Origin of the sequence: Burkholderia sp. MSMB1459WGS, assembly GCF_001534535.1 — a bacterium.
Taxonomy (GTDB): Bacteria; Pseudomonadota; Gammaproteobacteria; order Burkholderiales; family Burkholderiaceae; genus Burkholderia.
Genome location: NZ_LPMU01000021.1, coordinates 1 through 57,198, shown reverse-complemented (window position 1 = coordinate 57,198; position 57,198 = coordinate 1). Strand labels below are relative to the sequence as shown.

Genomic DNA, 57,198 nt, shown 5'->3' with positions numbered 1-57,198 from the left:
TAATCCCGCAGGCGCTCTGACCGGCGCACTCGGCACGGTAACCGGCGCCCTGGGCAACCTCGGCGGTGGCGCGAATCCGATCACCCCGATCCAGAACGTCGTGAACCAGGTCACGGGCACGCTCGGCAGCGGCAACCCGGCCGGCGCACTGAGCAACGCGGTCAACACGATCACGGGCACGCTCGGCAACGTCGGTGGCGCAGGCGGCCCGCTCGCGCCGGTGCAAGGCGCCGTCACGCAACTCGCCGGTACGCTCGGCAACGGCGATCCCGCCGGTGCGCTGACGAACGCGCTGAACTCGGTGACGGGCGCGCTCAGCGGCGCGAACCCGCTGGCGCCGGTGCAGGGCGTCGTGAACCAGGTCGTCGGCACGCTGTCGGGTGCTGGCGGCGGCAGCCCGATCACGCCGATCACGAACCTCGTCAGCGGTCTGCAGAACGCCCTGCCGGGCGGCAATCCGGCCGGCGCGCTGACCGGCGCACTCGGCTCGGTGACGGGCGCGCTCGGCAATCTCGGCGGGACGAACCCGCTGGCGCCGGTGCAAGGCGTCGTGAACCAGGTGGTCGGTACGCTCGGCGGCAGCAACGCGGCCGGCACGCTGAGCAACGCGGTCGGGACGGCCACGGGCGCCCTCGGCAACGCGGTCGGCTCGGTGGCGGGCGCGCTCGGCGCACTCGGTGGCACGAGCCCGCTGGCGCCGGTGCAGGGTGTCGTGAATCAGGTCGTCGGTACGCTCGGCAGCGGCAATCCGGCCGGCGCACTGACGGGCGCGCTGAACTCGGTGACGGGCGCCCTCGGCAACCTGGGCGGTTCCAACCCGCTGGCGCCGGTGCAAGGCGTCGTGAACCAGGTGGTCGGCACGCTGTCCGGCGCCGCCGGCAGCAACCCGATCGCGCCGATCACGAATCTGGTGAGCGGCCTGACCGGCGGAGGCAACCCGGCCGGCGCGCTGACTGGCGCGCTCGGTTCGGTGACGGGCGCACTCGCGTCAGGTCCGGCGGCGCTCGGCCAGGCGGCCGGCGCGCTGTCGGGCGCGGCCGGTTCGACGGCAGCGGCAGGCGGCAGTCTGCTCGGCTCGGGCGCGAATGCGGCCGGCGGCACGGCGGGCGCGGTCGGCTCGCTGCTGACGACGGGTGCCAACTCGACGGCGACGGTCGTCAATGCGGTCGGCACGTCGGCGGGCACGGTGCTCGGCTCCGCGCCGAGCCTGTCGGTGACGCCGCATTCCGGCAACAGCTCGCCGAACAACCCGCTCGCACCGGTGACGACGCTGCTCCAGTCGCTGACCGGCGCACTGCCGAGGTAACCGGCCGAAACCGCACGACGGCGCCGCATCGGCCGTCGTGCGCAACGGTCGCGCAACGCGGCATGACAGCGATGTCATGCCGCGTTGTCATTTCGGGCTTGCCGTTTTCTTTCTTCGCATCAATGATCGCCGCCGCTCGCCGCGTTGCGGCACGGCGTGCCATGGAATAACCGGCCGTCGCCGTCCGTTTACATACCGAGTTCCGGCACGGCCGGCCGGCGGGATAATGATCGCGACGCAGCCGATCGTCCCGTCCGGCGGCAGCCGCCAAGGAGACCGGAATGGAACGCGCCTGCGCGAGTTCGCGATCGATGCATGCGGTGCGCTGGGCGGCCCGACCGACGCATGGAAGGGATGACGCGCGGCGCTCGCAGGGAGCAAGCGATGAAGACGGCGATGACGAAGGGGTTCGGGCTGGCAGCGTTGCTCGCGGGCACGATGCTTGCGCAAGCGGACGGCGACCCGCCCGTGCGCGTGCCGGTCGACGCCGATGGCGTGCAGCGCGTGGCGATCGTCGGCGGCAGCTATTTCTTCCGGCCGGATCACGTGATCGTGCGCGCGCACGTGCCGGTCGAGCTGACCGTGTCGGCCGAGTCCGGCGTGGTGCCGCACAGCTTCGAAATCGACGCGCCGCAGGCCGGCATCGCGGTACGCACCGAGCTCGGCACGACGCCGAGGACGTTTCGTTTCACGCCGCTGCAGCCGGGGCGATTCGCCTACTATTGCACGCACCGGCTGCTGTTTTTCAGAAGCCATCGCGAGCGCGGGATGGAAGGCGTGCTCGATGTCGAGGCGGCGCCGTGATCGCCGCGTTGCTGGCCGCGAGCCTGATAGGAGCGAGCATGACAGCCGATCCCGTGACCGTCGCGCAGGCGCATTTCGACCACGTCCGCTCGTACCGCGCGACGATCCGCTCGTCGGCGCGCGACGGCGAGCACACCGAAATCCGCTACGCATACCTGAAACCGGGCTTCGTCCGGATGGATTTCGTGTCGCCGCATCGCGGCGCGGTGCTCGCGTACGATCCCGGCGACGGCAAGGTGCGGTTGCGCCCGTTCGGCACGCATGCACCGCCCGCGCTGACGCTGTCGCCGTCCAATCCGCTCGTGCGCGATCGCACCGGCCACCGGGTCGACCGCTCGGACGTCGGCGAACTGCTGCGCAACGTCCATGCGCTGCAGCAGGGCGGCGCGACGGTGACCGAAGGCGAGGAGGCCGTCGGCGGCCGGACCGCGCTGCGCGTGCTGGTCACGGGCGCGCCCGCGCACGCGGTCGACGGCGTGCATCGCTACCGGCTGTGGCTCGACGCCGCGGACGGTTTTCCGCTGAAGGTCGTCAGCTACGCGGACGGCGACGACGTGCCGCTCGAAACCGTGACGCTCGACGATGTGGAGATCGACGTCGCGTTTCCCGAACGTTTCTTCGCGCCCTGACGGCGCCGATCCGCGTTCCTGACGCGCATGCCGGAGGCTGCATGGCGGAGTACCGGTTTTCGACGATCTGGCGGGTGGATGCGCCGCTCGCGGCGGTCTGGGACGCGATCTACCAGGTCGATCGCTGGCCCGACTGGTGGAAGGGCGCCGTGCGCACCGTCGAGCTCGAGCATGGCGACGCACGCGGCGTCGGCGCGCTGCACCGGTACACGTGGAAGGGCGCGCTGCCGTACCGGCTGACCTTCGACATGCGCGTGCGGCGCGTCGAGCGGCCGCATGTGCTCGAAGGCCGTGCGAGCGGCGCGATCGAAGGCGACGGACGCTGGTCGTTCGCCGCCGACGGCGCGCGCACCGTCGTGCGCTACGACTGGCACATTCGCACGCACGGCTGGATGAACTGGCTGGAGCCGCTCGCACGGCCGCTGTTCCGATGGAATCACGACGTCGTGATGCGCGAAGGCGCGAAGGGGCTCGCGCGGCGGCTGGGCGCGGCCGTCGAGACGGACGGCCGGACCTTCCGGCCGCTGTCGGGCGGGGACTGTGCCGATGCGTGAGGCGCGCGACGCTTGCTCCGGCGACGCAGGCGCACGAACGTGGCGCGGCGGATGAAATCGGCGCCCACACGGTTTTTTCGCGGCGATGTCGCCGGTCTCAGGAACTCCGGGCTTACCCGGTGTCCAATCGGGGCTGGATGAGGTTGGTGAATCGCATGGGGCTGTCCATCGGGACGGCTGCCGTATTCAAGTAGCTGTTTTTAAAGGTTTTTTGTTGTGTTTCTGCATTTTTCCCGCCGCCTCGCCGCCCCGAAAATTCCCCCCGGTTTCCCTTCTTGAATTTGTCAAAACCCGTCCATATAATTAGCACTCGCTGCACGAGAGTGCTAACAATTCTCTGCCGGGCGATGAGCCGGGCAGTTTCCCTAAGCGTTCTTCAATCTCAGTCAAGAGAGGAGTGAATATGAACCTTCGTCCTTTGCACGATCGCGTGATCGTCAAGCGCCTGGATCAGGAAACCAAGACCGCCTCGGGCATCGTGATCCCCGACGCCGCTGCTGAAAAGCCGGATCAGGGCGAAGTCCTGGCCATCGGCCCGGGCAAGCGCGACGACAAGGGCGCGCCGATCGCACTCGACGTGAAGGTCGGCGATCGTGTCCTGTTCGGCAAGTACGCAGGCCAGACCGTGAAGGTCGACGGCCAGGAACTGCTGGTCATGCGCGAAGAAGACATCATGGCCGTTGTCAACGCCAAGTAAGCGTCCTCCGACGGTACATATTCCCAAGAATTCAAGGAGTTAAAGATGGCAGCTAAAGACGTCGTATTCGGCGATTCCGCCCGTTCGAAGATGGTCGAAGGCGTGAACATTCTCGCCAACGCAGTCAAGGTCACGCTGGGTCCGAAGGGCCGCAACGTCGTGCTCGAGCGCAGCTTCGGCGGCCCGACGGTCACCAAGGACGGTGTGTCGGTCGCGAAGGAAATCGAGCTGAAGGACAAGCTCCAGAACATGGGCGCGCAAATGGTCAAGGAAGTCGCTTCCAAGACCAGCGACAACGCAGGCGACGGCACGACGACGGCAACCGTCCTCGCGCAATCGATCGTTCGCGAAGGCATGAAGTACGTCGCATCGGGCATGAACCCGATGGACCTGAAGCGCGGCATCGACAAGGCAGTCGCAGCGGCTGTCGAAGAGCTGAAGAAGATCAGCAAGCCGTGCACGACCAACAAGGAAATCGCACAGGTCGGCTCGATCTCGGCGAACAGCGATTCGTCGATCGGCGATCGCATCGCTGAAGCAATGGACAAGGTCGGCAAGGAAGGCGTCATCACCGTCGAAGACGGCAAGTCGCTGGCCGACGAGCTGGACGTCGTCGAAGGCATGCAATTCGACCGCGGCTACCTGTCGCCGTACTTCATCAACAACCCGGACAAGCAAGTCGCCGTCCTCGACAATCCGTTCGTGCTGCTGCACGACAAGAAGGTGTCGAACATTCGTGACCTGCTGCCGGTGCTCGAGCAAGTCGCGAAGGCAGGCCGTCCGCTGCTGATCATCGCAGAAGACGTCGAAGGCGAAGCGCTCGCCACGCTGGTCGTCAACAACATCCGCGGCATCCTGAAGACCGTTGCGGTCAAGGCGCCGGGCTTCGGCGATCGTCGCAAGGCGATGCTGGAAGACATCGCGATCCTGACCGGCGGCCAGGTCATCGCGGAAGAAACCGGCCTGACGCTCGAGAAGGCAACGCTGGCAGAACTGGGCCAGGCGAAGCGCATCGAAGTGGGCAAGGAAAACACGACGATCATCGACGGCGCAGGCGAAGCGGCGAACATCGAAGCACGCGTGAAGCAAGTGCGCGCGCAAATCGAAGAAGCGACGTCGGACTACGACCGTGAAAAGCTGCAAGAGCGCGTGGCCAAGCTGGCGGGCGGCGTTGCAGTGATCAAGGTCGGTGCTGCGACCGAAGTCGAAATGAAGGAAAAGAAGGCACGTGTCGAAGACGCACTGCACGCAACCCGCGCAGCTGTGGAAGAAGGCATCGTGGCAGGCGGCGGCGTCGCGCTGATCCGCGCACGCACCGCGATCGCAGGCCTGACCGGCGCGAACGCCGACCAGAACGCCGGCATCAAGATCGTGCTGCGCGCGATGGAAGAGCCGCTGCGCCAGATCGTCACGAACGGCGGCGAAGAAGCCAGCGTCGTGGTGGCGGCGGTTGCTGCAGGCAAGGGCAACTACGGCTACAACGCAGCAACGGGCGAGTACGTCGACATGGTCGAAGCCGGCGTCGTCGACCCGACCAAGGTCACGCGCACTGCACTGCAGAACGCAGCGTCGGTTGCAGGCCTGCTGCTGACGACGGATGCAGCTGTCGCAGAACTGCCGAAGGAAGACGCACCGATGCCGGGCGGCATGCCGGGCGGCATGGGCGGCATGGGCATGGACATGTAATCGACTTCGGTCGATGGTGTCCGGAACGCGCAGCGATGCGCGTTCCAGCCAAAAGAAAAGACCCGCAGCGATGCGGGTCTTTTTTTATGCGCGCGTAATTTTCGATGCGTGCGCGAGGCGGCCGGATCTGTCACGCACCAGGCGCGGCGCGGCGTGCGGCGGCGGGACCTGCCTGCCGCGTCGCGACTCAATGCCGGTGCGACGTCCTCGGCGCCGGGTCGGCCTTCACGGCCGGCGGTGTGTCCGAATCGTCGTTGCTGCGCGCCCAGAAGAACCGGTCGGGCAGGTATGCGCCCATACCGGGCCGGAACGCGTCGCGCACGGCCTGGTACAGGTATTCCTGCGCCTCGCGCACGGCCTCCGGCGGCTCCTGCCCGTTCGCGAGCAGCGCCGCGATAGCTGCGCCGAGCGTATCGGTGATGCCCATCAGCCGGTGCGGCGAGCGATCCCACATGTCTTCGCGAAGCTGGCCTTCTTCGCCGTACAGCGTATTGACGAGCCGGTGCGAGCCCGTTTCCGACGACAGGATGTATTCGCAACCTTGCGACAGCAGGTGCGACACGGCCGCATCGAGGTTCGGTGCCTCGGCATCGCCGTCCGGCTGCGCGAGCGCGATCAGCGTCGCGTGGTCAGCGACGAGCAAGGTGGTTTGCGGCGCCAGCAGGTCGGCGATCGATTCGCGCAGGTCGTCGGCGGCGAGCACGTGTTCGTCGTCGAGCGTGAAGTCCGGCGCGAGCACGAGCGGCACGCCGTCGTAGTCGGCGACGACTTCGGCGATCGCGCTCACGACTTCCGCGCGCGTCGCCGCGCCGATCTTGAACGCGGCAACCGGCATGTCTTCGAGCAGCATGCGCGCCTGCGCGGCGACGACGTCGGGGTCGAGGCCCGTGACTTCATCGCAGGCGGCCGAGTCGCGCACGGTATAGCCGGTCAGGACGGACACGCCGTGACAGCCCATGCTCGCCAGGGTCATCAGATCGGCTTGGAGGCCGGAGCCGCCGGTGGGATCGGACAGGCCGAAGGTGAGGACGATCGGAGGGGCGTTGCTGGACATGTAAAAATGGGGCAAGAGAAAAACGGAAAAGCGACGGAGATGCGGACCGCGAGGCGAGAGGGGCGTTTTCGGCCCTGTGTTGCCCGGCAGGCCGCACTTTCAGCCATTATGCGGTGGAATCCGGCCGGTACGACGGATTTTTTAGCGCAGCGCAACGTAGTCGCCGTCCTCCAGCGCGATTGCTAGGCAGTCCGGCCCCGACACGGTACCATCATGGCTCCCGAATTTACCGACTTTCCCCGACGCGGCTTAAGATGGAATACAAGAGCTGGATGTGCCTGATTTGTGGCTGGATTTACGACGAAGAAGCCGGGCTGCCGGAAGAGGGCATTGCCCCGGGCACGCGCTGGGAAGACGTCCCGATCAACTGGACGTGTCCCGAATGCGGCGCCCGCAAGGAAGACTTCGAGATGGTCCAGATCTGATCGGACCGCTGGCCCACGCACACTCCGCTCAGGCCTCGCACGGATTCGGCGCTCGCGCGCCGCGATTCGCGCGAGCGACTCGACGATGACAGGCGCGCGTGTCCATGACGTCCGATCCGGCGAACGTTCCCCACCCTGACGCATTGCCCAACCCGCGTGGCGGAGCCGTGCGCGCGGCCGAAGCATGGCTGGCGGCGGCTGCCGACGCATTCGAGCGGCGCGACGACGCCGCGGCGCCGCTCGCCGCGGCCGCGGCCGTGCTGGCGGAAGCCGGCTGGCTGCCGGCCGCGCGTTTCGCCGGGCAACTGTCGGCCGCCGTGCCGCTCGTCGGCACCGAGCCGACTTCGGCCGGCTGGCGGGCCGCGCTGCACGATTTTCGTGCGGCCGTCGGGCGTCACAACCTGCGCGAGCTCGCGTGCTCGCCCGTTCTCTTCGAGCATTTCCGTGCGTTGCGTGCGCAAAGCGCCGCCGACCTGCGCGCGAGCGCGCCGCTCGATGCGCTCGCGCTGGTCGGCCGCGCGGTGCCGCCTGCCACGCTGCGCGCGCTGCCCGATGCATTCGCGGCCCGGCTTCGCGCCCGCTATGAGCAGGCGCTGCTGGGCGTGCTGCGTGCCGAACACGGCGCGCCGGGGGCCGCGCTCGACGAACTCGACGCGATGCTGGCCGCGCTCGCCGATGACGCACCGTACGATTTCTGGCGGCTCGCGGCCGCATGCGTGCGCGCGCTGCGCGCAAGCGGCGCGCCCGAGCTGAAGCGCTTTCTCGCGCGAACCAACCTGCTGCTCGGCGAACACGCGCAGGGCCGGCGCGGCGCACCGCCCGAACTGGTGCGCGAGACGGTGGCGCTGCTATGGCGCGATTTCGCGCTGTTCGGCGCCGCGGCCGAGGACGTCGCGCTCGTCGACGTGCTGCACGACTACGGGTTGACGGTCGACTGGCACGTCGCCGGCACGCCCGCATCCGAAGCATTGTGGGAGGCCGATGCGGCGCGGGCCGAGCACGATGCGGTCGCCGCCGCGCCCACTCGCGCGCTCGGCGTCGTGACCGTCAACGCGCACGCCTACGAGGATTTCCTGCAGACCGCCGATGCGTCGATGGCCGACCTGGCGGCCGATCCGGCCACCGCCGACGCGGGTGCCGCGTGGCACGCGTCCGGCGCGGCCTATCGGGTCGGCACGGCCGCGTGCGCGCTGGGGCTCGGCCACGCGGCGCTGCTGGCCGACACGCTTGGCCTGGCGTGGCGCCGTGCGGCGCATGGCGTGCCGCTCGCCGACGGCGGCCTCGATGCGCACCGCCACGCGTCCGACATGCTGCGTGCGGCGCTCCTGAAGATCGCGGCCGGCGTCGCGCCGCCGGACCTCACGGCGGCGTCCGAAGCGCTCGGCGCCGCGCTCGGCCGGACCTGACGAACAAGGGGACGGACACACGGCGGCGGCCCTTGTCGCATGGGCCTGCAACACGCTGCCGACAGCGCCCGCGCGCGTGTTAGAGTGCCGTGTGATCCGCGCGCGCCGTTGCCAGCGCGGCGCGGCGTTGCTTGTTGATCGCGGCCCGGTCAGGTCGCGGCGTCTTTGCTAAAATTCAAACCATGTCAAAGCCTTCCGATCGCATCAATCTCACCAACCAGTTCCTGATCGCCATGCCCAACATGGCCGATCCGACGTTCTCGGGGACGGTGGTCTATCTTTGCGATCACAGCGAGCGCGGTGCGCTCGGCCTCGTCATCAATCGTCCTACCGACATCGACCTCGAATCGCTGTTCAACCGCATCGACCTGAAGCTCGACATCGAGCCGCTGCTGCACATTCCCGTGTACTTCGGCGGCCCGGTCCAGACCGAGCGCGGCTTCGTGCTGCACGAGCCGGTCGAGGGCGCGAGCTACAACTCGTCGATGTCCGTCGACGGCGGGCTCGAGATGACGACGTCGAAGGACGTGCTCGAGGCGGTCGCGACGGGCACCGGCCCGAAACGCTTCCTGCTGACGCTCGGTCATGCAGGCTGGGGTGCCGGGCAGCTCGAGGAAGAAATTTCCCGCAACGGCTGGCTGACGGTCGCCGCCGACCCGCGCATCGTGTTCGATACGCCGGCCGAAGAGCGCTTCGAAGCCGCCCTCGGCCTGCTCGGCGTCAGCTCGTCGATGCTGTCCGGCGAGGCAGGGCACGCATGAGCGGCGCGAGCGCGCGCGATGCGACGCTCCTGGCGTTCGACTACGGCGAGAAACGGATCGGCGTCGCGATCGGCAACGGGCTGACGCGCTCCGCCCGTGCGCTCGTCGTGATCCAGAACCTGAACCGCGAACACCGCTTCAAGGCGGTTGGCGACCTGCTGGCCGAATGGCGGCCGGATGCGCTCGTCGTGGGCTTGCCGATGCATCCGGACGGCACGCCGCACGATATGACGCAGCAGGCGAAGCGCTTCGGCAACCAGTTGAACGGCCGCTTCGGGCTACCCGTCACGTGGATCGACGAGCGCTATTCGTCGGTCGAGGCCGAGGCCGGGCTGCGCGAGCGCGACGTGCGCGGTCGCGCACGCACCGACATGCTCGATGCCGAAGCCGCGCGCGTCATCCTTCAACAGTATTTCGATCAATTGTCCGACCATGAGCACCATTGACGCCGAGGCGCTTTACCGCGTCCTGCTCGACCAGATCCGCGCCGCGTACGGCACGGCGTTCGCCGAACCGGGCGGCCCGCGGCTCGCCGGCATTCATAGCGGCGGCGCGTGGCTCGCCGAGCGCCTCGCGAGCGATCTCGGCGCACCGGCGTTCGGCGTCGTCAACGTCGCGCTGCACCGCGACGACTACGCGAAGAAGGGGCTGCACAGCCAGGCCAGCCCGACGTCGCTGCCGTTCGACGTCGACGGCGCGCGCATCGTGCTCGTCGACGACGTGCTGTACACCGGGCGCACCGTGCGCGCGGCGCTCAACGAGCTGTTCGACTACGGCCGTCCGGCCGCGGTCGAGCTCGCGGTGCTCGCCGATCGCGGCGGCCGCGAGTTGCCGGTCGCCGCGCGCTTCGCAGGCGGCACGCTCGACGTGCCGGCCGACGCGACGCTCGTGCTCGCGCGCGACGATACGCGGTTCACGCTGCACGCCGAGTCGCACGGCACCTGAACGACACGCGAACCGTATCCCGGGCCGCTGGTTTGCACCGCGGCCCGTTTGCATAGTTGGAATCACGCACACCATGACCACCGACACCACTGGCCGCACCGGCAATCCCGCGGCGGCCGCGAGCCCCGACCGGTTTCGCTACGGGTTCCTGAAGGGCAACCCGCAGCTCACGAAAAACGGCGAGCTGAAGCACCTGCTGTCGATCGAGGGCCTGCCGCGCTCGATCGTCAATCACATCCTCGATACGGCCGAGCAGTTCGTCAGCGTGACGGACCGCGAAGTGAAGAAGGTGCCGCTCCTGCGCGGCAAGTCCGTGTTCAACCTGTTCTTCGAGAACTCGACGCGCACGCGCACGACCTTCGAGATCGCCGCGACGCGCCTGTCGGCCGACGTGCTGAACCTGAACATCAATGCGTCGTCGACCAGCAAGGGCGAATCGCTGCTCGACACGATCAACAACCTGTCGGCGATGCATGCCGACCTGTTCGTCGTGCGCCACGCGTCGAGCGGCGCGCCGTACCTGATCGCCGAGCACTGCGCGCCGCACGTGCACGTGATCAACGCCGGCGACGGCCGCCACGCGCACCCGACGCAGGGCCTGCTCGACATGTACACGATCCGTCACTACAAGCGCGACTTCACGAAGCTGCGCGTGGCGATCGTCGGCGACATCCTGCATTCGCGCGTCGCGCGCTCCGACATCCACGCGCTCACCACGCTCGGCGTGCCGGAAGTGCGTGCGATCGGCCCGCGCACGCTGCTGCCGGGCGGGCTCGAGCAGATGGGCGTGAAGGTGTTCCACAACCTCGACGAGGGGCTGAAGGGCGTCGACGTGATCATCATGCTGCGCCTGCAGAACGAACGGATGAGCGGCGCGCTGCTGCCGTCCGCGCAGGAGTACTTCAAGACGTGGGGCCTGACGCCCGAGCGCCTCGCGCTCGCCGCGCCCGACGCGATCGTGATGCATCCGGGCCCGATGAACCGCGGCGTCGAGATCGATTCGCAGGTCGCCGACGGTCCGCAGTCGGTGATCCTCAACCAGGTCACGTTCGGCATCGCCGTGCGGATGGCGGTGATGGGCATCGTCGCCGGCAACAGCGACTGAGCCCGCTTTCGCGCATCCCGATCCAGGCATTCAACGCAATCAACGCATTCACAGACAGCGCATGAAGATTCATATCAAAGGCGGCACGCTGATCGACCCGGTCGCCGGCACCGAAGGGCAGGCCGACGTATTCGTCGCGGACGGCAAGATCGCCGCGCTTGGCAGCGCGCCGGCCGGTTTCAACGCGGACAGGACGATCGACGCGTCGGGCCTGATCGTCGCGCCCGGCCTCGTCGACCTGTGCGCGCGGCTGCGCGAGCCCGGCTACGAGCACAAGGCGACGCTCGCGTCCGAGATGGCCGCGGCCGTCGCGGGCGGCGTCACGACGCTCGTGTGCCCGCCGGACACCGATCCCGTGCTCGACGAGCCGGGCCTCGTGGAAATGCTCAAGTTCCGCGCGCGCAACCTGCGGCAGGCGAACGTGCATCCGCTCGGCGCGCTGACGGTCGGCCTCAAGGGCGAGGTGATCACCGAGATGGTCGCGCTGACCGAATCCGGCTGCGTCGGCTTCACGCACGCCAACGTGCCGGTGCGCGACACGCAGGTGCTGCTGCGCGCGCTGCAATACGCGAGCACCTACGGTTACACGACGTGGCTGCGTCCGCTCGACGCGTTCATCGGCCGCGGCGGTGTGGCCGCGAGCGGCGCGCTCGCGTCGCGGCTCGGGCTCTCCGGCGTGCCGGTCGCGGCCGAGACGATCGCACTGCACACCATTTTCGAACTGATGCGCGTGACGGGCGCGCGCGTGCACCTCGCGCGGCTGTCGTCGGCGGCCGGCCTCGCGCTCGTGCGTGCGGCGAAGGCGGAAGGACTGCCCGTGACCTGCGACGTCGGCGCGAACCACGTTCACCTGATCGACGTCGACATCGGTTACTTCGATTCGCAGTTCCGGCTCGACCCGCCGCTGCGCGGCGAGCGCGACCGCGAAGCGATCCGCGTGGCGCTCGCCGACGGCACGATCGACGCGATCTGCTCGGATCACACGCCGGTCGACGACGACGAGAAGCTGCTGCCGTTCGGCGAAGCGACGCCGGGCGCGACCGGGCTCGAGCTGCTGCTGTCGCTGACGCTGAAGTGGGCGGACGAGACGCGCACGCCGCTCGCGCAGGCGCTGCGCCGCATCACCTCCGCGCCGGCCGACGTGCTGCAGCTGCCGGCGGGCCGCCTCGCCGAAGGCGGCGCGGCCGACCTGTGCGTGTTCGATCCGCGCGCGCACTGGCGCGTCGAGCCGCGTGCGCTGAAGAGCCAGGGCCACAACTCGCCGTTCCTCGGCTACGAACTGCCGGCCACCGTGCGCACGACGCTCGTCGCCGGGCAGATCGCGTTCGAGCGCCACTGAACCCCGTCGGACCTTCGCCATGACCGCCATTCGCAAGCTGCGTCTCGTCTTTCACCTGTTGCGCGGCATGGCGATCGTCGCGCTGCGCTTTTCGCACGTCACGCCCGCGCACCGCGCCGAGCTGATACGCCGCTGGTCGCTCAAGATGCTGCGGATCTGCGGGATGCGCCTCGTCGTCCACAACGACGGCGCGCGGCTCGATGCGAGCGCGCTCGTCGTGGGCAATCACGTCTCGTGGCTGGACATCTATGCGGTCAACGCGTGGCGGCCGACGCCGTTCGTGTCGAAGGCCGAGGTGCGGCAGTGGCCGATCGTCGGCTGGCTCGCCGAGAAGCTCGACACCGTGTTCCTGCAGCGCGAGAAGCGTACCGAGGCGATGCGGATCATGCACGAGATGGCCGAGCGCCTGCGCAACGGCGGCGTGATGTGCGTGTTTCCGGAAGGGACGACGTCCGACGGCCAGGATCTGCTGCCGTTCCATGCGAACCTGTTCCAGGCCGCGGTATCGGCCGGCTGCGCGGTGCAGCCGATTTGCCTGATGTACGAGGACGCGCACGGGCGGCAGTCGGTCGCGCCGGCGTACACGGGCGACCTGTCGCTCGGCAAGTCGCTCGACATGGTGCTGCGCGGCGGCCCGCTCGTCGCGCATCTGTATGTGTGCGAACCGATCGCGCCGGGCGGCGACCGCCGCGCGACGTCCGCGGCGGCGCGCGACGCGATCGCCGCCGCACTGGTGACACTGCAGGAGAAGGTCGGCAAGCCGACGGCGGAGTCGCTTGCCGAGCTGCAGAAGCATGCGTATCCGGCGACCGAGCTCGGCGCCGATGCTGCGGGCGACGCGACGCCCGACGCGCCCGTGCCGGGGCGCGAGGGCTGACGCGCGACCGCGGCGCGTGAATCAGCGTGCCGTCACTCGCCGCCCGGCGAGCGGCACGCTTCGCACTGCACCTGCGTGACCGTGCGCTGCGCCGGATCGGCCGCGAGTCGCACGGCCGACAACTGGTTTCCCCATACGCAACCCGAATCGAGCGCGACGACGTTGTCGCGCAGCATCAGGCCGAGCGCGGCCCAGTGCCCGAACACGACCGTCACGTCCTCGGTGCGGCGCCCCGGCGCGTCGAACCACGGCAGGTAGCCGGGCGGCGCGCTGTCGGGGCCGCCGTTCGCCTTGAACTCCATCGCGCCGTCGGGTGTGCAGAAGCGCAGGCGCGTGAACGCATTGAATGCGACGCGCATCCGGTCGCGTTTCTTCAGGTTCGGACTCCACTGGTTCGGCTCGTTGCCGTACAGCCCTTGCAACGTGTCGCGCCAGTCGGGGGCACGCAGCGCGTGCTGCAGTTCGTCGGCGAGTTCGAGGGCAAGCGTGGTGTCCCATTGCGGCAGCACGCCGGCGTGCACGAGCAGTTTTCCGTCGTCGACATGCACGAACGGACGGTGGCGGACCCAGTCGAGCAGCGCGTCGGCGTCGGGCGCGTCGAGGATCTCGCCGATGGTGTCGCCGGGGCGCTCGGTGCGAATGCCGGCCGAGACGGCGAGCAAATGAAGGTCGTGGTTGCCGAGAACGACGGTCGCGCGCGGGCCGAGATCGACAATGGCGCGCAAGGCGGCGAGCGAGCCAGGGCCGCGGTTGACGACGTCGCCGGCGATCCAGAGCGGCGTGTCGGCGGGGACTGAAAGCTTGGCCAGCAGCGACTGGAAAGCGGAATGACAGCCTTGGATGTCGCCGATGGCGATGGGGGAGAGGGTCATGGGGCGGCGGATTTTGCGAGTATCGAGAACGCGGGGAAAATTATCCAGTCAATGCGGCGCCGTGCAATTTCTGTTCCGCAACAGGGCGGTAATCTGGCAATAAATTTCGCGCCTGGAAAGGGTTCGAAGCGCTGTATCAAGTTGTTAGCGGCATGGCTTTTGCAGGGGGCGACTCCCTATAATTGTCGCTTTCCCCAACAAAATTAGCATTTCATGACTTTGGAGGCCATGTCGACCGGTTAAAATTCCCGGTCTGACGTGGCGGCCATCGCCAAGTGCTTCGAATTTTGACGCGGCGACCGCCTGATGGCGCTCGCCGCGCATTACTACAGAGGGAGTCTCATGATTCTGGTTACGGGCGGCGCAGGGTTTATCGGTGCCAACTTTGTACTCGATTGGCTACGCGAATCCGACGAAGCGGTGCTCAACGTCGACAAGCTGACCTATGCGGGCAACCTCCGTACACTGCAATCGCTGGACGGCAACCCGAAGCACGTATTCGCACGCGTCGACATTTGCGATCGTACCGCGCTCGATGCGCTGTTCGCCGAGCACAAGCCGCGCGCGGTGCTGCATTTCGCCGCCGAAAGCCACGTCGATCGCTCGATCCACGGCCCCGCGGACTTCGTGCAGACCAACGTCGTCGGCACGTTTACGCTGCTCGAGGCGACCCGCCAGTACTGGAACGGCCTGAACGACGCCGACAAGGCCGCGTTCCGCTTCCTGCACGTGTCGACCGACGAGGTGTTCGGTTCGCTGTCGGCCACCGATCCGCAATTCTCCGAGACGACGCCGTACGCGCCAAACAGCCCGTATTCGGCGACGAAGGCGGGATCCGACCACTTGGTACGCGCATACCATCATACGTACGGTCTGCCGGTACTGACGACGAACTGTTCGAACAACTACGGCCCGTACCAGTTCCCCGAGAAATTGATCCCGTTGATGATCGCGAATGCGCTCGCGGGCAAGCCGCTGCCGGTGTATGGCGACGGCCAGAACGTGCGCGACTGGTTGTACGTCGGCGATCACTGCAGCGCGATCCGCGAAGTGCTAGCGCGCGGCGTGCCGGGCGAGACGTACAACGTCGGCGGCTGGAACGAGAAGAAGAACCTCGAAGTCGTGCATACGCTGTGCGACCTGCTCGACAAGGCGCGCCCGAAGGCAGCCGGGTCGTACCGCGACCAGATCACCTATGTGACCGACCGCCCGGGCCATGATCGCCGCTACGCGATCGATGCACGCAAGCTCGAACGCGAGCTCGGCTGGAAGCCGGCGGAAACGTTCGAGACGGGCCTGGCGAAGACGGTCGACTGGTACCTCGACAACCAGGCCTGGGCCGACGAGGTCGCATCGGGCGAGTACCGCAAGTGGGTCGAGACGAACTACGCGAAACGCACCTGAGGAGAGAAGCGATGGCACGTAAAGGCATCATTCTCGCCGGCGGTTCCGGTACCCGGCTGTATCCGATCACGCACGTCGTGTCGAAGCAGCTCCTGCCGGTGTACGACAAGCCGATGATCTACTACCCGCTGTCGACGCTGATGATCGCGGGTATTCGCGATGTGCTGATCATCTCGACGCCGCAGGACACGCCGCGCTTCGAGTCGATGCTCGGCGACGGCAGCCAGTGGGGGATGAACATCCAGTACGCGGTGCAGCCGTCGCCCGACGGCCTCGCGCAGGCGTTCATCATCGGCAAGGAGTTCGTCGGCAACGATCCGTCGGCGCTGATCCTCGGCGACAACATCTTCTACGGGCACGATCTCGCGAAGCAGCTCGAGCGTGCGCATGCGCAGGAAAGCGGCGCGACCGTGTTTGCGTATCACGTGCACGACCCGGAGCGATATGGTGTCGTCGAATTCGACAAGTCGTTCCGCGCGCTGTCGATCGAGGAGAAGCCGGCCAAGCCGCGTTCGAACTACGCGGTGACGGGCCTGTATTTCTACGACAACCGCGTGTGCGACATCGCGGCCGACATCAAGCCGTCGCCCCGCGGCGAGCTGGAAATCACCGACGTCAACTCGCGCTACCTCGATAGCGGCGCGCTGAATGTCGAGATCATGGGGCGCGGCTACGCGTGGCTCGACACCGGCACGCACGATTCGCTGATCGAGGCGGCCAGTTTCATCGCGACGCTGCAGAAGCGACAGGGTCTCGTGGTCGCATGTCCGGAAGAAATCGCGTATCGCCGCAACTGGATCGACGCGGAGCAAGTGTTGAAGCTGGCCCAGCCGCTCGCGAAGAACGCATACGGTCAGTACCTGAAGAACATTCTCACGGATCAAGTCGCATGGCCATCCAAGTAACGGCAACGGCGCTGCCCGAAGTCAAGATCATCGAGCCGAAGGTGTTCGGCGACGCGCGCGGATTCTTCTACGAGAGCTTCAACGGGAAGGAATTCGCCGAGCAGGTCGCGCCCGGCGTCGAATTCGTGCAGGACAACCATTCGCGCTCGTCGAAGGGCGTGCTGCGCGGGCTGCATTATCAGATCCAGCACGCTCAGGGCAAGCTCGTTCGCGTGGTCGAAGGCGAAGTGTTCGACGTGGCCGTCGACATTCGCAAGGGTTCGCCGAACTTCGGCAAGTGGGTGGGCGTGGTGCTGTCGAACGACAACCACCGGCAACTGTGGGTGCCGCCCGGTTTCGCGCACGGTTTCGTCGTGCTGTCGGAGGCCGCGCAGTTCCTCTACAAGACGACCGACTACTGGTTTCCGGAACACGAGCGCAGCATCGTGTGGAACGATCCGGAGATCGGGATCGAATGGCCGATCGACTTCGAGCCGCTGCTGGCGGCGAAGGATGCGGCCGGCAAGCGGTTGAGCGAAGCCGAAGTTTATGCGTGAGGTGGGTGTGACTCCTGAACCGACGATCCTCGTGACGGGTGTGAATGGCCAGGTCGGGTTCGAACTGCTGCGTTCGCTGCAAGGTCTCGGTCGTGTGGTGGCATGCGACCGTTCGATGCTCGACTTGTCCGATCTCGATCGGGTGCGCAGCGTCGTGCGCGAGTTGAAGCCGTCGATCATCGTGAATCCTGCTGCGTACACGGCCGTCGACAAGGCGGAGACGGACGTCGACGCCGCGCGCCGGCTGAATGCCGACGTGCCGCGTGTGTTGGCCGAAGAGGCGGCACGTAACGGCGCGGCACTGGTTCACTACTCGACCGATTATGTGTTCGATGGCGTGAAGCCGGGTGAGTATTGCGAGACCGATCTCCCGGATCCGCAAAACGTCTACGGCCTGACCAAGCTTGAAGGCGAAGCTGCGATCGCCTCGTCCGGATGCCGGCACCTCATTTTGCGCACCAGTTGGGTATATGGTGCGCGTGGACATAATTTTCTGCTGACAATGCTTCGTTTGGGCGCGGAACGCCCCGAATTGAAAGTCGTCGCTGATCAAATGGGCGCACCGACCTGGAGTCTCGCCATCGCGACGGCGACGTCGCACATGATCGCCCAGGCACGCGGTGCTGCGGACGCGGCGGAATGGTGGGATGCCCGTTCCGGAACGTACCATTTGACAGCTGGCGGGGACACGTCGTGGCACGGATTCGCGTCGGCGATTTTCGAGTTGGCGAGCCTTCCGAAGCGGCCGGTCGTATTGCCGATTTCGGCTGCGGACTATCCGACGCCGGCGAAGCGGCCGTCGAACTCTCGGTTGTCCAACGCGAAGTTGGCGCAGGTTTTTGGTGTGGCTCTGCCGCACTGGCGTGAATCCTTGGGTTTTTGCCTGGCTGGTATGCAGAAGACGTGATCGTTTCTGTAGTCTGAGTGGTCGCATGCGCGTGTAGTGCGTTTCGTACCGAAACGGCGGATGCGGCTGATATCCGCGACGTTGTACGTCGACCGAAGCGCGTTGATCGTCAATGCAATACGAGGAACATGTGAGCTTGTTGCCGATTATTCTTTGCGGTGGTGCCGGGTCAAGACTTTGGCCCGTGTCTCGTGAATCGCATCCCAAACCGTTCATTCGACTTGCCGACGGCGAGAGCCTGTTGCAAAAAGCCTTTCTGCGGGCGGCCGGTCTGGCTGGCGTCGATGAAGTGCTCACGGTCACCAACCGTGACCTTTTCTTCAAGACCGAGGACGAGTATCGGGAAGTCAATGTGACCGGATTGGCGACCTCGTTCATCCTCGAGCCGTTTGGCAGAAACACGGCTGCCGCGATCGCCGCAGCGACCTTGTATGCTGCCGCGGCCCAGGGTGAACAGGTCGTGATGCTCGTGCTCGCGGCGGATCATCTGATCAACGACACATCGGCGTTTGCCGACGCAGTCGAGAAGGCGTCGGTGCTGGCCAAGGGCGGGAAGGTCGTGACGTTCGGCATACAGCCCGACAGCCCGGAAACCGCATATGGTTATATCGAGGCGGATGGGACCGACATCGTGCGATTCGTCGAGAAGCCCGATCTCGCCCATGCGCAGCAGTATCTCGAATCCGGGCGGTTCCTATGGAATTCCGGGATGTTTTGTTTTACGGCCGGAACGATGCTGCGAGAGCTCGCCGAGCACTGCCCCGACATCCTCGATTCTGTGAAAACCTGTATCGGTGCGTCACCGTCGTCGACAAGTGCGGGCGGAGGGGCGCAGATTCGTCTCGAGCCGAACAGTTTCGGCGCGGTTCCCGATGTTTCCGTCGATTATGCGGTGATGGAGAAGTGCCGGCAGGGGGCGGTGGTGCCGTGCTCGATTGGCTGGAGTGACGTCGGATCGTGGACGGCGCTGGGTGATCTTGCGACTCCGGACGAATACGGCAATCGCGTGGAAGGCGAAGCCCTGCTCATCGACGTCAGAAACAGTTATCTGCAGAGTTCTGAGCGTTTGATTGGCGCAGTCGGTGTCGAAAACCTGATCGTGATCGACACACCCGACGCGTTGCTGATTGCGACGCGCAGTCGCGCACAGGACGTGAAGCAGATCTATGCGGAGCTCAAGGCGACTGGTCACGAGGCGTACAAGGTACATCGAACGGTGCATCGCCCGTGGGGAACGTACACGGTGCTTGAAGAGGGGCCTCGATTCAAGATCAAGCGCATCGTCGTAAAGTCTGGCGCGAGCCTCAGCCTTCAAATGCATCATCATCGCAGCGAGCACTGGATCGTCGTGTCCGGGATGGCGAAAGTCGTCAATGGTGATGACGCGTTTTTCGTGTCAACCAATGAGTCCACTTACATTCCAGCCGGCCACAAGCACCGGCTGGAGAATCCCGGGGTAGTCGACCTAGTCATGATCGAAGTTCAGAGTGGCGAGTATTTGGGCGAAGACGATATCGTCCGCTTCGAGGATAACTACGGGCGAACATGACGCGATGGGCGGCAGCGGCGTGGCGGATTTTCGCGTTGCCGAAGCGGCCTGGTATCACCGATTGCGGAATGGTCGTGTCAAAGCGCATTGCAGGATGGCGAACGTGGCCATTTCGCACGGTGCTGATACCGTAGGCGTAGCAATCTTATGAGCAATACACAAAATCGATCGCCGAACACCGGAGCGGTTGTCGTTTTCTTTCATCCTGACGCGGCGTGCGTTGCGCGTGCCAATCGGCTGGCCGAGTCGATGCATTGCGTCGTGGTCGACAATACGCCGGAAGTGTTCGATCGCCGCGCTCTCGGGTTGACCGGTTCGATCGAGTACATTTCCAATGGATGGAATGCCGGAATCGCAATGGCGTTCAATCAGGGTGTCGGCGCGTTGATTCAGGCAGGTTGCGATGTCGCATTGCTGTTTGATCAGGACAGCGAGCCGCCCCAGTCCTTGCTAACGGATCTGCCGAAACTGATCGCCCAAGCCCGGGAGTTGGGAAGCCGCGTCGCGCTGATCGGTCCGGCTTATGAGGATCGACGTTTGCGTGGGGTTGCACCGTTTGTACGGTTTGGATGGGGGAGACTCCAGCGGATACCTCCGGTAGGCGACGTGCCAATCGAGGTCGATTTTCTCATCTCATCCGGATCCTGCATCAATCTGGAATGCTGGAAAGACGTCGGCGCAATGGACGAGTCGCTATTCATCGACTTCGTCGATCTCGAATGGTGCATTCGCGCGAAGCAGCGCGGCTATCAGGTCTGGGGGATTCCGTGGTTGCGGATGAGTCACGAGCTGGGAGGCGAGCCTGTTCAGATATTGGGGCGTCGTTATCCCATGCATGGACCGATCCGCCACTATTATCAGTTTCGGAATGTAATCGCATTGATGAAGCGTGCATCGATGCCGTTGAAATGGAAGACGACAGAACTCGTGAAGTTGCCATTTCGGGTCCTGATCTATTGTTTTTTCCCTGATCGGCGAGTTGAGCATCTTGTGATGGTATGGCGCGGCATTCGCGATGGTTTTCGAGGCCGGCTCGGACCTTATTCCGATAGTGCTCGATGAAGGTTTCACTGGGTCTCGCTAGGCGGTCAGCCAAACTCATTTGAGCAGATGGGCCTCATTGTGGGAGCGGGGATCAGGATGCTCTGCAAAAATCTATCTGGCGTTCATATTCGTGGCTATCCGAACCCTGGCGATGGTCGTCAGGTGACGGCGGGGCGCGTCAACTGAATAATGTTGCGGCTCGCTTTTTTTGCGATGCACCATAAATCAGGTGCGGCGTGGTGATGCGTTGGTAGATGGGTCGGAAGTGCGAGAGGCTCGGCATAATCAGAATCTGACGGATTGGGTTGGAGTTGGTATTAACCCCACTTCCTTTCAAAAATATAATTATATGTAATGTGTTGTAAGCTCGTGGCCCCGGTCTTCAGTCGGAGATATATCGATATTTGCCACGGCCATGGCAACAGAAGCCTACCCAAACCGTCTACCTGAGAGATGAGTATGGAGCCAACGCAAATTGCTCGCGGATATTGCCACGTCTGCGGATCGCAGGCCATCTTTAAGTCATACGAGCCGGTCGACTTCCCTTGCAAGCGCAATTCTTTCCTCTGTCAGTACTGCGGGTCTTCCGCAAGAAACCGGCATCTTGCAAAGTCGATTCTTGATTTGTGGTTGAGTGGTGATCCCCGTGCCTCGCTCCGGAAGTTCGCGAGAAAATTTCGAGGAACGGTCTACATAGCGAGCACGGCAGGCGCTGTCGCTGAATCCCTGACCCCACTTGGGAAACGCCTCGTTTCCAGCGAGTATATCGACGGCATCGCTTCGGGGAAGAGTCATAATGGAGTACTTTGCGAGGATATTCAGGCTACGTCCTTCGACGATTGCTCATTTGATTTGGTTATCACTGAGGACGTTCTGGAACATGTTCCCTGCCCTGAAATGGCATTTGCCGAGATTAGACGCATTTTGAAACCCGGTGGGTATCATGTTTCGACGATACCGGTTAAATGGCATCTTGCTAAAAGTGAACCTCGCGCAGTAATCGAGGGTGGAATGATTCGTCACTTGCAAGAGCCCGAGTTTCATCTTGATCCGACCAGGGTGGAAGGAATATTGGCGTTTACTGACTACGGGCAGGATATTCTCGCGCGCTACTGTAGCATCATCGGTAAGTCGGAGATGTTGGCTGCTCACGGTGATCTCGACATGGAGCGTGCATACGCGATTTATAACAACTGGGTCTTCTTGTCGCAGCGGCAAGGAACGGCATCTCTGCCGGTACTGCCGGTATCTACCTGGACAAGATTCGTAAGTCGATGGTTGTGAAGTTGACCGTACTCAAGCATCCGCTCTGCAACGGCTGAACCGATGGTCTTCCGCGATACTCATCGACCTTGCCGTTCACGTGGCACGCGGTAGAGGGCGGCTTTTGATCTGAAGACGGGCGGAGCGGGGACCGACCGCTCCGTCGAGTCGTGTTCACTTCACGCCGATAGGCCTCGACCTAATCGAGGGTTCCGATGCGCGGAGGATTGGCGAGCGTGAATGGCAATACGTCCACCGCGAGGGAAAGATTCGGGTTGTACGCTGGGTCGCGAATCAGTGCGGTACCCCATCGCTCTTCCATTCGACGCACTTCACCCACAAAGCGCTGATATTTGTCCGCCGCCATGTCGGAACCGCGTGTTGCCGATTCGTAGTGGTACAACTCGGCGAATGGCGTCCAAACGTTTCGGTAACCCGCGTCTCGTACCCGTAAGCAGAAGTCGACGTCATTGAAGGCAACGGCAAAAGCCTCGTCCAAGCCGCCTACTTCGTTATATATCCGCTTGCTGACAAGGAGGCATGCGGCCGTGACCGCAGACATGTCCTGCACGGATACTGCACGGTTGAAGTAGCCGAAATTCCCACGCTTGAGCATGTGGTGCATATGGCCCGCGATACCGCCCAATCCCAGCAGCACGCCGCCATGCTGAAGTGAATTATCCGGGTACCATAGGGCTGCCCCGACTGCACCGATGCCTGGTTGCGACGCGATGCCAACCATTTCGTCGAGCCAGTCAGGCGAGATGACTTCGGTATCGTTGTTCAACAGGCATACAAAACTGCCTGTCGCTGCTGCTGCGGCTATATTGTTCAGCGCAGAAAAATTGAACGGCGAATCGTCGGTGATGATCCTGACGTTCGGGCGAAGCGATATCTCCTGGAAATAGGCGAGGGTAGCCCCGTCCGTGCTGCCATTGTCGACGACGATGATCTCGTAGTTCGGGTATACCGTGCGCTCGACGATGCTTTCGACGCACTGGCGGAGCAACGCGACACCGTCTCGCGTCGGGATGATAATGGATACCTTTGGAGCAGGGGCGGGTATCGCGTACCTCACGCGGAAAACCGGCAAGTCGCCGAAGGGCCGCTCCACGGTTGCGACGATGCCGGAGCGCGCGAGATGACCTTCGATTGCCCGCTGCGCCGCCGTTGACGCATACGGCTTGGCGTGACTCGTTCTTGCGGTGCTATTGGCCGTGATGCGCCAGTGATAGAGCACATGCGGAATATGAACGACGCTGTCATCGCCGGCAATCTCGACGCATCGAAGCGCGAGGTCGTAGTCCTGGCTTCCTTCGAACCCGAGTCGAAAGCCGCCCACTTGTCGCACGAGCGCGGTTTCGATAACTCCGAGATGCGAGAACAGATTCTGCGTACGGAACAACGCAGGATTCCAGTCGCATTTGAAATATGGGGCCGTCCGCTGCCCGCGTTCGTTCAGCTTATCCTCGTCGCTGTAGAACATGCGCGCCCGAGGGTATCGGTTGATGTATTGTGCAACGACAAACAGTGCGTGAGGCGGGAGGATGTCGTCGTGATCTAGCAGTGCGACGAATTCGCCGGTTGCCAGCGAAAGGGCGCTATTGCTCGCTTCGGAGATATGGCCGTTCTCCGTACGAAACATGAGCCGAATTCGTGAATCATGTGCCTGATGGCGTGTCAGGATCTCGCGCGTAGTCTCGCCCGGCGACGCATCATCCGCGATACAAAGTTCCCAGAACGGGTAGACCTGCTCCTGCACGGAACGGATCATTGCTTCGAGATGCGACGGATTGCTGTTGTACGTCGGAACGACGATCGAAATCAGCGGTTGACGTTCGAACGATTGCAGCGCGTTTTCAGCGGCCGCACGTTCCGCGTCGCCGAATCGGTCGAACTTGTTGATCCACTCGTGATAGACCTCGTCGGGCGGGGGGGCGTCGGCGAATCCTCCGCCATCACGCAGACGCCTGGACCGAACAAGGATTCCCTGAAGACCTTCTCGCTTAAGTATGGACGCGTAGTGCCAGAGTGCACTCCACAGGCTACCGCGGACGACCGCTTGGCGCCGGATCGTTGCCGCAACGACGCCAGCCATGCGGATCGCGGACGTCACGTGTCGAAGGGGCGACGTCAGGCGCCATGATAGCGATGCGCGGATGTTTCGCAGTTCATCCTCAAGCCGGATTCGGTCGGCTTCGACATTCGCGCGCAGGATATTTTCCTTGCGCAGGCCAGCGAGTTCGCGTTCCAGTTCGATAATGCGCTGCGCCAATGCGCTGCCCTCGACGTCGTCACGGGAAAGGGCGTCGCGATTTGTCGAATCCTGTGGGGCGCGGTGTTGGCCAGAAGTCATATGAGTAAGTCAGGGCCAGGTCGGTGTGGGTTGATCGGATTCTCAAACGGACTGACGCGTTTTACGCAGTTTCGCGAACAAAGAGCTCGATGCGATTCATTGGGATTCCGACGAGTCCGGTTGCGACACGGGCGGACTCCGACTTTACGATGATGGCATCGTGAACGCAGTCAAGTATGCGAATACTCTTCTCGGAAGGTGCCGCGACGAGAACGGTGAATGAGTAGTCGCCGGGCGGAAGAATTGGCATGTCGAAGCAAAACTCCGCAACGACGTGACTAGCATTCGCAGATGGAAAACCGCCTTCCCGCAGCGCGAATACGCTGTCGTCACCAAACAGCGGCTGCCCGAGTCGGTCCTTGACGAAAAACGCAATGTGCGGCATATCGGATTCGGTTCGGCGGATACGAATCCGAAGTGAAACCCGTTCACCACCCATGACCCAGGTAACCGGGGCGCCTTTCGTGTTGGTGAGGGTCGTGGATTCGATCAACGTCGACTCACGTTGCACTGGAAGTTCGTGCGGATCCAGATCGACGCTCGGCAGCGCCGGCAGTGCATCGATTGTGTTGCGCGGGAATCCGCTGCGCTGATCTGCGCGTGGCTCGTTGCCGATGGCGGTTACATCGAGCTTTCTGGTGCCGGATTCAACACGAGACACGCTGTCCTCACGCTCCCGATAAAACGCCTCGAAGTAGTTCATGCAGACGGTTTTCGCACTTCCCGATTCGCGCATCACACCTCGATCAAGCCAGATGACCCGGTCGCACAGGCTGCGGATGGCGGATGAATCATGGCTGACGAACAAAACCGTCCCGGTCTGCTGAAAGCGACGCAGGAAGCGCATGCATTTTTGCGTGAAGAATGCGTCGCCCACAGCTAACGCCTCGTCGATGACCAGGATGTCGGCGTCCACGTGTGCGATGACTGCGAACGCGAGGCGGACGAACATGCCGCTCGAGTATGTTTTGACGGGCTGGTCGATGAAGTGGCCGATATCGGCGAACGCAATGATCTCGTCGACGCGCGAATCGATCTGCTCGCGGGTCAGGCCGTGCAACTGGCCGTTGATGTAGATATTTTCCCGACCGGAGTATTCGGCATCGAACCCGGAACCGAGTTCAAGTAGAGCAGCAATGCGTCCTTGGGTTTCGACCACGCCGCTCGTGGGAGCGAGTGTGCCGCAAATGATCTGCAGCAACGTGCTCTTGCCGGACCCGTTGCGGCCGATGATGCCAATCGTCTCTCCCCGCGCAATCTCGAAATCGACGTCTTTGAGTGCCCAGAACATCCGGGCGCACGCCTGCGCACGCTGGCGCAGGGATTCGCGCACGCTCGGGACCGGCGCAAGCCCGCTCAGCAAGCCGAGGATACTGCGTTTCAGACGGTCCGACGGTTTGCGATAGGACTCGAATCCTTTGGCGAGCGACGTGGCGCGAATGACAACATCAGATGACATCGGCGAAACCCCGGCGCGTCTTCTGGAACCATGCGAAGCCGATCCACGCAACGGCGATGGCCATGATTGAATAGATGGACCACCGATTCCAGTCGATCATGTGTCCCCAAATGAGAACGTCACGACCCTGTTCGATGGGATAGGTCATCGGATTCAGATAGACGAAGCTGCGGAACTGTTCCGGCAGCGAAGACACCGGAAAGAACACGGGCGAGAGGAACATCATCGCGGTGATGACGATCCCGACGGTTTGTCCGATGTCGCGGAGATAGACGCCGGTGGCGGACAGAATCCAGCTTACGCCCATGATGAATACGCAGAGCGGTGCGAGCACGATGGGGAACAGAAACGCAGTCAACGGCACGCTACCGACGACGGCCCATTCGGCCACCAGCAGGATGCAGACGCTCACGCTAAGGTGAAACAGCGCCGATAACAGCGTCACGCAAGGCAGGATCTCAAGCGGGAAGACGATTTTCTTGACGAAGTTCGAGTGGGAGAGAATTTGCCCCGGTGCCCTGTTCACGCATTCGGAAAACAGGTTGAACACGATCATTCCCGCGAACAGCACTACGGCGAATTCGCCCTTTGATGCTGCGTGCGACGCGTCGTTCCAGCGCGATTTGAACACTTCGCTGAATACGAACGTATAGACGCTCAGCATCATGAGGGGCGTGAGCAACGACCAGAAGATGCCTAGAAAGGACCCCTTGTAACGTCCCACGGCGTCGCGGCGCGCGAGATCGAGCATCAGGCGGCGATTTTTCACCAATGAAGCGGCGAGAGATCGCGGCGAAAGACTAAAGCTTTGCATAAGTTCGACGACAAGGTCAGCGGGTGTGGCACGGCACAAGGAGTCAGCGGAAAGCGGATCCGTGCAGCCGCGATTCGATGACCGCAGGCGGGCTTCAGGTCGATGCAGCACCTGCGGTCCAGTGCTTTACTTGGCCCTGGGGCCATTCTGGTGCATGCGAATTATCGCATAGTGGTTCATCGGCGGACCCACGTCGAGTCGGTCGCAGCGTGTGTCGAAGTGTAAATGTCGCAAGCAATCCGGAGTGCGGGTGCGGGGTCGCCGATTAATGCCGATCGCGTGCCTTTCCACGCCGCGAGCCGAATCCGAGCGGAATTTCGGGTTCGGGGAAGCGCTTTTTCTGGGGCTTTCGGCGTCGATTTTCCATATTGTGAAATGATGCGTCGTGGTACGATTCGTCGTTTACCATCCGCGACTGATGGCACATCACTGGATCGATCCATCGATCGCAATCCATCGGTTGGCATCGTGTGTGGACGGAATGCGAAGAATGAATTCATATGTCTGACTATATCGCGATCGAATCTCACGGCATCAGCAAGGGTTTTGAGTCCTACGAGCGACCCGGCGACCGGTTGAAGAGAGGAGTGCTCGGTGCCATTGCGCGGCTTGCGCAACGCTCGGCGACGCGACAGGCGACGCATCGGCAAGCTGAAGCGCAGCCGAACGTATTTTGGGCCCTTCATGACGTGAGTTTCTCTGTCGCGGCTGGAGAAACCGTCGGCATCGTGGGCCGGAACGGGTCGGGCAAGAGCACGTTGCTCCAGATCGTCTGCGGCACGCTGGCCCCGACACGCGGCGATATCGCCGTGCGCGGTAAGGTTGCTGCATTGCTCGAGCTCGGCTCCGGCTTCGACGTCGAGTACACCGGTCGCGAAAACATCTATCTGAATGCCCAACTGTACGGGCTATCCCGTCAGCAAATCGACGAGCGCTACGAGTCGATCGTCGAGTTCGCGGACATCGGCGAGTTTATCGATCAGCCCGTCAAGACCTACTCGAGCGGCATGTTTGTCCGTCTGGCGTTCGCGGTCATCGCACATGTCGATGCGGACATCCTCGTGATCGACGAGGCACTGGCGGTCGGGGACGCATTTTTCAATCAGAAGTGCTTTCGTTTCCTGCACGAGTTCAAGCAGCACGGGACTATTCTGTTCGTCAGTCACGATACGTCGACGATCAGAAAGCTTTGCTCGCGCGTCATCTGGATCGACAGCGGGCGGATTGTGGCGCAGGGGAAACCGGCGGATGTCTGTGCGGCGTATCTGGAGGCGCGCTACAGCACGGCTGGAGCAGCGTCCACGGCGGTGCCGGTAGAGGTCGAGCGTCATGACAGTGCAATTGATTTCCGTCGCGAACGCTTCAACGCCTCCTCGTTTCGCAACGACATCCAGGTGCTTGCGTTCAATCACCAGTCGCAGGCTTTTGGCGAGGGTGGCGCGCGAATCGTCGACGTTGCATTCTTCGACGATCAGGAGCGCAGGCTCGAATGGATCGTCGGTGGCGAAACGATTACGCTGCGCGTGACAATTGAAATCGACGAGCCCCTGGTTTCCCCGATCGTCGGCTTCTACCTCAAGAACGAGCGAGGTCAGGAACTGACGGGAGACAACACGTTCGCAACCTTCGCCGAACGACCCGTATCATGTGACGCCGGCGATGCGCTATGCGCGGAGTTCACCTTCATCATGCCGATACTGCCGGTGGGGGCTTTCTCGATCAATGTCGCGATTGCGGAAGGCACGCAATACGACCACGTTCAGCATCACTGGATCCACGACGCGCTACCCCTTCGCGTGCACGCATCCCGCGTGAGACACGCGCTCGTGGGCGTTCCGATGGTGCATGCCGGACTGTCCGAAGAGATATAGCGTGGAATGGATTTGATCCCCAGGCATGAGCACAATCTCCCGGCGTGAAGTTGTCGTCATGTGTTCGGCGCGATTACTTACAAGATTTTTGCAAGTTTGCAGAGCAGGATTCTCAAATGACCAAGCAAGAGCGAATTTTTCGATTCAAAGCGTCGGAAGATGATCACTCGTTCACCGGTGAACGATATCTTCCCGGCGTTGCGGGGCCGATTCAGTACGAGCACTACCATCGGTATCTTTTCTCGACGGCGATCTGCGCAGGCAAGGACGTACTCGATATCGCGTCGGGCGAGGGCTATGGTTCAGCCTTGCTGGCGCAGGCGGCGCGCTCCGTGATCGGCGTCGATGTCGACCCGCAAGCTGTCGAAAATGCGAAGGGGCGCTATGGTGACGTGCCGAACCTCCGGTTCGAGTGGGGCAGTGCCACGCAGATTCCTCTTGCCGACGCATCGGTAGATGTCCTCAACTCCTATGAGACGCTGGAGCATTTTCGTGAGCATGAGACGTTCATGCGCGAGGCGCGTCGGGTATTGAAGCCGGGCGGCATCATGATCATTTCGACGCCGAACCGTCCGATCTATTCGCCGCCCGGATCGCCTCCCAATGAGTACCATGTTCGCGAGCTCGATCGCGAGGAATTCGTCCAGTGGCTCAAGAGCGGGTTTCAGAATTTTGTCCTCTATGAACAGAAGCCGCTTGCCGGATCGCTGCTCCAGAAGGAAGGGCGCAGCGGTGAGCGACGCATCAATTGCTGGTCCGAACACGAGGTGGGCGAGTATCGCGAGACTGCGGGTGTTCTTGATCCCGTGTATTTCATTGCGATTGCGTCCGATGGTCCGATACCGGAAATGGAGGACAATCTGCTTGATGGCGGTGTGTCGTTCACGCGTTACGATCAGGCGCGCAACGCGCATATCGGCGCCCAAGCGACTGAAATTGTCCGCCTGACGACGGAAACCATGGCGCGCGGCGACGAAATCGGCCGCCTGACGGCCGAGGCAGTGCGGCTGACCGACGAGGTTCTCCGGCGCGATGAAGAGATCGGCAAGTTGACGGTCGAGACCGTGCGTTTGAACGACGTCATCATTGCGAACAATGCCGATATCGACCGCCTGAAAACCGAGGTCGAGCGATTGACCCGGACCGTTTCCACGCTTACCGAGGCGGCTGAACGTCGCGACGAAGCGGTGACGACTTCACGTAAGGTGCTTGAATCTCTTGACGTGCAGAACAACACTTCGACGGTTCTCGCTGCTCGGGTGGACGAGTTGACCGATCAGTTGAAGCATACGGAGGGCCTCCTCGGCACACAGGCTCAGGACAGCGATGGCGGGCGCGAGAGCGATCCGTCGACTGTTGCACTGTTGACCGAGAACGAGAGCCTTCGGCGGCAGTTGAAGCAGATCACGAACTCCACTTCCTGGCGCGTGACGAAGCCGCTTCGTTATGCCGCCCGCCGTATCCGCGCGAATCAGCAGGGTGCCAGCACGACACCGGCTTCGCGTTCCGGAGCGACGGCGAGGTCGTCCACGTCGATCGCCGAGGTCGAGGGGGCGTCGCCGTTGACGCTCCGGTCGTTCGAGCAAGCGGCGGCGCCGCGAGCGACGATCGTCGTGCTGCAATCACAAGGCGGTGCGGCGATGCGCGAATGTCTTGCGGCTCTGAGCCACCATACGACATCCGTCGCGTACCAGATATTTGCGGTTGGCGAGATCGATGCGAAGCTGGTGGCGGAGAGCGGTGTCCGGGTCATCGACGATCATCATGCAGCCCAGTCGATATCGGCGCTGGCCAAGCACATCGGTAATTTGTCCGGGAGTGAATTCATCGTCCTGATGTCGGACGTATTGCTGGCGCGTCCGGGATGGTTGGCAGCGATCGATGAAGCGTTCGAACGCTTCACCGACGCGGCTGCGGTCTCCGCGATCATCTTGGAAAGGAACGGTACGGTGTACGCTGCTGGCGGAGTCATCGATGCCGGCGCGCATCTCCTGGCCGCGCATGCCGGCGTCAACAGCGATAACGTCAAGATCCAGAATGTGACCGAGATCAAGGCGGCAAGCCCTGGATTCATCGCGGTTCGAAGCGATGCCTGGGAGCGTGCATCGCGTTTCGAGAAGGAGATGCCGGTTCTCACAACCGGTTTCGTTGCGTTGGCGCTCGATTTGTTTGCCCGAGGAGAGAAAACGTACTTGCAGCCGTTCGCCCGTTTCGTCATGTCGAATGCGGCGCGAGCGAGCCGGCCGACGAATGATGATAATTGGGATGATGCGTATCAGCGTTGGCTCCTACGGCAGCATCACGACACGCTCTTCCGTGTCGAGCGCCCGTTTGACGACGTGCTTGTGTTGCCGCAGCGACCGAAGGTCGTGATCGTAGATGCATTCGTGCCAAAACCCGATCAGGACTCCGGATCGGTCGACGTCTACTGGTACATGCGTATTTTCCGCGAGTTCGGCTATGACGTGAGCTTCATTGCTGCATTCGAACAGTCGCCTCCTGTCGCCTATATGGATGCACTGCGGCGTTGGGGCGTGCGGGTTCAGTGCGCGAGCGATCTCGCGACGCTCAACCAGTTGTTCATGGAAGAGGTTGTGGACGCACGCGTAGTCGTCGCACAACGCATCATCGTCGCTCGTCATCTGGTTGAACCGCTTCGTCGGGGCGCACCGCATGTCAAGCTGGTGTTTGGCACGGTGGATCTCCATTACCTCCGTGAAGAGCGCGCGGCAATCCACGATCGCTCCCCCGAAGCACTGGAGGAGGCATTGATGCTGCGGCGCACGGAAATTCAGACCGTGCGCGAAGCCGATGCGACCATCGTTGTGAGTCGTGTCGAGCACGATTTGCTGAAAGACTTAGCGCCGCAAGCGAACGTCCATCACATTCCGATCCCGCGGATGCCGACCCGTTCGGGGCGTACGTTCGACGAGCGGTCCGGCGTCGTATTTGTCGGCGGATTCGCGCACCGACCGAATATCGATGCCGTGCAATTTCTGGTCGAGGAGATTTGGCCGATCGTGAGGCGGAGCCAGCCCACGGCGGAGTTGCGTATCGTTGGCAGCGGCGTGACCGATTACGTACGTTCGCTCGACAATCCGGCGACGGGGGTGAAGGTTGTCGGATTCGTAGAGAATCTCGGCGATGTGCTTGACGTGGCTCGCGTATCGGTTGCACCGCTTCGATTCGGTGCCGGTGTCAAAGGCAAGGTGGTTTCAAGCCTGTTGCATGGCGTACCCAGCGTGCTGAGCAAGATTGCGAGCGAAGGGATGGGCCTCGTTCCAGGTGAGCAGGTGCTTGAGGGTGACAGCGCCGAAGATATTGCCGCGGCGATCGTCAAACTGCTCGAAGACAGGCAACTGTGGCAGCGCGTCGCCGATGCGGGATTTGCGGCCGCGGTTGCGGAGTACTCGGTGGAAACCGTTGCGGCCAGGATGTCCACTCTGCTCGCATCGATCAATGTTCTGGATGGCGAGCGAGATTTGCGTCCTGGTGCATTCAATATTCACTGACCGTTCCACTCATATTGATACTCACCATGCTGCGTTCCCTGTTCTCATTGTTTCGTAAAGTACCGCCGCAACGTCGTCCCCGTACCGACGGGAAGCTCGGTGTCGTGATCGAACTGGCATCGTTCGACAAGGGCGGTCTCGAGAAGGTCGTGCTCGATTCCGCGATCGCATTCGATCGGGCACGTTTCGATGTCACCATCGTTACCCCGGGCAAAGTTGGGCACCTTGGTACCGTCGCACGCAATGCTGGCTTGCGGGTGGTCGGACTGCCCGCAGCGAACCCGCTTGCGGCTTACGAAAAACTGCTGACCGAGTTGAGTGTCGATATCTCGATGTCTCACTTCTCGAATACTGGCTATCCGCTGTTTGCCCGTCTCGGGATTCCAAATATCACGTTCATCCATAATGTCTATGCGTTCTTTTCGGACGAACAGTCACGAGCGTTTGCCGACAATGATCGCTATGTCGATCGCTACGTTTCAGTTTCGAAGAACGCGACCCGCTTTGCTGTGACGAATCTTGGCGTGTCGGCCGGCAAGGTCGTGACGGTGCCCAACGGTCTTATCCTGTCTGAACACGAGGCGAGGGAAAAGCAGCCACCGAAGCTGACGCGCACGCAGCTCGGTCTGTCGGATTCCGACTACGTGTTCGCGAATGTCGCTTCGTACAATCTGCACAAGGGGCACTACGTGATGGCGGACGCGATGCGCCATTTGTTGGCTCGCAGACGCGACGTCAAGATTCTTTGCGTTGGCAACGTGATCTATCCGCCTCACGTCGATGCGCTTCGCCACTATCTGGTCGAACATGGTCTGGAGCAGCATATTCTGATGCCGGGCTATTTCCCGGATGTTGAAGACGTACATCGCGTTGCGGACGCATTCATCCTTCCGTCGTTCATCGAGGGTTGGAGCATTGCGATGAACGAGGCCATGTTCTATCGCAAGCCGATGATCCTCACCGACACAGGTGCATCCGCCGAAGTCATCGACGATGACGATATCGGGATCCTGATCCCGAATGAATATGGCGATACACCGAATCTGAATTCGAAGTTGCTCGACGAGCTTGCCTACGCACCGAGGGAATACAAGATTGCACCCGCCCTCGCGGACGCAATGGACCAGATGGCATCGAACGCAGCACAGTGGCGTGAAAGAGGGGCGCGGGGGCGTGACAAGATCTACGCGAGCTATAACTTTGCCGATATCGTGACGCGGTACGAATCGATTATCGAAGATGTGGTTAGGGCGCACAACCGATAACGGAAGATACGGATATGGTGAGCTCACTCAAGTCGTTTTACCGATTCGTCAGATGGCGCTTCAAGCCCGCGGTTTGTTTCTATCTGGGGAATCATTTGTTCATGAATTACATGCCTTATCGAATAAGGCATTGGTTCCTTGGCAGATTTTGTCAAGTGAAGATCGGTCGCGATTCAAGCATTGCGATGGGGTGCTTTGTTACGGGGTATCACATTTCGATTGGGGATAATACGGTCGTAAACCGATACACCTATCTGGATGGGCGCGTTCCCTTGACGATCGGGAACAACGTAAATATTTCGCACTACACGTTGATCCAGACGTTGACGCACGATCCACAGAATCGGGATTTCGTATGCTTGTGCAAACCGGTCGTCATTGAGGATCATGTCTGGATCGGTGCTCGCGCCATCATCAGCCCCGGTGTTCGTATTGGTGAGGGCGCAGTGGTGGGAGCAGGGTCGGTTGTGACGCGTGATGTCGAGCCGTACACGATCGTCGCCGGAAATCCGGCACGGTTTATCAAGGAACGGACGCGGGATTTGCGGTATCGATCGCGTTATTTCCCATTCTTTGATACCGATATTCAATGAATTCGTATTTGAGTGTTTTGTGGATGAAATTATTGCCCGGTCTTGAATATGTCAATCTTTAAGTTCCGCAAACCGTCTGCACCTGCGTCCGCTGCACGGAAGAACGCCACCATTTCCGTGGTTATTCCTTTGTATAACCATGCGCGGTATATCGAAGGTACATTACAGAGTGTGTTGTCGCAGTCTTCTCCTGCCGATGAAATCATATTGATCGATGACGGTTCGTCCGATGACGGGTTTGACGTCGCGTCGCGACTTCTCGCAAACGTTCCGCATGCGAACGCCTATCGACAGGAGAATGCGGGGGCTCACAATACGATCAATCGTGCGATTGGCCTCGCCCGCGGCGATTATGTCGCGGTGCTGAATTCGGACGACGTGTTTGCGTCGGAGAAACTCGCTCGTTGCCGGGAACTAATTCAGGAGCGACCCGGCCTGGGGTTGATCGCGGGGCGGGCTGGCATTATGGACGACCACGGCATCGAACAGCACGCTGGTGTTGCGATCGACTGGCTGGCGCGTGCATATGGATTTTTAAGCGATACCGGATTGCCGCAACTGGCGTTGCTGAACGAGAATTTTGTCGCGACGACGTCGAACATGGTATTCAGTCGGGCTCTATGGCAAGCCGCGGGTGGCTTCCAGCCGCTTCGCTACTGTCATGATCTCGATTTCTTGATGTACGCGTTCGCCTACGACAGCGTGTATATCGACCGAGACGTGAAGCACATCGTGTATCGCGTGCACGAAAGGAACACGATCAAGGAAGACTTGAGCAAGGTTCGGATCGAAATCGCGGCGGTTATTGCGCAGGCACTTGCGATGTCGGGGCCGAGAATGTTCTCCGCGCGATTGGACGGAAGCGATCTTGATGCATTCAGACGCTTCCTGCAGAACAAGGGGATGACGGAGATGCTGTGCTTTCTGCAGACCGTCCTTCCGGCATTTCCGACTCGTGCGGCATTCTATGAATATGCTGTCGATGCGCGAAATGCCGATGCATTTCGCGCGGCCGTTGCGGGCTGACCCGTCGCGGCGCCAGAGCAGAACGACCGAGGCCGCGCACGCATGGGGGCGCGACCGTTCTCGTGGCAGAGTCTGCGCGGACTACCGCGTACTCAGATATATCCGAACGTTTTCAGCCCTTCGGTCGCTGTGGCGCAACAGTGGGCGGTGATGTCCGGTGGCAGGCTCGTCTGCCAAGCCGTTGCGCGATCGCTCAGGAACGGCTGCGATAGGTTGAGGTGGCTCTGATCATGGCGCAGTACCGGCGCCCGCTTCGAATTGTCCAGCATGGATTCTTCAAACGGCAGGCCCAGAAATGTCGCAGAGCGCGCCAGAACATCCCGCGGGTTCGAGACGAGATCCTCGTAGCGCACGAGCAGGTAGTTCGCGCGCTCGCGCATGGCGTTGTGCAAGTGGAGATTGGTGTAATTCCACAAGCGAGGGAAATATTCCTCGATGCCTGACGGAGCCCACGTGACGTTTTTGAGGGACAGCATCGTGCCGCGTACGTCGCGGACGATATGGAGAAACCTGATGTCGGAGTCCAGGAGTCCGACCTGTTCCAGCTTTCGGATCGAAAGAAGATCGTCAGGGGTCTTGTCTCCACTCAACCGCTTTCCCGTATTGGATGCAATGCGGCCATAGATCGATGTGAGCACGCCTGCCAAGGTCGGCTCGGCATCACGTAGTGCATCGTCGATGTCCGCGGCGGAGATAAAGGGCTCCAGAACTTCGGGGAAGTCGTCCGTCGACTTGATGATCTTGCCGATCAGCGGACGTGCAACAGACCAGTCGCTGATGCAACCCATGACATGAGCGATTGGACTGATGAGCGTGGTTTGGTTCGGGATGAAGATGTCGCTGTGCAGATTGAGCGACTCCTTGAACAGGGTCGTTCCTGATCGAGGCGAGCCGAAAAGAATGAACATGCTGTGGAGGTGCAATGAACGACGGCCTGACCGCATCACCAAATGAGGGGCGCGGGGCCGCGCGATTCACCGTCAAATGAGTATGCGCGAACCTGTACGACATCGTGGACGCCAAAACGTTCTTGCCAACGTCGTATGTCGTGGCCACGATGCCGGCCAGACCACATGCCCGCATCGACAATGACGGGTAAATGGCTCGTCGTAATGTTTCGAATGCCTTACGATGAAACACATGCACATCCTGTTCACTTAGATAATATTTGACTTGAGATGAGTACTTCGAGAGCCCCGCTAACCGTATCGATCGTCGTCTATCGGCCGGATGTCGAGCGCTTTTTCAAGACGCTCCATAGCTTGCGCGACGCAGTGGGTGCGATGCGTCTACGCGATCCGAACTTTCATGCCGTAATCTGTGTGGTCGACAACGGCGGCACGCCGGATATCTGGGAGGACGTGGCCAGATTGAATGTGGCCGGATTCGAGTGTGTATCATTGAGTGGTCACGGGAATGTCGGGTACGGCCGCGGACACAACCTGTCGATCACGACGGCAAGCAGCGAGCATCACTTGGTTCTGAATCCGGATATCGATCTCGACGAGGATTCGCTCGTGCAAGCGTTGAGCTTTATGTGCAGTCGTCCGGACATCGGGCTTTTGACGCCGAATATTTCCGATGAGAAAGGCGCGATCCAGTATCTGTGCAGGCGTCCTCCGGCGCTATTCGATCTGCTGGTCCGCGGATTTTTCCCGCCGAACTGGAAGGCGCGGTTCGCCAACCGCCTCGCCCACTACGAAATGCGCGACGTGATCAACGACCGCGACGTCGTCTGGGATCCCCCCATCGTCAGCGGCTGCTTCATGCTGTTCCGCACCGAAGTCCTGAAGCAACTCGGCGGCTTCGACCCGCGCTACTTCCTGTACTTCGAAGACTACGACCTCAGCCTGCGTACGCACGAGGTTGCCCGCGTCGCGTACGTCCCGTCGGTCCGCGTGATCCATCACGGTGGCGGCGCATCCCGCAAGGGCTTCGCGCACATCCGCATGTTCGCCGCGTCGGCCTTCAAGTTCTACAACCGCTTCGGCTGGAGGCTCTGGTGAGTCACCTCGTCGTCACCGGCGCGAACGGCTTCGTCGGCCGGGCGGTTTGCCGACTCGCGTTGCAAGCCGGCCACACGGTTACCGCGCTGGTGCGACGTCCGGGCGGCTGCATCGACGGCGTGCGCGAATGGATCCACGACGCCGATGATTTCGCGGGTGTGGATGAAGCTTGGCCTGCCGACCTGGCCGCCGATTGTGTGATCCATCTCGCCGCCCGCGTGCACGTCATGCGTGACGAATCCCCCGATCCCGACGCTGCGTTCGATGCCACCAACGTCGCCGGCACGTTGCGTCTCGCCGACGCCGCGCGCCATCACGGCGTGCGTCGCATCGTGTTCGCGAGCAGCATCAAGGCGGTCGGCGAGGGCGACGGCGGAGTACCGCTGTCGGAAGCGTTCGACCCCGACCCGCAGGATGCATACGGCCGTTCGAAGCTGCGTGCGGAACGGCAACTCGCGCAATTCGGAGCGTCGGTCGGGCTCGACGTCGTCGTCGTGCGTCCGCCTCTCGTCTATGGCCCGGCTGTCCGGGCCAACTTCCTGCGGATGATGGACGCGGTCGCGCGCGGGATGCCGCTGCCGCTCGGCGCGGTTTCAGCGCGCCGCAGCATCGTCTACGTCGACAATCTCGCCGACGCTTTGCTGCGTTGCGCAATCGACCCGCGCGCCGCCGGCGAGTGCTTTCATGTCGCCGACGACGATGCGCCGACGGTCGCCGATCTGCTGCGTCTCGTCGGCGGCGCGCTCGGCAAGCCAGCGCGGCTGATCGCGGTGCCGCCGGCGCTGTTGCGCGCGCTCGGAAAGCTGACCGGTCGCAGTGCGGCCATCGACCGCCTGACCGGTAGCCTCCAGCTCGACACCGGCCGGATCAAGCGCGTGCTCGACTGGCATCCACCCTATACGACCCGCCAGGGCCTCGAAGCGACCGCCGCATGGTATCGTTCGCGCGATACACGAAAATAAAAGCCACATGCTTCTCGCGAATCCCACCTGGCTCACCACGGCCGCAGTAGCTCTGGCCGCCGCATTCGCCTCGACGGCGATTCTCCGCGTACTGCTCGCCACCGGATTGGCCTGGCGTCTTGCCACCGACGTTCCGAATGATCGTTCGCTCCATACGCTGCCGACACCGCGAGTCGGCGGATGGGGCATCGTGCCGGTCTGTGTCGTTGCGCTGCTCACGCTGGCGCCGCGACTGTGGCTGATCGCGATCGCCGCTGCCGGGCTGGCTGCGATGTCGCAGATCGACGACCGGCGCGGGCTGCCGGCCCGTGTGCGGTTCTCGGCGCACCTCGTGGCCGTCGTCGCACTGATCGTCGTGTTCCCGGCCGATGCGCCCTGGTGGCTGCTCGCCGGTGTGGGTTTCGCAATGGTCTGGCTGACGAACCTGTACAACTTCATGGATGGCGCCGATGGCCTCGCGGGCGGCATGGCGCTGTTCGGCTTCGGCGGGTACGCGGTCGCGGCGCTTAGCGGCGCACAGGCGTCGCCCGATCTCGTCGTTTCCGGGGCGGCGGTCGCCGGCGCGGCGCTGGGCTTTCTTCTGCTCAATTTCCACCCGGCGAGGCTATTTCTCGGCGACGCCGGCTCGATTCCGCTCGGCTTCCTGGCCGGCGCGCTGGGCTACTGGGGCTGGCGTACCAATGTCTGGCCGATCTGGTTCCCCGCGATGGTATTCGCGCCCTTTATTGCTGACGCATCTGTAACACTTTTGAGACGTCTGTTACGTGGCGAAAAGTTCTGGCAAGCACACCGTGAGCACTATTATCAAAGGATGGTCCGATCGGGCATAGGTCACGGTCGGACCGCGCTTTATTGGTACCTCATCATGCTCGCGGGCATAATTCTGGCCGTATGGGCAAAGGGCCGCCCCGAACTGCAGCAATGGCTGTCGTTCCTCGCGTGGTATGGCGTCCTGGCGTGGTTCGGATGGTTGATCGACAGGCGCTGGCACCGGTTTCAAGCGGCCGCCGAAAACAATTCTTGAGGTTTCCCGCCGATGTTGCGATCCAGAGCATCTTGGCTGTCCCTGAGTGCTTTCCTGTTCGACCTGACGGCCGTTGTCGCCGCATGGTTGTTCGCTTATCTCGTTCGTTTCAACGGCAGCGTCCCGCACGATTTCCTGAGTGGCGCGCTGATGGCATTGACGTGGGTGCTGCCCGTCTACGCACTGATGTTTCACGGGTTCGGCCTGTATCGCGGGCTGTGGGTGTTCGCGAGCCTGCCCGACCTGATGCGCATCGCAAAGGCCGTAGTCGGCGGCGGCGTGATCGTGATGATCGGCGCCGTGATGTTCCAGCCGCAGCCGATCATCCCGCGCTCGGTGCTGCTCGTGTCGCCGCTGATGCTGTTCCTGGCGATGGGCGGCGCACGCGCGCTGTATCGCGCGACCAAGGAGTACTACCTGTACGGCGGGCTCGTCGGCAAGGGCAAGCCGGTGCTGGTGCTCGGCGCCGGCACGGCCGGCGCGAGCCTTGCGCGCGAACTGTCGCGCTCCGGCGAATGGCGCCTCGTCGGCCTGCTCGACGACGACGTCACGAAGCAGGGCCGCGAAATCTACGGCTACAAGGTGCTCGGCTCGTTCAACGATCTCAAGCACTGGACCGATGCGATGAAGGTCGAATACGCGATCATCGCGATTCCGTCGGCGTCGGTCGAAACCCAGCGTCGCGTCGCGACGCTGTGCGTGCGCGCCGGCGTCAAGGCGATGGTGCTGCCTTCGCTGACCGCACTGATGCCGGGGCAGGGCTTCCTGTCGCAGGTGCGGAACATCGACCTCGAGGATCTGCTCGGCCGCGATGCGGTGACGATCGACACACCGCACGTCGAGGCGCTGCTGCGCGGCCGCGTCGTGATGGTGACGGGCGCGGGCGGCTCGATCGGCTCCGAGCTGTGCCGGCAGATCCTGCGCTTCGCGCCGGCGCAGCTCGTCGCGTTCGACCTGTCCGAATACGCGATGTATCGGCTGACGGAGGAGCTGCGCGAGCGCTTCCCGGATCTTCCCGTCCTGCCGATCATCGGCGATGCGAAGGATTCGCTGCTGCTCGACCAGGTGATGTCGCGCCATGCGCCGCACATCGTGTTCCATGCGGCCGCCTACAAGCACGTGCCGCTGATGGAAGAGCACAACGCGTGGCAGGCGCTGCGCAACAACGTGCTCGGCACCTATCGCGTGGCGCGCGCGGCGATTCGCCACGACGTGCGTCATTTCGTGCTGATCTCGACCGACAAGGCCGTCAATCCGACCAACGTGATGGGCGCGAGCAAGCGCCTCGCCGAAATGGCGTGCCAGGCGTTGCAGCAGACGAGCGGGCGCACGCAGTTCGAGACGGTGCGATTCGGCAACGTGCTCGGCAGCGCGGGCAGCGTGATCCCGAAGTTCCAGCAGCAGATCGCTAAGGGGGGCCCGGTGACGGTCACGCATCCGGAAATCACGCGTTTCTTCATGACGATTCCGGAAGCGTCGCAACTCGTGCTGCAGGCGTCGAGCATGGGGCAGGGCGGCGAGATCTTCATTCTCGACATGGGCGAGCCGGTGAAGATCGTCGATCTCGCGTGCGACCTGATCCGCCTGTACGGCTTTTCGGAAGAGCAGATCCGCATCGAGTTCACCGGGCTGCGGCCGGGCGAGAAGCTGTACGAGGAACTGCTGGCGGACGATGAGGCGACGACGCGTACGCCGCACCCGAAACTGCGGATCGCGCGCGCGCGCGAAGTACCGGACAACCTGCTCGATGAATTGCTGCCGTGGTTGATGCAGCATCGCGTGTTGTCCGACGACGAAGTGCGGCGCGATCTGCGGCGCTGGGTGCCGGAATACCAGACGGCCGTTGCCCCCGTGTTGCAGAGCGTGCCGTCGGTGCGCGTCGCATCCAACGGGTGACGCGATCAGGCTGTGAGCCGCACACGTTGTGACAAAAAAAGCGCCCGGCATGGGCGCTTTTTTGTCTGGAAATCGGCGTATCGCTCAGCGGCTCTGTCGGTGCTTGCGCACTACCATCCATCTGGGCGCCCTGAACCGCACGATGCTGAGATAAAGCCAGACATAAGTGAGCGCGAACAGCACGACGAACACGAACAGATGCACCGTATGCCGCCAGAACAGCGTCGCCGGAATCACTGCGACGAGGCACAGCAGCCACAGATAAGGTGAAGTCAGCGAATTGCGTCGCGTCAGGTCGTGCGCATGCTTCGTCCCCACGGCCCACCGCATCAGCCGCTTGTACACGAGCATATGCAGGTGCACGCCGTCCGGAATCCCCGGCGACATCCCGCGAATGAACTTCTTCCGGTAGATCGAGAAGCAGGTCTCGAAGATCGGATACATGAACAGCAGCACCGGATACCACGCGGACACTTCGCGATTGCGCATCACGAGCATGATCGCGAGCTCCGCGAGCATGAAACCGATGAAATACGCGCCGCCGTCGCCGAGGAAGATCAGTCCGGCCGGGAAATTCCACAGGAAGAAGCCGAGCACGGCGCCCATCATGATGATCGACGCGGACATCACGACCGGGTCGTTGACGTGGAACGCGACGTACGCGAGCGACGCGAACATCATGAAGCTGACCATCGAGGCGAGCCCGTTGAAGCCGTCGATGATGTTGATCGCATTCGCGAGCGCCGCGACCGCGAGCACCGTGATGAACGCCGAGATGGCGACATACCCGAGCAGGAAATCGAGCGGCGGCACGCTGATGCGCTTGACCGCGATGCCCATCAGCCAGAACGCCAGCGCGGCCGCGCCCATCGTGCAGAGCAGCCGTGCGCGCGGCGACACGCGCTTGGTCAGGTCCTCGACGAGGCCGGACAGGAACGCCGGCAACCCGCAGGCAGCGATCCCGAGAATGCTGCCGGCGATCGTCGGATAGCGCCGCGATACGAGCAGCGCCGCCACGACGACTCCGGCGAGGATCCCGATGCCCCCCACTCGCGGCACCGGCCGCACGTGGAATTTCTGCACGCCGGCCAGGTCGCTGTCGATCGAGAATTTCTCGTGAAGGTGCGCGTAGCGCACGATGAACAGCGTGACGAGCAAGGAGACGATGAAGCCGGACGCGAAGCTGAGCATGGGATCGCTCGAAAAATGGACAGCGGATTATACAAAACCGCGCGGGTTCCCCTCCTGCCATCGCCAGTGGTCGGCACACATTTCCTCGATGCCGAGCGTCGCACGCCAGCCGATGATGTCGGCGGCGGCCTGCGGGTTCGCATAGCACTCGGCGATGTCGCCCGGGCGGCGCGCGACGAGTTCGTACGGCACCGGGCGGCCTGACGCCTTCTCGAACGCACGCACGACTTCCAGCACGCTATAGCCCTGGCCGGTGCCGAGGTTCACGACGAAGCTCGCGTCGCGCTTGGCGAGCGCGTCGAGCGCGGCGATGTGCCCCTTCGCGAGATCGACGACGTGGATGTAGTCGCGCACGCCGGTGCCGTCCGGCGTCGGGTAGTCGGAGCCGAACACGCGCAGCTTCTCCAGCTTGCCGACCGCGACCTGCGCGACGTAGGGCATCAGGTTGTTCGGAATGCCGGCCGGATCCTCGCCGATCAGCCCGCTCGCATGCGCGCCGACGGGATTGAAGTAGCGCAGCGTCGCGATGCGCCACGACGGGTCCGAGACTTCGAGATCGCGCAGGATCTGCTCGGCGATCAGCTTCGACTGGCCGTACGGGTTGGTTGCGGACAGCGGGAACGATTCGTCGATCGGCGAGCGCTCGGGCACGCCGTACACGGTCGCGGACGAGCTGAACACGAACTGCCTGACGTTGCGCTCGCGCATGACCTTGAGCACGGCGAGCAGGCCGCCGATGTTGTTCTGGTAGTACTCGAGCGGCTTCGCGACCGATTCGCCGACGGCCTTGAGCGCCGCGAAGTGAATCGTGCCGGTGATCGGGTGCGCGTCGAACACCTTCGCGAGCGCGGCTTCGTCGCACACGTCCACCTGGTGGAACGCGGGCGTCTTGCCCGTGATCTGCTCGATCCGGCGCACGGACTCGGCCTTGCTGTTGACGAGGTTGTCGACGATCACGACGTCGTAGCCGTTGTCGAGCAGTTCGACGGCCGTGTGCGAGCCGATATAGCCGGCGCCGCCGGTGACGAGGATGGTGCCTTTAGCGGTCATTGCTGATGCGCTCCTTCAGAGTGTGAATCCTGTCAACGAATGGATGGTCTCCCTGTAACGTTCGACGACCTGCTGTTCGTCGAATTCCGCCGCGACCTTGTGCCGGCCGCGTGCGCCCATCGCCGCACGGCCTTGCGGTCCGAGCGCGATCATGCGATTCAGTTGCTCCGCGAGGCTCGCGCTGTCGCGCGCGCGGCACAGGAAGCCCGTTTCGCCGTCGGCGACGACGTCGCGGCAGCCCGGCACGTCGGTCGCGACGATCGGCCGCCCCATTGCCGATGCCTCCATCAGCGTGCGCGGCACGCCTTCGCGGTACGACGGCAGCACGACGCAATCGGCCGCCGCGATGTGCGGGCGCACGTCGTGCGCTTCGCCGAGATACTCGACGATGCCTTCGCCGACCCACGCGTCGACATCCGCGCGACCGATCGCGCTCGGATTGTCGACGCCGAGCGGCCCGAGCAGCTGGAAGCGCGCGTTCGGGACGCGCTCGCGCACGCGGCGCGCGGCCTCCACGTATTCGCGCACGCCCTTGTCCCACAGCAGCCGGCCGATCAGGATGAAGACGGGCGCGTCGCCGGCGGGCAGCGGCACGGGCGCGAACTGGTCGAGATCGACGCCTTCGCCGTGCAGCAGCCGCGCGCGCTCGGGATGCGCGAGCAGCCGTTCGTCGGCGAAGGTCGCGAGATCGTCGCGGTTCAGGAACCAGACTTCGCGCGGGAAGCGGAACGCGAACCGGTACAGGCGTTTCGCGACGCTCGCCGCGCGGCTCTTCTGGATGAATACGTAACCGAGCCCCGTCGTCACCGCGATCGACGGCACGCGCGCGAGCCACGCGGCCACCGAGCCGTAGATGTTCGGCTTGATCGTGTAATGGAACACGAGATCGGGCCGCAGCGCGCGGTAGTGGCGCACCAGCGCGGCGAGCGTGCCGAGATCCTCGCGCGGGCTCGTGCCTTTCGACGCGACCGCGAGCGCCACGTAGCGGCAGCCCATCTGTTCGAGCAGCGGCACCGTGCGGTCGTGCGGCGCGATCACGACGACCTCGGCGCCGCGCGCGACGAGCGCACGGATCAGCCCGTGGCGGTACGTGTAGATCGCCCAGGCCGTGTTGCAGACGAGCGCGATGCGCAGCGGGGAGGTGGCGGACATGAAAAAAAGAAAAAATAAAGCGTCGAAATTGCCGAACGGGCCGGATACGCGTCAGGCGGACGGCCGCGCGGCGAACAGCGTCTGCTTGATCCGCTGCAGCGTACGGTACGGCGTCACGAAATGCAGCAGGTTCTTGGCGAGGCCGGCCCAGTCGTACGGGTTCAGCACGTTGAAGTGGCGCAGCAGCAGCGTGAGCGTCGACACCAGCTGGCGCCGGCGTTTGGTCGCACTGATCCCGCCCTCGTTAAGCTCGTAATACAGGCCGAGTTCCGGCAGGTTCGCGCAATCGTAGCGTTGCATTAACCGTAAAAAAAGATCGAGATCCTCGGCTGCGCGGTACTTCGCGCGATAGTTGCCCACTTCGCGCACGGCGTCGATGCGCAACATGACCGACGGATGCACGAGCGGCGAGCGCAGGAAGCGCGTGCGGCGCAGCGTGCGCGGATCGGTGGGCGGCGTCAGCATGAAGCGCGGCTCGCCGGCGCGCGACACGACCTGCGTCCACATGCCGACGCAGGCCACGCGCGGGTGGGCGCCGAGATAGGCGCGCTCTTTCGCGAGGCGCTGCGGCGCGGCGAGATCGCCCGCGTCGATGCGGGCCGCGTAGCGGAAACCGCGCGCCGCGAGCGCATCGATGCCGGCCGCCAGTGCGCGTTCGATGCCGCCGTTGCGCGGCATGCGCAGCACGTCGGTCGACAGGCCCGGCAAGTCGGGCGCGACGATCGGCGGCGTGCTGCCGTCGTCGACGATCAGCACGTGCACGGGCGCATCCTCGCGAAACGACGCGAGGGTGCGGACGACGTCGTCGTGCCCGTTGTAGGCCGGCATCAGTACGGCCACGTCGTCGAGCGGGGGCGGGCAATCGGGGGACGTCATGTTCGCAGCTTGAAACGGATGTAATAAAAGTTGACGGCAGCGGCGGCCAGGTAGCCGGCCGCCAGCCCGACGAGCGCGCCGTACAGGCCGAGCCGCGGGATCGCGAACAGGTTGACGAGCGCGGCGATCGCCAGCGCGAGCAGCCATTTCGTCAGCAACACGAATTTTGCTTGATATTTGAGCACGATAAGATTGCCTATCGCCTCGATGCCGGCCGGCACGGACAGCCAGACGGCCCAGCGGAAGATGTCGACCGACGCCTCGTAGCCGCGGCCGAACACCTTGCCGACGATCAGCGGGGCGGCCGCGTCGAGCACGAGCGCGCCGGCCGTCATCAGGCCGGCCGTCATCGCGATCAGCCGGACGATGTTGCGGCGCAGCCGGGCGACGTCCTGCACGCGGTAGACGAAGGCGGGCGCGATCGTCTGCGCGAGCATCAGCGCGAGCGTGATCCAGTTCTCGTTGAGCTGCTGCGCGGCCGAATAGCGGCCGAGGTCGGCGAACGATACGTGGCGCTCGAGCATCAGGCGGTCGAGCTTCAGGAACAGGTACATGCAGATGAGGCCGAGCCAGAACACGGTGCCGGCCGTCGCAAAGTGCCGGAACAGCGGGGTATCGAACGTCCAGCCGAGCGTACCGCCGTTACGGTGACGGTAGTACAGCAGCAGCGCGAAGCCGATCGCGGCGGCTTCCAGTGCCCACAGCCACGCGAAGCGGGCGGGCCCGGCGGCCGCGCGCACCAGCAGCCAGACGAGCAGCGCCTTGGCGAGCGCGGTGACCATGCTGGTGACGAGCTGCGGCTTGCTGTAGGTCATGCTCTGCAGCCACGCGTTGATCACGCCGACGAACGGCTCGCGGAACACCATCGTGACCGCCAGGCCGGCGAGCATCGCGCCGACCAGCGGGTCGAAGGCGCCCGCGGCGATCGCGATCCAGGTCGCGACGAGCGCGGCCGCCGACACGGCGATGCGCAGCACGAACGCGCTGCCGAGCACCGCACCGAGCTGGGCCGGCGGGCGCTGGACGATGGTCGGGACGAGGATTTCCGCGCCGCACACCCAGGTGAGCGGCGCCAGTACCAGGAGAAGCGTATTCGCATACTGCCATTTGCCGAACACATCTGGCCCGAAATAACGGGCCAGCAGGCCGCTGATCGCGATCGCGACGCCGATCTGCGTGAGCCGTTCGAGCCCGAGCCAGACGAGGTTCGCGACGGCCTTCGCGACGTCCGGGTTGCCGAAGCGCTTCAGCATGCGCGGCAGCGGCGGTGCGCGCGGCGGGCGGCCGGAAACGGCGGGTGGGCGGCGGCGGGACGGCTAGGCATTAAAATGGGCGACATGCGCGTCATCAAAACCCGCGATTATAAGTGGGATCGCGGCTGCTCCAGCCGTTGCTCGCCGTGTCGTGCCGGCAGGCACGTATCATGTGCGGGACCCGCGAACGGCGGCCGCGCAAGCCAGACAATTTTCCATGCACGCAACCGAGAGAAGAGAATCGATGATTTCCCAATCCATCTTCAAGGCATATGACATTCGTGGCGTGGTCGGCAAGACGCTCGACGTCGACACCGCGCGCGGCATCGGCCGGGCATTCGGCAGCGAAGTGCGTGCGCAGGGCGGCGATGCGGTCGTCGTCGCGCGCGACGGCCGCCTGTCCGGGCCGGAGCTGGTCGGCGCGCTGGCCGACGGCCTGCGTGCGGCCGGGGTCGACGTCGTGGACGTCGGCATGGTGCCGACGCCGGTCGGTTATTTCGCGGCGAACGTGCCGCTGGCGCTGAAGGGCGGCGAGCGCCGCGTCGATTCGTGCATCGTCGTCACGGGCAGCCACAACCCGCCCGACTACAACGGCTTCAAGATGGTGCTGCGCGGCGCCGCGATTTACGGCGAGCAGATCCAGGCGCTGTACCGCCGTATCGTCGACGAACGGTTCGAGACGGGCAGCGGCACGTATGAAGCGATCGACGTCGCGGACCAATACATCGCACGCATCGTCGGCGACGTGAAGCTCGCGCGGCCGCTGAAGCTCGTGGTCGACGCCGGCAACGGCGTCGCGGGCCCGCTCGCGACGCGCCTCTTTAAGGCGCTCGGCTGCGAGCTCGTCGAGCGCTTCACCGACATCGACGGCACGTTCCCGAACCACCACCCCGATCCCGCCCACCCGGAGAACCTGCAGGACGTGATCCAGGCGCTGAAGGACACCGATGCGGAGCTCGGCTTCGCGTTCGACGGCGATGGCGACCGCCTGGGCGTCGTCACGAAGGACGGCCAGATCATCTATCCGGACCGCCAACTGATGCTGTTCGCGGAAGAAGTGCTGTCGCGCAACCCGGGCGCCCAGATCATCTACGACGTGAAGTGCACGCGCCACCTCGCGCAGTGGGTGAAGTCGAAGGGCGGCGAGCCGCTGATGTGGAAGACGGGCCACTCGCTCGTGAAGGCGAAGCTGCGCGAGACCGGTGCGCCGCTCGCCGGCGAAATGAGCGGCCACGTGTTCTTCAAGGATCGCTGGTACGGCTTCGACGACGGCCTGTACACCGGCGCGCGCCTGCTCGAGATCCTCGCGAAGACGGCCGATCCGAGCGCGTTGCTCAACAGCCTGCCGGACGCGATGAGCACGCCCGAACTGCAGCTCTGGCTCGACGAGGGCGAGAATTTCCGCCTGATCGACAAGCTGCAGAAAGAGGCGAAGTTCGACGGCGCCGAAGAAGTCGTGACGATCGACGGCCTGCGCGTCGAGTATCCGGACGGCTTCGGTCTCGCGCGTTCGTCGAACACGACGCCGGTCGTCGTGATGCGTTTCGAGGCGGAGACGCAGGAAGGGCTCAAGCGCATCCAGGAAGACTTCCGCCGCGTGCTGACGGCCGCGAAGCCGGACGTCAAGCTGCCGTTCTGAGCGCCGGCGGCCGGCGGGCCGCCCGTACGACGGCCGTTCGTCGGCCGTGCATATCCCGAAAAGCGGCGCGCGCCCCGGGCGCGCGGCCGCTTTTTGTCTATCCGGCCCTTCGGCCGGGATAAAATCCCCCCTTTATGTCCGTCGCCGGCTGCCAGCCGGCGTTTTTTCAGCGTGCAAAAGATCCTGATCGTGCGCGTGTCGTCGCTGGGCGACGTCGTGCACAACATGCCGGTGATCGCCGATATCCGGCGCCGTCACCCCGATGCGCAGATCGACTGGCTCGTCGAGGAAAGCTTCGTCGACCTCGTGCGGCTCGTCGACGGCGTGCGCAACGTGCTGCCGTTCTCGCTGCGCCGCTGGCGCAAGAAGCCGTTCTCGGGCGCGACGTGGCGCGAGATCCGCGCATTCCGTCGGCGCCTCGCGGCCGAGCAGTACGACCTCGTGATCGACTGCCAGGGCCTCATCAAGACGGCGTGGGTCGCGAGTTGGGCGCGCGGCCCGCTCGTCGGGCTCGGCAACCGCACCGACGGCGCCGGCTACGAATGGCCGGTGCGTTTCTTCTACCGCAAGCGCGTGCCGATCGCGCCGCGCACGCACGTCGTCGAGCGCTCGCGCCAGCTCGTCGCGGCCGCGCTGGACGACCCGGCGCCGACCCCGGCCGATCCGGTCGAATTCGGCCTCGACACGCGCGCGGCGGCGCTCGCGGTGGCCGCGCTCGGCCTGAACCTGCCGGTGCCGTACGTCGTGTTCGTCCATGCGACGTCGCGCGCCGACAAGCAGTGGCCGGACGCCGCATGGATCGAGCTCGGCCAGGCGCTCGTGCGGCGCGGTGCGTCGCTCGTGCTGCCGTGGGGCAACGACGCGGAGCGGGCGACCAGCGAGCGGCTCGCGAAGGAGTTCGGCGCGGCGGCGATCGTGCCGCCGAAGCTGTCGCTGCCGGCCGTGGTCGGGCTGATCGACGGTGCGGCCGCGACGGTCGGGGTTGATACAGGTCTGGTTCACATCGCGGCCGCGCTGAAGCGTCCGACGATCGAACTGTACAATTTCGCGACGGCCTGGCGGACCGGCGGCTACTGGTCGCCGAACGTCGTCAATCTCGGCACGGCGGGGCAGCCCCCGTCGATCGCGCAGGTGAAGTCGGCGCTCGCGGGCTTCGGTCTCCTGTAACGCTGTCCACACGCGAACCGATCATGAGCGAATCCCAGATCATCGAAGTCCCGTCCGCCGACTGGAGCGGACACAACCTGTCGGCGCCGCGCGAGCAGTTGCTGGCCGCGGTCGAGGAAGGCAAGGTGCTGTATTTCCCGCACCTGCGCTTCGCGATCGAAGGCGGCGAGGAAGCGCTGCTCGATCCGGCGCTCGCCGATCCGAAACGCAAGAACATCAGCCTCGCGCCGAACGGCGGCGCGCTCGCCGGCGTGCTCGGCGACAGCGTCACGCAATCGGCCGTGCGCGCGCTCGTCGCGCGCTTCCAGCAGCAGGCCGGCACGCTCGTCGACGGCCTCTTTCCCGAATACCGCGGCAAGTTGCGCGTCGCGCCGACGAGCTTGCGGCTGATGCAGGTCGAGACGCGCCAGACGTCGTGGCGCAAGGACGACAGCCGGCTGCACGTCGATGCGTTCCCGTCGCGGCCGAACTACGGCGAGCGCATCCTGCGCGTGTTCACGAACGTGAATCCGGCCGGCGTGCCGCGCGTGTGGCGTGTCGGCGAGCCGTTCGAGGACGTCGCGAAGCGTTTCCTGCCGAAGATCCGGCCGCAGTTCCCGGGCTCGGCCTGGCTGCTGAACCTGCTGCACGTGACGAAATCGCCGCGCAGCGCGTACGACCACCTGATGCTGAACCTGCACGACGGGATGAAGGCCGATCTCGACTACCAGAAGACTTGCCCGCAGCAAACGATGCCGTTTCCGCCGGGCAGCGTGTGGATATGTTTCTCGGATCAGACTTCGCACGCTGTGATGTCCGGCCAGTTCATGCTCGAGCAGACCTTCTTCCTGCCGGTCGATGCGATGGTCCGCCGCGAATGCGCGCCGCTCGGCATTCTCGAACGCCTGACGGGCAGGGCGCTGGTTTGAGCGCGCACCTGTTTCGACGCCATACCCGGGCGGCCGCATGCTGAGGGCGATCTATCGCACGCTGTGGTGGCTCGTCGCGCCGGCCGCGGTCATCCGGCTCTATGTGCGCTCGCGCAAGGAGCGCGGCTATCGCGAGCATATCGGCGAGCGCTTCGGTCACGTCGCGGGCCGCTCGCGCGACGACCGCGCGCCGCTGATCTGGGTGCATGCGGTGTCGGTCGGCGAGACGCGCGCGGCGCAGCCGTTGATCGATGCGCTGCTGCGTGCGCGTCCCGATGCACGCATCCTGCTCACGCACATGACGCCGAGCGGTCGCGCGACCGGCGAACAGATCTTCGGCGACCGGGTGTTGCGCTGCTACCTGCCGTACGACATGCCGGGCGCGGTGCGGCGCTTCCTGCACGCATGGCGGCCGACGCTCGGCCTCGTGATGGAAACCGAGGTGTGGCCGACGCTGATCGACGAGTGCCGCCGCGCGGACGTGCCGCTCGTGCTGACCAATGCGCGGATGTCCGCGCGTTCGTTCCGGCGCGCGGCGAAGTTCGGCGCGGCGACGCGCGACGTGTTCGGCGGCTTCTCGCGCGTGCTCGCGCAGAGTCCGGCCGATGCCGAGCGGCTGACGTCGCTCGGCGCACGCAACGTGACCGTGCTCGGCAACCTGAAGTTCGACATGACGACGCCGCCGGAACTCGCGGCGCGCGGCCATGCATGGCGCGATGCGATCGGTGCGCGGCCGGTGTGGGTCGCCGCCAGCACGCGCGAGAACGAAGAAGCGCTGGTGCTGCAGGCGTTCGCGGAAATGCGCACGCCCGGCGCGCTGCTGGTGCTCGTGCCGCGTCATCCGCAGCGCTTCGCCGAAGTCGAGGCGCTCGTCGCGCGCAGCGGGTTCAAGTGCGTGCGGCGCTCCGTCTGGGCCGCCGATGCGGCCGCGCTCGCGGCGGGCCGTCCGGCCGCCGAACCGCTGCCGGACGACGTGACGGTGCTGCTCGGCGATTCGATGGGCGAGCTCGGCGCGTACTACGCGGCGGCCGACATCGCGTTCATCGGCGGCAGCCTGCTGCCGCTCGGCGGGCAGAACCTGATTGAGGCATGCGCGGTCGGCGTGCCGGTGCTGATCGGGCCGCACGTGTTCAACTTCACGCAGGCGACCGCCGATGCGGTCGCGGCAGGCGCCGCGATGCAGGTCGAGGATCCGCTCGATCTCGCGCACGTGCTCGACGCGCTGTTCGCCGACAAGGCGCGGCGCATCGCGATGGGCGCGGCCGGCGCGGCCTTCGCGTCGCGTCACCGCGGCGCGACCGCGCGCACGGTCGACGTGCTCGCCGCACTGCTGCCGCCCGCCGAAGCCGGCGTGCGTGCGTTGCCGGACGCCGTCGACGACGACGCATGACGGGACGGGCGGCGCGCTGCCGCCCGGACACGCGCGGCGGCGTCGCCGCGCGCCGCCGCGCGGCTCACACCGTCAGCAAGCCCTTCTTCTCGATGAATGCGATCACGTCCGCGACGCCGTCGAGCGCCTTCAGGTTCGTCATCACGTAAGGCCGCTCGCCGCGCATCTTCTTCGTGTCGGACGCCATCACGTCGAGGTTCGCGCCGACCAGCGGCGCGAGGTCGGTCTTGTTGATCACGAGCAGGTCGGACTTCGTGATGCCGGGGCCGCCCTTGCGCGGAATCTTCTCGCCGCCGGCGACGTCGATCACGTAGATCGTCAGGTCCGACAGCTCGGGGCTGAAGGTTGCCGCGAGATTGTCGCCGCCCGACTCGATGAACACGATGTCCGCATCGGGAAAGCGCGCGAGCATCCGGTCGACGGCTTCGAGATTGATCGACGCATCTTCACGGATCGCCGTGTGCGGGCAGCCGCCCGTCTCGACACCCATGATGCGTTCCTCGGGCAGCGCGCCCGCGACCGTCAGCAGCCGCTGGTCTTCCTTCGTGTAGATGTCGTTCGTGATCGCGACGAGGTCGTAGCGCTCGCGCATCGCCTTGCACAGCATTTCGAGCAGCGTGGTTTTGCCGGAGCCGACGGGGCCGCCGATGCCGACGCGCAGCGGCGGCAGTTTCTTCGTGCGGCGAGCGGAGGAGGGAGCAGGTGCGTTCATGGTCGGGCGATGAGGTTCAGGAGCGGAACAACCGCGAATACTGGGTTTCGTGCCGCGCGGACAGGATGCCGAGCTGCGGCGCGAACGTGTTGACGGCGTCGGGCGGCGTCGCGAGCGCGCGGCGCACGGCCGCGTCGATCGCGCCGCGTAGCGCGACGATGATGCGCTGGCCGGCGAGCTGGCCGAGCGGCACCGCTTTCAGCGCGGCCGACGTCTGGTTCTCGACCCAGCCGAACGCGTACGCGGCGAGCGTTGCATCGGCGCCGGCATCGTGCGCGGCGGCCGCGTAGGCGAATGCGGTCGGCAGCGCGATCGGCGTGAACGATGCGAGCGTCGCGCGGCGCGCGGCATCGCCCCATTCGAGCGACGCGCACAGTTGCGCGAGCGACCAGCCCATCTGTTCGGTCTCGCGGCGCAGTTCGGCCGACTCGCGGCTTGCGACGAACCATGCGTTCTCGCGGGCCAGCGCGTCCGCGTCATGTGCGTGCCAGCGCGCGAGCTGGTGCGCGAGGAATGGCAACTCGCCGTGCGCGAGCACGTCGGTCAGGCCGCTCGCGATCCAGTCGCGCGCGGTGTCGGCGTCGCGGATCAGGTTCGCGTCGAGCGCGGCTTCGAAGCCCTGCGAGTAGCTGAACGCGCCGATCGGCAATGCGGGCGACGCGAGATGCAGCAGCGCGACGAGCTCAGTGGTGGTCATGACCGTGGTGGCCGTGCGCGCAGCCCGGACCATGCTGATGATCGTGATCGTGATCGTGATCGTGATCGTGATCGTGCGAGTGCGAGTGCGAGTGCGAGTGGCCGTGGTGTTCGCCGAACACCTGCTGTGCGAGCGCGTAATCCTCGGCGAATGTCGCGTCGTGCCCGTGCTTGTGGCCGCCGCCGTACGCGCCGGCTTCCGGCTGGAACGGTGCGCTCGTTTCGTCGACCTGCGTGCCGAGCCGGCGCAGCATGTCCGCGAGCACCGGATCGGCTTCGAGCTTCAGATAACCGTCGCCGATCTCGACCGGCGTGTGGCGGTTACCGAGATGGTACGCGGCGCGCATCAGCGTGAGCGGGTCGGTCGCGCGCACGAGCAGCACGGTTTCGGGCGCCGCGGCGATGCGCACGAGCGCGCCGTCGTCGGCGACGAGCACGTCGCCGTCGCGCAGCACGGTGCCGCGCGGCAGCAGGACCGCGACGTCCTCGCCGGTGTCGAGCGTCGCCGCGAGGCGGCTCTTGCAGCGGGCGTCATAGGCGAGCGTGAGCGTCGACGCGCGCGCGACGAGCGACGCGGCGAGTTTCACGTTCGGGGCAATGCGTTTGTCGAGGGTGCGCATGGAACGAAAAACAGGAAATCAGAACAGGAAGTAGCGCTGCGCCATCGGCAGCACCGTTGCCGGTTCGCAGGTGAGCAACTGACCGTCGGCGATCACGTCGTAGGTTTCGGGATCGACGCTGATCGACGGCCGCCACGCGTTGTGGATCATGTCGGCCTTCGTCACGTTGCGGCAGTTGCGCACCGGCACGACATGCTTCGCGAGCCCGTAGCGTTCGGCGATGCCCGCGTCGGCTGCCATCTGCGACACGAACGTCAGCGACGTGCGCGCGAGCGCGCCGCCGCGCGTCGCGAACATCTCGCGGTAGTGCACCGGCTGCGGCGTCGGGATCGACGCGTTCGGGTCGCCCATCTGCGCCATCGCGATCATCCCGCCTTTCAGGATCATCGACGGCTTGATCCCGAAGAACGCCGACTCCCACAGCACGAGGTCGGCCCACTTGCCCGGTTCGATCGAACCGACTTCATGCGCGATACCGTGCGTGATCGCCGGGTTGATCGTGTATTTCGCGACGTAGCGCTTCGCGCGGAAGTTGTCGTTGCGCGCATTGTCTTCCGCCAGCGCGCCGCGTTGCACCTTCATCTTGTGCGCGGTCTGCCACGTGCGGATGATCACTTCGCCGACGCGGCCCATCGCTTGCGAGTCGGACGACAGCATCGACAGCGCGCCGAGATCGTGCAGGATGTCCTCGGCCGCGATCGTCTCGCGGCGGATCCGCGACTCCGCGAACGCGAGATCCTCGGCGATCGACGGATCGAGGTGATGGCACACCATCAGCATGTCGAGGTGCTCGTCGAGCGTGTTGATCGTGTACGGGCGCGTCGGATTGGTCGACGACGGCAGCACGTTCGCCTCGCCGCACACCTTGAGGATGTCGGGCGCGTGGCCGCCGCCCGCGCCTTCGGTGTGGTACGTGTGGATCGTGCGGCCCTTGAACGCGGCGACCGTCGATTCGACGAAGCCGCCTTCGTTCAGCGTGTCGGTGTGGATCGCGACCTGCGTGTCGGTGTCGTCGGCAACCGACAGGCAGTTGTCGATCGCGGCGGGCGTCGTTCCCCAGTCTTCGTGCAGCTTCAGCCCGATCGCACCGGCCGCGATCTGCTCGACGAGCGGCTGCGGCAGGCTCGCATTGCCCTTGCCGAGAAAGCCGAGATTGATCGGCCAGCCGTCGGCGGCCTGCAGCATCCGCTCCATGTGCCACGGGCCCGGCGTGCAGGTCGTCGCGTTGGTGCCGGTGGCCGGCCCCGTGCCGCCGCCGAGCATCGTCGTGACGCCCGACGCGAGCGCCTCGTCGATCTGCTGCGGGCTGATGAAGTGGATGTGCGTGTCGATGCCGCCGGCGGTGACGATCAGCCCTTCGCCGGCGATCACTTCGGTCGCGGCTCCGATCGCGATCGTCACGCCGGGCTGGATGTCCGGATTGCCGGCCTTGCCGATCGCGGCGATGCGGCCGTGCTTGATCGCGATGTCGGCCTTCACGATGCCCCAGTGATCGAGGATCACCGCGTTCGTGATGATCGTGTCGGGCACGTCGGCGGCCACGCGCTGCGACTGGCCCATCCCGTCGCGGATCACTTTCCCGCCGCCGAATTTCACTTCCTCGCCGTACGTGGTGAAGTCGCGTTCGATCTCGATCAGCAGTTCGGTATCGGCGAGCCGCACGCGGTCGCCCGTCGTCGGCCCGAACATTTCCGCGTACGCGCGGCGGCTCAAGCGTAATGTCATGTGCTGTTCCTGAAGAGCGGGGCGCGGCTTACAGCGGCCCCATCACCTTGCCCTGAAAACCGTAGACGGCGCGATCGCCGGCCAGTTCGACCAGCTCGACGGTGCGGGTCTGACCGGGCTCGAAGCGTACCGCGGTGCCGGCCGCGATGTTGAGCCGGAAGCCGCGCGCGGCCGCGCGATCGAACGACAGCGCGTCGTTGACTTCGAAGAAGTGGTAGTGCGAGCCGACCTGCACCGGGCGGTCGCCGGTGTTCGCGACGACGAGCGACAGCGTCGCGCGGCCCGCGTTGAGTTCGTGCTCGCCGTCGTCGGTGAGGATTTCGCCGGGAATCATGCGCGGGGCCTCGGTCACGGAATCGGGTGGTGGACGGTGACGAGCTTGGTGCCGTCGGGGAAGGTCGCTTCGACCTGGATGTCGGGAATCATTTCCGGCACACCGTCCATCACGTCGTCGCGCGTGAGCAGCGTCGTGCCGTAGTGCATCACTTCGGCGACCGTCTTGCCGTCGCGCGCGGCTTCCATCAGCGCGGCGGTGATGAACGCGACCGCCTCCGGATAGTTGAGCTTCAGGCCGCGCGCGCGGCGGCGTTCGGCGAGCAGCGCCGCCGTGAAGATCAGCAGCTTGTCCTTTTCGCGGGGAGTCAGTTTCATGAAGGCAGTCGTTCAGGAAAACGTAATTTTTATCGGTGCGCGGCGGTGCGGGCAGCGCGCGGCTCATCGTAGCACCGCGCCGTTTTACGTGCGTCGTGTATCGGTTATGTAAGCAGCAAGGCCCGTGCCATGCCGACGAAATGTGCGGATGTGCGCGTTCGTGGTGCGCGATGCATCGAATGCGGGCGGCATCGGCGGCGGTGCTGCGCCGAAACGGTGCGTGCCGCGTTCGGTACGTTCAGGTTTGCCAGAGACGCAGTGGCCGTGCATCGACGCCGTGCACAATCGGACGCAGATAAAGCCAGCAGTCGGTGAAGTGACGTTGCAGCGCTTCCATCGACGTCGACAGCGCACGCACCAGCACGACGCCCGGCGTCACGCAGGTTGCGCCCGCGCTCAGCGTATCGTCGAACGGCATCCGCGCGGCGAGCGCTTCGGCCAGCGCCGCATCGCACGCGGGCCCGGCTGCCCACAGCGTGCCGTACACGGGAAAGCCTGCGAGGCCCTGCAGTGCACCGCGCAACGGATCGTGCGCGTCGAGCAGTGCGCGCTCGGTCCACAGCGGCCGGCCCTCGGCATCGACGAGTGCCGAGCGCGACGCGATGCGGCCCGCCGACCAGGTTTCGCCGGCCGCCTGTCGGCCGAGCTGCGTCGCGTCCCAGCCGATCGCGCTCGCGCCGGCGCCCAGTGCCACCGTGAAGTCGAGCGAGGCATGCGCGGCGTCGAAGAACAGGTTGTTCTGCGGTAGCCAGTCGAGCTTCGCGTGCGCGCCGACCGTGATGCCGATGCGCTGCGTCGCGTCGAGGCCGTTCGACTTGTACCATTTGGTCGCACCGGGCGTCGTCAGCGCGGCATGCGTGCCGTCGCCGAGCGCGATGTCGATGTCGAGCCGGTCACCGCCGGCGACGCCACCCGGCGGGTGAACGATCACCGCGTGGCAGATCGCGTCGCCTTCCGGATACAGCGGCCGCTGCACGCGCAGCGGGCCATCGTGCAGCCGGTGAACGAGCGTCGTGCGCGCTCCGTGCCGTTCGAAGCCGAGTTCGAGGCGGCCATGCCAGGACTTGGCGACGGCGGGGCGGGACAGCGGGGCGTGGGAGTCGGGGGCGGACATCGGCAGGAAGCTGGGGACGGGCGCGGGAAACGAGGATGCTAACGCAACAATATACGCGTGAGCAGAGGCGTTGCCGAGCGGGCGGGGGCTTCGGGAATGTACGGCCGTATGCATAATCGCCGGATGCCGGATGCCGGATGCCGGATGCCGGATGCCGGATGCCGGATGCCGGATGCCGGATGCCGGATGCCGGATGCCGGAT

General features: G+C 64.3%; 52 protein-coding genes (1 of these 52 only partly in view). 34 read left to right on the top strand and 18 right to left on the bottom strand.

Features of this window, described 5'->3' with window-relative positions:
* From WT97_RS34520 to groL, 6 genes are all read left to right on the top strand, one after another.
* Positions 1 to 1,306: part of a hypothetical protein coding region (locus WT97_RS34520; protein WP_060353260.1), annotated on the top strand (this coding region is incomplete at its 5' end). 752 nt of the annotated region lie to the left of the window's left edge; the window shows 1,306 of its 2,058 annotated nt.
* Between the two features lie 384 nt (positions 1,307 to 1,690).
* Complete coding sequence (locus WT97_RS07780) at positions 1,691 to 2,110, top strand: hypothetical protein (RefSeq protein ID WP_059791963.1); 420 nt, start codon at positions 1,691 to 1,693, stop codon at positions 2,108 to 2,110.
* Positions 2,107 to 2,739, top strand: a complete 633-nt coding sequence (locus tag WT97_RS07775) for a hypothetical protein (RefSeq protein WP_059499820.1) — start codon at positions 2,107 to 2,109, stop codon at positions 2,737 to 2,739. The genes WT97_RS07780 and WT97_RS07775 overlap by 4 nt, the downstream gene beginning before the upstream one ends.
* Before the next feature lie 41 nt (positions 2,740 to 2,780).
* Positions 2,781 to 3,293, top strand: a complete 513-nt coding sequence (locus WT97_RS07770) for an SRPBCC family protein (protein WP_059791684.1) — start codon at positions 2,781 to 2,783, stop codon at positions 3,291 to 3,293.
* A 403-nt stretch (positions 3,294 to 3,696) separates the two neighbouring features.
* A complete protein-coding gene (gene groES, locus WT97_RS07765; protein WP_004186661.1) occupies positions 3,697 to 3,990 on the top strand; it encodes a co-chaperone GroES in 294 nt (97 codons plus the stop codon).
* A gap of 45 nt (positions 3,991 to 4,035) precedes the next feature.
* Positions 4,036 to 5,676, top strand: a complete 1,641-nt coding sequence (gene groL, locus WT97_RS07760; RefSeq protein ID WP_059499822.1) for a chaperonin GroEL — start codon at positions 4,036 to 4,038, stop codon at positions 5,674 to 5,676.
* A gap of 187 nt (positions 5,677 to 5,863) precedes the next feature.
* On the opposite strand, the gene WT97_RS07755 is transcribed toward groL, so the two are convergent.
* Positions 5,864 to 6,730: a hydroxymethylpyrimidine/phosphomethylpyrimidine kinase gene (locus WT97_RS07755; protein WP_012492910.1), complete on the bottom strand. Its 867-nt coding sequence runs from the start codon at positions 6,728 to 6,730 to the stop codon at positions 5,864 to 5,866.
* A gap of 254 nt (positions 6,731 to 6,984) precedes the next feature.
* On the opposite strand from WT97_RS07755, the gene WT97_RS07750 reads away from it, so the two are divergent.
* The 8 genes from WT97_RS07750 (at position 6,985) to WT97_RS07715 (ending at position 13,588) form a co-directional block, all read left to right on the top strand.
* Positions 6,985 to 7,155 (top strand): rubredoxin, encoded by a 171-nt coding sequence (locus WT97_RS07750; RefSeq protein WP_004186709.1) that lies wholly within the window; start codon positions 6,985 to 6,987, stop codon positions 7,153 to 7,155.
* A gap of 104 nt (positions 7,156 to 7,259) precedes the next feature.
* Complete coding sequence (locus tag WT97_RS07745) at positions 7,260 to 8,561, top strand: hypothetical protein (RefSeq protein WP_059499823.1); 1,302 nt, start codon at positions 7,260 to 7,262, stop codon at positions 8,559 to 8,561.
* 182 nt (positions 8,562 to 8,743) lie between these two features.
* Entirely contained in the window at positions 8,744 to 9,322 is a 579-nt protein-coding gene (locus WT97_RS07740) for a YqgE/AlgH family protein (RefSeq protein ID WP_006491354.1), read from the top strand.
* A complete protein-coding gene (ruvX, locus tag WT97_RS07735) occupies positions 9,319 to 9,768 on the top strand; it encodes a Holliday junction resolvase RuvX (RefSeq protein WP_059499824.1) in 450 nt (149 codons plus the stop codon). Before WT97_RS07740 ends, ruvX begins: the two co-directional genes overlap by 4 nt.
* Positions 9,755 to 10,267: a bifunctional pyr operon transcriptional regulator/uracil phosphoribosyltransferase PyrR gene (pyrR, locus tag WT97_RS07730; protein ID WP_059791682.1), complete on the top strand. Its 513-nt coding sequence runs from the start codon at positions 9,755 to 9,757 to the stop codon at positions 10,265 to 10,267. Before ruvX ends, pyrR begins: the two co-directional genes overlap by 14 nt.
* A gap of 73 nt (positions 10,268 to 10,340) precedes the next feature.
* On the top strand, positions 10,341 to 11,372 hold the full coding sequence (locus tag WT97_RS07725) for an aspartate carbamoyltransferase catalytic subunit (RefSeq protein ID WP_006476735.1): 1,032 nt from the start codon (positions 10,341 to 10,343) through the stop codon (positions 11,370 to 11,372).
* Positions 11,373 to 11,433: 61 nt separating this feature from the next.
* Positions 11,434 to 12,711, top strand: coding sequence for a dihydroorotase (locus tag WT97_RS07720; RefSeq protein ID WP_059824380.1), 1,278 nt, complete (start codon positions 11,434 to 11,436; stop codon positions 12,709 to 12,711).
* 19 nt (positions 12,712 to 12,730) lie between these two features.
* Positions 12,731 to 13,588 carry a 1-acyl-sn-glycerol-3-phosphate acyltransferase gene (locus WT97_RS07715; RefSeq protein ID WP_059791678.1) on the top strand — a complete coding sequence of 286 codons (858 nt, stop codon included), beginning with the start codon at positions 12,731 to 12,733 and terminating at the stop codon, positions 13,586 to 13,588.
* Positions 13,589 to 13,620: 32 nt separating this feature from the next.
* Here WT97_RS07715 and WT97_RS07710 read toward each other — a convergent pair whose 3' ends face one another.
* Entirely contained in the window at positions 13,621 to 14,460 is an 840-nt protein-coding gene (locus WT97_RS07710) for a symmetrical bis(5'-nucleosyl)-tetraphosphatase (RefSeq protein ID WP_059791676.1), read from the bottom strand.
* Between the two features lie 342 nt (positions 14,461 to 14,802).
* On the opposite strand from WT97_RS07710, the gene rfbB reads away from it, so the two are divergent.
* The 7 genes from rfbB (at position 14,803) to WT97_RS32375 (ending at position 22,089) form a co-directional block, all read left to right on the top strand.
* Positions 14,803 to 15,864, top strand: coding sequence for a dTDP-glucose 4,6-dehydratase (rfbB, locus tag WT97_RS07705; protein ID WP_059791961.1), 1,062 nt, complete (start codon positions 14,803 to 14,805; stop codon positions 15,862 to 15,864).
* A gap of 11 nt (positions 15,865 to 15,875) precedes the next feature.
* Positions 15,876 to 16,769, top strand: coding sequence for a glucose-1-phosphate thymidylyltransferase RfbA (gene rfbA, locus WT97_RS07700; RefSeq protein WP_034206577.1), 894 nt, complete (start codon positions 15,876 to 15,878; stop codon positions 16,767 to 16,769).
* Positions 16,754 to 17,305, top strand: a complete 552-nt coding sequence (gene rfbC / locus WT97_RS07695; RefSeq protein ID WP_059791674.1) for a dTDP-4-dehydrorhamnose 3,5-epimerase — start codon at positions 16,754 to 16,756, stop codon at positions 17,303 to 17,305. The genes rfbA and rfbC overlap by 16 nt, the downstream gene beginning before the upstream one ends.
* A complete protein-coding gene (gene rfbD / locus WT97_RS07690; protein WP_059791672.1) occupies positions 17,298 to 18,212 on the top strand; it encodes a dTDP-4-dehydrorhamnose reductase in 915 nt (304 codons plus the stop codon). The genes rfbC and rfbD overlap by 8 nt, the downstream gene beginning before the upstream one ends.
* A gap of 130 nt (positions 18,213 to 18,342) precedes the next feature.
* Positions 18,343 to 19,761, top strand: coding sequence for a mannose-1-phosphate guanylyltransferase/mannose-6-phosphate isomerase (locus WT97_RS07685; protein WP_059791959.1), 1,419 nt, complete (start codon positions 18,343 to 18,345; stop codon positions 19,759 to 19,761).
* 147 nt (positions 19,762 to 19,908) lie between these two features.
* On the top strand, positions 19,909 to 20,823 hold the full coding sequence (locus WT97_RS07680) for a glycosyltransferase family 2 protein (RefSeq protein ID WP_059791670.1): 915 nt from the start codon (positions 19,909 to 19,911) through the stop codon (positions 20,821 to 20,823).
* A 441-nt stretch (positions 20,824 to 21,264) separates the two neighbouring features.
* Positions 21,265 to 22,089 carry a class I SAM-dependent methyltransferase gene (locus tag WT97_RS32375; RefSeq protein ID WP_179949757.1) on the top strand — a complete coding sequence of 275 codons (825 nt, stop codon included), beginning with the start codon at positions 21,265 to 21,267 and terminating at the stop codon, positions 22,087 to 22,089.
* A 178-nt stretch (positions 22,090 to 22,267) separates the two neighbouring features.
* On the opposite strand, the gene WT97_RS07670 is transcribed toward WT97_RS32375, so the two are convergent.
* The 3 genes from WT97_RS07670 to WT97_RS07660 all read right to left on the bottom strand — a co-directional run bounded on the left by WT97_RS07670 (position 22,268) and on the right by WT97_RS07660 (position 26,697).
* Positions 22,268 to 24,166, bottom strand: coding sequence for a glycosyltransferase (locus tag WT97_RS07670; RefSeq protein WP_059791957.1), 1,899 nt, complete (start codon positions 24,164 to 24,166; stop codon positions 22,268 to 22,270).
* A gap of 319 nt (positions 24,167 to 24,485) precedes the next feature.
* On the bottom strand, positions 24,486 to 25,883 hold the full coding sequence (locus tag WT97_RS07665) for an ABC transporter ATP-binding protein (protein ID WP_059791668.1): 1,398 nt from the start codon (positions 25,881 to 25,883) through the stop codon (positions 24,486 to 24,488).
* Entirely contained in the window at positions 25,873 to 26,697 is an 825-nt protein-coding gene (locus WT97_RS07660; RefSeq protein ID WP_059791954.1) for an ABC transporter permease, read from the bottom strand. The genes WT97_RS07665 and WT97_RS07660 overlap by 11 nt, the downstream gene beginning before the upstream one ends.
* Before the next feature lie 500 nt (positions 26,698 to 27,197).
* Between WT97_RS07660 and WT97_RS07655 the strand changes: the two genes are divergently transcribed.
* The 5 genes from WT97_RS07655 to WT97_RS07640 all read left to right on the top strand — a co-directional run bounded on the left by WT97_RS07655 (position 27,198) and on the right by WT97_RS07640 (position 34,964).
* Positions 27,198 to 28,568: an ABC transporter ATP-binding protein gene (locus WT97_RS07655; RefSeq protein WP_059791666.1), complete on the top strand. Its 1,371-nt coding sequence runs from the start codon at positions 27,198 to 27,200 to the stop codon at positions 28,566 to 28,568.
* Between the two features lie 116 nt (positions 28,569 to 28,684).
* The gene (locus WT97_RS07650; RefSeq protein ID WP_059791664.1) at positions 28,685 to 32,080 is read left to right on the top strand and encodes a methyltransferase domain-containing protein; all 3,396 of its coding nucleotides are present in this window, start codon (positions 28,685 to 28,687) and stop codon (positions 32,078 to 32,080) included.
* Positions 32,081 to 32,184: 104 nt separating this feature from the next.
* On the top strand, positions 32,185 to 33,345 hold the full coding sequence (locus WT97_RS07645) for a glycosyltransferase family 4 protein (protein WP_373558389.1): 1,161 nt from the start codon (positions 32,185 to 32,187) through the stop codon (positions 33,343 to 33,345).
* A 14-nt stretch (positions 33,346 to 33,359) separates the two neighbouring features.
* A complete protein-coding gene (locus tag WT97_RS32370; RefSeq protein ID WP_082741866.1) occupies positions 33,360 to 33,938 on the top strand; it encodes a DapH/DapD/GlmU-related protein in 579 nt (192 codons plus the stop codon).
* Positions 33,939 to 33,986: 48 nt separating this feature from the next.
* A complete protein-coding gene (locus WT97_RS07640) occupies positions 33,987 to 34,964 on the top strand; it encodes a glycosyltransferase (protein ID WP_059791660.1) in 978 nt (325 codons plus the stop codon).
* Positions 34,965 to 35,056: 92 nt separating this feature from the next.
* Here WT97_RS07640 and WT97_RS07635 read toward each other — a convergent pair whose 3' ends face one another.
* Positions 35,057 to 35,872, bottom strand: coding sequence for a sulfotransferase (locus tag WT97_RS07635; protein WP_059791952.1), 816 nt, complete (start codon positions 35,870 to 35,872; stop codon positions 35,057 to 35,059).
* A gap of 270 nt (positions 35,873 to 36,142) precedes the next feature.
* Here WT97_RS07635 and WT97_RS07630 point away from each other — a divergent pair, with 270 nt between their 5' ends.
* Genes WT97_RS07630 through WT97_RS07615 form a run of 4 tightly spaced genes read left to right on the top strand, consistent with a single transcriptional unit; the run spans position 36,143 to position 40,852 of the window.
* A complete protein-coding gene (locus WT97_RS07630; protein WP_059791658.1) occupies positions 36,143 to 36,970 on the top strand; it encodes a glycosyltransferase family 2 protein in 828 nt (275 codons plus the stop codon).
* On the top strand, positions 36,967 to 37,932 hold the full coding sequence (locus tag WT97_RS07625) for an SDR family oxidoreductase (RefSeq protein WP_059791656.1): 966 nt from the start codon (positions 36,967 to 36,969) through the stop codon (positions 37,930 to 37,932). The genes WT97_RS07630 and WT97_RS07625 overlap by 4 nt, the downstream gene beginning before the upstream one ends.
* A 7-nt stretch (positions 37,933 to 37,939) precedes the next feature.
* Positions 37,940 to 38,956, top strand: coding sequence for a glycosyltransferase family 4 protein (locus WT97_RS07620; protein WP_059791653.1), 1,017 nt, complete (start codon positions 37,940 to 37,942; stop codon positions 38,954 to 38,956).
* Between the two features lie 12 nt (positions 38,957 to 38,968).
* Positions 38,969 to 40,852: a nucleoside-diphosphate sugar epimerase/dehydratase gene (locus tag WT97_RS07615; RefSeq protein WP_059779478.1), complete on the top strand. Its 1,884-nt coding sequence runs from the start codon at positions 38,969 to 38,971 to the stop codon at positions 40,850 to 40,852.
* Between the two features lie 84 nt (positions 40,853 to 40,936).
* Here WT97_RS07615 and WT97_RS07610 read toward each other — a convergent pair whose 3' ends face one another.
* From WT97_RS07610 to WT97_RS07590, 5 genes are read right to left on the bottom strand one after another with little or no spacing between them, the layout of a single operon-like run.
* Positions 40,937 to 42,043 (bottom strand): glycosyltransferase, encoded by a 1,107-nt coding sequence (locus WT97_RS07610; protein WP_059499848.1) that lies wholly within the window; start codon positions 42,041 to 42,043, stop codon positions 40,937 to 40,939.
* 27 nt (positions 42,044 to 42,070) lie between these two features.
* Positions 42,071 to 43,093 carry a UDP-glucose 4-epimerase GalE gene (gene galE / locus WT97_RS07605; RefSeq protein ID WP_059791651.1) on the bottom strand — a complete coding sequence of 341 codons (1,023 nt, stop codon included), beginning with the start codon at positions 43,091 to 43,093 and terminating at the stop codon, positions 42,071 to 42,073.
* Between the two features lie 15 nt (positions 43,094 to 43,108).
* Positions 43,109 to 44,245: a glycosyltransferase family 4 protein gene (locus WT97_RS07600; RefSeq protein ID WP_059791650.1), complete on the bottom strand. Its 1,137-nt coding sequence runs from the start codon at positions 44,243 to 44,245 to the stop codon at positions 43,109 to 43,111.
* Positions 44,246 to 44,296: 51 nt separating this feature from the next.
* Positions 44,297 to 45,121: a glycosyltransferase gene (locus WT97_RS07595; protein WP_059791648.1), complete on the bottom strand. Its 825-nt coding sequence runs from the start codon at positions 45,119 to 45,121 to the stop codon at positions 44,297 to 44,299.
* On the bottom strand, positions 45,118 to 46,374 hold the full coding sequence (locus WT97_RS07590; RefSeq protein WP_059499852.1) for a lipopolysaccharide biosynthesis protein: 1,257 nt from the start codon (positions 46,372 to 46,374) through the stop codon (positions 45,118 to 45,120). Before WT97_RS07590 ends, WT97_RS07595 begins: the two co-directional genes overlap by 4 nt.
* 244 nt (positions 46,375 to 46,618) lie before the next feature.
* On the opposite strand from WT97_RS07590, the gene WT97_RS07585 reads away from it, so the two are divergent.
* The 4 genes from WT97_RS07585 to waaA all read left to right on the top strand — a co-directional run bounded on the left by WT97_RS07585 (position 46,619) and on the right by waaA (position 51,478).
* Positions 46,619 to 48,013 carry a phosphomannomutase/phosphoglucomutase gene (locus tag WT97_RS07585; RefSeq protein ID WP_059499854.1) on the top strand — a complete coding sequence of 465 codons (1,395 nt, stop codon included), beginning with the start codon at positions 46,619 to 46,621 and terminating at the stop codon, positions 48,011 to 48,013.
* A gap of 171 nt (positions 48,014 to 48,184) precedes the next feature.
* On the top strand, positions 48,185 to 49,180 hold the full coding sequence (gene waaC / locus WT97_RS07580) for a lipopolysaccharide heptosyltransferase I (protein WP_027783735.1): 996 nt from the start codon (positions 48,185 to 48,187) through the stop codon (positions 49,178 to 49,180).
* Positions 49,181 to 49,203: 23 nt separating this feature from the next.
* Entirely contained in the window at positions 49,204 to 50,088 is an 885-nt protein-coding gene (locus WT97_RS07575) for a Kdo hydroxylase family protein (RefSeq protein ID WP_027810762.1), read from the top strand.
* 37 nt (positions 50,089 to 50,125) lie between these two features.
* On the top strand, positions 50,126 to 51,478 hold the full coding sequence (gene waaA, locus WT97_RS07570; RefSeq protein ID WP_059791646.1) for a lipid IV(A) 3-deoxy-D-manno-octulosonic acid transferase: 1,353 nt from the start codon (positions 50,126 to 50,128) through the stop codon (positions 51,476 to 51,478).
* Between the two features lie 64 nt (positions 51,479 to 51,542).
* Here waaA and ureG read toward each other — a convergent pair whose 3' ends face one another.
* From ureG to WT97_RS07535, 7 genes are all read right to left on the bottom strand, one after another.
* Positions 51,543 to 52,190 (bottom strand): urease accessory protein UreG, encoded by a 648-nt coding sequence (ureG, locus tag WT97_RS07565; RefSeq protein ID WP_034206603.1) that lies wholly within the window; start codon positions 52,188 to 52,190, stop codon positions 51,543 to 51,545.
* 16 nt (positions 52,191 to 52,206) lie between these two features.
* Positions 52,207 to 52,887: an urease accessory protein UreF gene (locus WT97_RS07560; RefSeq protein ID WP_059499863.1), complete on the bottom strand. Its 681-nt coding sequence runs from the start codon at positions 52,885 to 52,887 to the stop codon at positions 52,207 to 52,209.
* On the bottom strand, positions 52,874 to 53,506 hold the full coding sequence (ureE, locus tag WT97_RS07555) for an urease accessory protein UreE (protein WP_060353258.1): 633 nt from the start codon (positions 53,504 to 53,506) through the stop codon (positions 52,874 to 52,876). The genes WT97_RS07560 and ureE overlap by 14 nt, the downstream gene beginning before the upstream one ends.
* A gap of 18 nt (positions 53,507 to 53,524) precedes the next feature.
* Positions 53,525 to 55,231, bottom strand: coding sequence for an urease subunit alpha (gene ureC / locus WT97_RS07550; protein WP_059791643.1), 1,707 nt, complete (start codon positions 55,229 to 55,231; stop codon positions 53,525 to 53,527).
* A gap of 28 nt (positions 55,232 to 55,259) precedes the next feature.
* On the bottom strand, positions 55,260 to 55,565 hold the full coding sequence (locus WT97_RS07545; protein WP_059499866.1) for an urease subunit beta: 306 nt from the start codon (positions 55,563 to 55,565) through the stop codon (positions 55,260 to 55,262).
* Between the two features lie 14 nt (positions 55,566 to 55,579).
* Entirely contained in the window at positions 55,580 to 55,882 is a 303-nt protein-coding gene (gene ureA / locus WT97_RS07540) for an urease subunit gamma (protein WP_006406310.1), read from the bottom strand.
* Positions 55,883 to 56,120: 238 nt separating this feature from the next.
* Positions 56,121 to 56,996 (bottom strand): urease accessory protein UreD, encoded by an 876-nt coding sequence (locus WT97_RS07535; protein ID WP_059791641.1) that lies wholly within the window; start codon positions 56,994 to 56,996, stop codon positions 56,121 to 56,123.
* Positions 56,997 to 57,198 lie beyond the last annotated feature (202 nt).

Excerpts from the sequence above, each read along its gene's own strand:
- WT97_RS07780 (WP_059791963.1), top strand. The coding sequence starts at position 1,691 with ATGAAGACGGCGATGACGAAGGGGTTCGGGCTGGCAGCGTTGCTCGCG.
- WT97_RS07770 (WP_059791684.1), top strand. The coding sequence starts at position 2,781 with ATGGCGGAGTACCGGTTTTCGACGATCTGGCGGGTGGATGCGCCGCTC.
- groES (WP_004186661.1), top strand. The coding sequence starts at position 3,697 with ATGAACCTTCGTCCTTTGCACGATCGCGTGATCGTCAAGCGCCTGGAT.
- groL (WP_059499822.1), top strand. The coding sequence starts at position 4,036 with ATGGCAGCTAAAGACGTCGTATTCGGCGATTCCGCCCGTTCGAAGATG.
- WT97_RS07755 (WP_012492910.1), bottom strand. The coding sequence starts at position 6,730 with ATGTCCAGCAACGCCCCTCCGATCGTCCTCACCTTCGGCCTGTCCGAT.
- WT97_RS07750 (WP_004186709.1), top strand. The coding sequence starts at position 6,985 with ATGGAATACAAGAGCTGGATGTGCCTGATTTGTGGCTGGATTTACGAC.
- WT97_RS07745 (WP_059499823.1), top strand. The coding sequence starts at position 7,260 with ATGACGTCCGATCCGGCGAACGTTCCCCACCCTGACGCATTGCCCAAC.
- WT97_RS07740 (WP_006491354.1), top strand. The coding sequence starts at position 8,744 with ATGTCAAAGCCTTCCGATCGCATCAATCTCACCAACCAGTTCCTGATC.
- ruvX (WP_059499824.1), top strand. The coding sequence starts at position 9,319 with ATGAGCGGCGCGAGCGCGCGCGATGCGACGCTCCTGGCGTTCGACTAC.
- pyrR (WP_059791682.1), top strand. The coding sequence starts at position 9,755 with ATGAGCACCATTGACGCCGAGGCGCTTTACCGCGTCCTGCTCGACCAG.
- WT97_RS07725 (WP_006476735.1), top strand. The coding sequence starts at position 10,341 with ATGACCACCGACACCACTGGCCGCACCGGCAATCCCGCGGCGGCCGCG.
- WT97_RS07720 (WP_059824380.1), top strand. The coding sequence starts at position 11,434 with ATGAAGATTCATATCAAAGGCGGCACGCTGATCGACCCGGTCGCCGGC.
- WT97_RS07715 (WP_059791678.1), top strand. The coding sequence starts at position 12,731 with ATGACCGCCATTCGCAAGCTGCGTCTCGTCTTTCACCTGTTGCGCGGC.
- WT97_RS07710 (WP_059791676.1), bottom strand. The coding sequence starts at position 14,460 with ATGACCCTCTCCCCCATCGCCATCGGCGACATCCAAGGCTGTCATTCC.
- rfbB (WP_059791961.1), top strand. The coding sequence starts at position 14,803 with ATGATTCTGGTTACGGGCGGCGCAGGGTTTATCGGTGCCAACTTTGTA.
- rfbA (WP_034206577.1), top strand. The coding sequence starts at position 15,876 with ATGGCACGTAAAGGCATCATTCTCGCCGGCGGTTCCGGTACCCGGCTG.
- rfbC (WP_059791674.1), top strand. The coding sequence starts at position 16,754 with ATGGCCATCCAAGTAACGGCAACGGCGCTGCCCGAAGTCAAGATCATC.
- rfbD (WP_059791672.1), top strand. The coding sequence starts at position 17,298 with ATGCGTGAGGTGGGTGTGACTCCTGAACCGACGATCCTCGTGACGGGT.
- WT97_RS07680 (WP_059791670.1), top strand. The coding sequence starts at position 19,909 with ATGAGCAATACACAAAATCGATCGCCGAACACCGGAGCGGTTGTCGTT.
- WT97_RS32375 (WP_179949757.1), top strand. The coding sequence starts at position 21,265 with ATGGAGCCAACGCAAATTGCTCGCGGATATTGCCACGTCTGCGGATCG.
- WT97_RS07670 (WP_059791957.1), bottom strand. The coding sequence starts at position 24,166 with ATGGCTGGCGTCGTTGCGGCAACGATCCGGCGCCAAGCGGTCGTCCGC.
- WT97_RS07665 (WP_059791668.1), bottom strand. The coding sequence starts at position 25,883 with ATGTCATCTGATGTTGTCATTCGCGCCACGTCGCTCGCCAAAGGATTC.
- WT97_RS07660 (WP_059791954.1), bottom strand. The coding sequence starts at position 26,697 with ATGCAAAGCTTTAGTCTTTCGCCGCGATCTCTCGCCGCTTCATTGGTG.
- WT97_RS07655 (WP_059791666.1), top strand. The coding sequence starts at position 27,198 with ATGTCTGACTATATCGCGATCGAATCTCACGGCATCAGCAAGGGTTTT.
- WT97_RS07650 (WP_059791664.1), top strand. The coding sequence starts at position 28,685 with ATGACCAAGCAAGAGCGAATTTTTCGATTCAAAGCGTCGGAAGATGAT.
- WT97_RS32370 (WP_082741866.1), top strand. The coding sequence starts at position 33,360 with ATGGTGAGCTCACTCAAGTCGTTTTACCGATTCGTCAGATGGCGCTTC.
- WT97_RS07640 (WP_059791660.1), top strand. The coding sequence starts at position 33,987 with ATGTCAATCTTTAAGTTCCGCAAACCGTCTGCACCTGCGTCCGCTGCA.
- WT97_RS07635 (WP_059791952.1), bottom strand. The coding sequence starts at position 35,872 with ATGTTCATTCTTTTCGGCTCGCCTCGATCAGGAACGACCCTGTTCAAG.
- WT97_RS07630 (WP_059791658.1), top strand. The coding sequence starts at position 36,143 with ATGAGTACTTCGAGAGCCCCGCTAACCGTATCGATCGTCGTCTATCGG.
- WT97_RS07620 (WP_059791653.1), top strand. The coding sequence starts at position 37,940 with ATGCTTCTCGCGAATCCCACCTGGCTCACCACGGCCGCAGTAGCTCTG.
- WT97_RS07615 (WP_059779478.1), top strand. The coding sequence starts at position 38,969 with ATGTTGCGATCCAGAGCATCTTGGCTGTCCCTGAGTGCTTTCCTGTTC.
- WT97_RS07610 (WP_059499848.1), bottom strand. The coding sequence starts at position 42,043 with ATGCTCAGCTTCGCGTCCGGCTTCATCGTCTCCTTGCTCGTCACGCTG.
- galE (WP_059791651.1), bottom strand. The coding sequence starts at position 43,093 with ATGACCGCTAAAGGCACCATCCTCGTCACCGGCGGCGCCGGCTATATC.
- WT97_RS07600 (WP_059791650.1), bottom strand. The coding sequence starts at position 44,245 with ATGTCCGCCACCTCCCCGCTGCGCATCGCGCTCGTCTGCAACACGGCC.
- WT97_RS07595 (WP_059791648.1), bottom strand. The coding sequence starts at position 45,121 with ATGACGTCCCCCGATTGCCCGCCCCCGCTCGACGACGTGGCCGTACTG.
- WT97_RS07590 (WP_059499852.1), bottom strand. The coding sequence starts at position 46,374 with ATGCTGAAGCGCTTCGGCAACCCGGACGTCGCGAAGGCCGTCGCGAAC.
- WT97_RS07585 (WP_059499854.1), top strand. The coding sequence starts at position 46,619 with ATGATTTCCCAATCCATCTTCAAGGCATATGACATTCGTGGCGTGGTC.
- WT97_RS07575 (WP_027810762.1), top strand. The coding sequence starts at position 49,204 with ATGAGCGAATCCCAGATCATCGAAGTCCCGTCCGCCGACTGGAGCGGA.
- waaA (WP_059791646.1), top strand. The coding sequence starts at position 50,126 with ATGCTGAGGGCGATCTATCGCACGCTGTGGTGGCTCGTCGCGCCGGCC.
- ureG (WP_034206603.1), bottom strand. The coding sequence starts at position 52,190 with ATGAACGCACCTGCTCCCTCCTCCGCTCGCCGCACGAAGAAACTGCCG.
- WT97_RS07560 (WP_059499863.1), bottom strand. The coding sequence starts at position 52,887 with ATGACCACCACTGAGCTCGTCGCGCTGCTGCATCTCGCGTCGCCCGCA.
- ureE (WP_060353258.1), bottom strand. The coding sequence starts at position 53,506 with ATGCGCACCCTCGACAAACGCATTGCCCCGAACGTGAAACTCGCCGCG.
- ureC (WP_059791643.1), bottom strand. The coding sequence starts at position 55,231 with ATGACATTACGCTTGAGCCGCCGCGCGTACGCGGAAATGTTCGGGCCG.
- WT97_RS07545 (WP_059499866.1), bottom strand. The coding sequence starts at position 55,565 with ATGATTCCCGGCGAAATCCTCACCGACGACGGCGAGCACGAACTCAAC.
- ureA (WP_006406310.1), bottom strand. The coding sequence starts at position 55,882 with ATGAAACTGACTCCCCGCGAAAAGGACAAGCTGCTGATCTTCACGGCG.
- WT97_RS07535 (WP_059791641.1), bottom strand. The coding sequence starts at position 56,996 with ATGTCCGCCCCCGACTCCCACGCCCCGCTGTCCCGCCCCGCCGTCGCC.